Raw genomic sequence first — 53,879 nt, forward strand, 5'->3', positions numbered from 1 at the left:
CCGGACTTCTTGCTGCACTCGGCGGCGACACGGTGGCAGACAGCATGATGGCACAGGCTCGGTTGATGGCCGCTCTGCGCCATTGCACCTTCGCGCCGGATTCGCCCGAGCGAGACTTTGCAAGCATGGATGTCGATGGCATCAAGGTGCTGATGAAAATCGATTGTTACGACACTGAACTGGCGTTCGGCTCAGAGGATCCGGCCAATCCTGCGATGACGCGCAGGGTCGTCACGCTGATGCGGCCAGCGGACTACTGATCCCAGCGGACTACTTATCATTGTGAAAGACGAGGATATCGCTGCGTCACCTGGCAGCCGCCCAAACCTGACGGGGAGGTAGAGAGCGCATGAGCAGACACAAAGTACCGCTTCGTGACGGGGTTGCGGCGGCAAGCGCCTATGTTGGCTGGGACCGCCCGCTTCAGACCTATTTTGCGCAGGTTCTGAGCGCCCCTGACGAGGACGGCGAGGAGACCGAAATTGTTTGGGTCGGAACCGCCTTTGGCGAGCTGCCCCGCGCCGTCGAGGCAATCCGCGTGCTGGAGCCGTATTGCCATATCGAGGGCGGGCTTGCCGCGCAGCTCGAGATCGACAGGATGGCCTGCCTCGCCACGCGCGACGGACCCAATCAGCTTGAAGCCAAGGCCTTCATGGCGCGCCTCGAGCAAATACCCAACTCACGCGCTACCGACACATAGAGCTCAGAGCCAGACAATGTTTGACTGGATTTTGTGCAGACAATGCACTATATCGATTCAAGGAGATGTCTCATGATACCACAGGCCCAGAACCGGATCGTAAGCAACAGCGGATCGATTGATCCACGGGCACTGGCCGAACAGCTGCATATTCCGGTCTCCGAACTCGCAGAATTGATCGGCGTGAGCCGGAACACGTTGGCGGCAGAGCCGCTTGGCAAGAAAGGGCGCGAGGCCTTGCTGCCGCTCGTGCGCCTGTTGACGCATGCGACCGAGATTGCAGGCTCGCTTGAACGTGCCGTGGTCTGGTTCAAATATACGCCCATCGTGTCGATGGGCACCAAGACAGCCATCGAGCACGTGAAGGACGGCAACATCGCCTGGGTCCACGGTCACCTCGAGAATGTCTACAACGGCATCTACGCCTGACCGGACCCGGTGGAACCTGCGATCTGTTACCGGGCTCATACGCCGGAATGGGCGTCCATGCCCATCAGCGGTGCCGGAGCCGCAAGGAACGGAGGCAGGTGGAATACACGCGGCCAGCCTGCTCTTTACCTATCGTTCGATCCGCTCACAGCGGTGAAAGAAGCCAATCAGCAAATCCTCGACTTCATACCGGTCACATTGGTGCGCTATCAGGTGTCCGGCGGCATGGTCGCCGATTATGGCGATGCAAGTATGCGGTCAAAACATGACCTGCCAGATGACCTGATGAGCCAACCCTGATGGGGACCGCAATTTGCGGACATGTCCGTCGTCAGAACATTTGGCGCAATGTGCGGCGTAGATTAGCGGAGTGCGGGCCTCGTCTGGGGTTTGGTTTTAGGCGGCGAGCTTGCGGTGTTGCAAGCGCCGATGTTCGATGGTCTGTCGCTTGATCCTTTCGCGCTGTTTGATGATGGCCGGTGCCCTGCCGAAGTAGACGTCGGCGGGCGTCACGTTGCACAGCGCTTCATGGTAGCGCTGGTGGTTGTAGTGCTCGACGAACGTCTCGATCTGGGTCTCAAGGTCGCCGGGCAGGAAGTAGTTTTCCAGCAGGATGCGGTTTTTGAGGGTCTGGTGCCAGCGCTCGATCTTACCCTGGGTCTGCGGATGCATCGGAGCGCCGCGCACATGGCTCATCTTGTTGGCCTCGATGTATTCCGCCAGTTCGCCCGCGATGTAGCTGGGGCCGTTATCGCTGAGCAGTCTGGGCTTGTGCAGCACCGTTGCACTGTCGCATCCTGATGCGGCGAGCGCCATGTCCAGCGTGTCGGTCACATCCTCTGCCCGCATGTTGGTGCACAACTTCCAGGCGATGATGTAGCGCGAGAAGTCGTCGAGGACGGTCGATAGATACATCCAGCCCCACCCGATAATCTTGAAGTAGGTAAAATCGGTTTGCCACATCTCGTTCGGGCGGGTGGTCTTGGTGTGGAACTGATCGGCAGCCTTGATCACGACGTAGGCCGGGCTCGTGATCAGATCATGGGCCTTCAGCAGGCGGTAAACCGTGGCTTCGGACACAAAGTATTGGCGTTCATCGGTAAATCGCACGGCCAGCTCGCGCGGTGACAGCTCGGACTGCTCCAGCGCCATTTCGATGATCTGGTCCTGCACCTCGGGCGCGATGCGGTTCCACACCCGGCTCGGCGCTGACGGTCGATCCGCGAGCGCCTCCAGGCCACCATCGAGGTAGCGGTCATACCAGCGGTAGAACGTCCGACGGGCAATGCCGAGCTTATCCAGCGTCCGCTTGGCGGGCAGGTGCGACTGCTCGACGATCCTGATGATCTCCAGCTTTTCAGAAGCAGGATACCTCATTCGTCGTCGCCCCCATCCGCGATCATGCTTTTTTTAAGCAGGCGGTTCTCGAGCGTCAGGTCAGCTACGCATTCCTTCAAGGCGCGGGCTTCGCGGCGCAGATCCTGCACCTCGCCGGTGGTCGCGGCACGGGCGGTGTCGCCGGCCAACCGGCGCTTGCCGGCTTCCATGAACTCCTTCGACCAAGTGTAATACAGGCTCTGAGCGATGCCTTCCTTGCGGCACAGCTCGGCAATGCTGTCTTCGCCGCGCAGGCCGTCCAGCACGATGCGGATCTTGTCTTCGGCCGAGAAGTGTCGGCGGGTTGCACGCCGGATGTCCTTCACCACTCGCTCAGCAGGGGCCTTCTTGGGAGGGGATTTTTTCAAGGAGGATTGGGTCTTCATCTTCGTTCCTTCGTCACTACGACGAAGCCCCAACCCTCCTTAAATCACAACCTCAAATCTGTGCCATTGGTGCTGACGGGGGACATGCGGACACACTGTCGCCGACCCAGCTGGCCGCCGAGCAACTGATGGCTAAAGGCTTTGACGGACTGATCTACAAGTCGACACAAGCCGCCGGGCACAACCTCGTTCTGTGGCGTTGGAACGAGACCGGAGGTGCCACGGTTAGGACCGAAGACAAGCACGGGCTACTTCCCAAAAACAGAGACTCCTGGCGCTAAGGCGCCACTGGCAAGTTACATTTCCTGGATCCATTGCGCCTCGGCCCTCTGGGGCCGGGCAAGTCTACGCGCGCCTGCGGTGGCTGGCGCACGGGCCGGGCCAAGGGCCCGGAGGAGAGGGGGGATGGGAGAAGGTGTTCCGGACAAGGGGTTCGGACAACATCAGGAGAATGTGACATGAACATCGGCACCCTCAAGGCCAACGCAGAAGGCGTTCACATCGGCCGCATCACCACTCTGACCTTCAGTGCAACCGTCGCCCTGCGGGCCTTCGAATCCACCAACGAGCGGGCACCCAAGTTCGACCTCATGGCGCTCTCGGCCGACCGCCGCAGCTGGGTCAAGATCGGCGCGCTCTGGGAATACTCGTCGAACGAGACCGGCGAATGCTTCCTGTCGGGCCAGATCGACGATCCCAGCCTCTCGGCGCCGATCCCGGTCGCCCTGTTCCAGCAGAACGACGGCGGCTTCAACGTCGCCTGGCGGCGTTCCAAGCCCAAGGCTACGCTCGACGGCTTCGGCAGTGAGAGCGAAGGCGCCCTGCCGCCGCTCACCGCGACCGGTGACGAACCGGCCAGCGAACGCAGCATTGACAGCGCTGCTGCTACCAGCGACGGTCTGGGCGAGAGCACTGCGCCCAAGTCTGCAGCGAAGGCCAAGGCGCGCGAAAGCGTCGACGCCTGACCGCTACAAGCCCCCCCGTGACCGGTGCCGCGACCCGCACCGGTCACATCGGGAAGGCCCGTCCGCGCATTTGTCGCGGGCGGGCCTTTTCTTTTGCAGCCTGCTGTCGGGCTCCACAGAACTGCTGCGGGAAGACGGACAGCAAAAGGGAAAGGGGAGGTGCCGGTCAAGCAAAGGAGGCTTGAATGGCACGGACAAACTGGACTCTCGACCTTGGCGGGGCTCCGTGGAACGAAGACTGCGCGCAGATCTGCCACACCCCGAACTTCGAGCTCGTGAATACCGCGGAAGCCATGCTCTACAGGGCTGCGCTGCTCGCTGTGGCTGGCTCGCCGCCTGCTGGCATCAGCTTGTGGATCAAGGCCAACGCCCATGACTTCGGAACCTACCGGACGGTCGAGGCGAGCATCGACAATGACCGGGACGATGGCAGCCATGCCAGCTATCTCGAGACCCTCGAGACCGGCATCGCCTTGTGGCATCAGGCTGGGTTTGCACCGCCTGAATTCGGCAAGCTGACGGCTAGCGATCAGCTTGCGGGTTTCGTGTTGGATGCCGTCGTAAGCGCGCTGCGGATCACACGGCCGAACAGCACCGGCGAATTCTTTCCGGAGTCCTCCGGGTCGCTCCACCGGAACCTCACCGCGGCCTTTCCGGAAGCGGCGCAGCGCGCCTTTCCCGAAGGGGCCCTGCCATGCTGACCGATGGCGAGCGATTCGCCTTCAGCGCCTGGCGGATTCATGCGTTCGGCTCGACGGGCAATGCCTATGACGCCGTGCAGACCGACGAGACTATTGCTGCTGGCGATACTCTGCTCATTCTCGACGAACAGGTCGTCGGTGTCGCAATGACCTGGCCCTTTGCCATCACCGCAGAGCCGGGCAAGCTTCATGCAGTCTGTGAGCCGGGTCATGGCGAGACCCTTGGGCACATCGAAAAGGCGCTCGATGTTCCAGACGGGTCAATAGCTCGAGCCTGCCGCCTCGCAAGGACTCTGGGCTTTGCGATTGATGCGGGCCTCGTCCCGTTGTTGCCTGAGATGCTGGCGACAGAGGCGGACGGCTAGTGCGGCAAGCGTCGCCACAGAAATCTTGCTATTTTGGCAATAATTGCTATTTTGGGGCTAAGAGGAGAAATCACCATGCCAGCGCCCCCGACTGAGCACCCCAGGGTTCCTCTGACCCGGTTTCACAACAACACCGGCGAGTTCCTCGACCTTGCTACCAAGCAGCCGATCGTCCTGACCAGCCATGGCCGCGACCGATATGTGATCGCAGATAGCGAATACTTCCGCCATCTCGAAGAGGCGGCACGCGGTGTGATCGCGGGCCATATGAATATCGAAGCTGTCGCTTCGTCCGACATGATCGACGCCGACCGTCAGGCTTTCGCCAATGCACGGCCTTCGGCCAGTGAACTTGCCAATGACCGCTGGGAAGACTGACCGCCCCGCCGCAGGCCATATCCTCCCATACGTCTATCTCTTCGAGGAAGAACAGAGGCGGGGCCGCGACGAAGGCATCAAGGAACGCTTTGTCGTCGTCGTGGGTGTGGAAGGTTCGCGCTATCTGGTCGCCGCGATCACGACCAAGGGCGAAGGGCGCAGGAACGCCGTCGCCATCCCCGATGAGATCGCACGCACTGCCGGGCTCGCGCCGGGCAGTGCCATTGTCGTTTCGGAATTTAACCGGTTCACCTGGCCCGGGTTCGACATCAGACCCCTGATGAAGCGGCCCGGCACCATTGCCGGACGACTCCCACCGCGGTTCACGGAAAAGATCATCGATGACATCGCAGCCTGGAGAGCAGCTCCCGTCGATCGCGATTGATTGCCGCAACGCGGAGACAGGCCGCTCCTTGGGGCCTTGTCTGACCGCGCATCAAGGCCAGTGTGGCAGCAACTTCGGGGATCGGCACCCCCGGTAGCCAAAGTCGGGTATTCCGGACGACCGCAAAGGGACTATTCGCCCACCAAAATCGGTGAGGACGGGTGACCGATTCTGCGATCATCACCGACAACAGCAAGCGCCTGCAAGCCGAGACGCGGCGAAGTTGATGTTCAGGCGCGCCATAAACTCCTGTGCCAACAGCACGTCCGCCGCCCAGTGCCCCTGCCTCTCTGGTCAAGCTTAGGGCCAACCTGCAGAAATGCGAGCCGTGTTGCCCGGCAAGCCGGGCTGCCCGCACCACCTCGATTTCTGAGGTTTCCCGCGCGCGAAGGCGCGCGGTGTCCCAGCTCTCCCGCCGAGGCTCGATAAGGGCACCGGCGGACGAGCCGTCGGCACCAAGGAGGCTCTTGCAATGAACATCGTCAACCTCGTCGGCCGTCTCGCCAAGGATCCCGTTGCCCGCGATCGCAACGACACCCGCATCACCGAACTGATCCTCGTAACCGAACGTCCCGTCATCCGCGACGGCAAGGTCCAGAAGGATCCGGAAACCGGCTACCCGGTCAAGGATGCCGAATTCCACAAGATCACCGTCTTCAACGGCCTCGGGCTCCCGCTGCGCCAGCACAAGGCCAAGGGTGACCAGCTCGCCGTGACGGGCCGCATCCATTACTCGCGCTGGCAGGATGCCGACGGCAACGACCGCTACGGTTGCGAGATCATCGCCGAGAACGTCGAGTTTCTCTGACCGGCAGGGCGGCGCGCAAGCGTCGCCCCACCCATTTCAGGAAGGCGACAGCTGGACACCGGTGGCGTCCAGCTTCGTCCCGCGGTGACCGCAGCTGCAGCGCAGGTGCCGCGCGACAATCTCCAGTTTCATCGGGATGGATTTGGCATAGCATCGGTCTCGCAGACTCGCAGCAGCGACGATGACAACGCGGCGGCATCTGAGACATTCGACCTTCGCATTAAAGCCATGGCGAACGAGATCGGCGAGCGTGTCGAGACGTTTGCTGCTCATGGCTGAGGTAGAACATTATAAGAACAAACTCGTCAACCGTGGCGCTAAAGAGAGTCAGGCAGGGCGACGTCTCCCGACCTTTGGCCGGGACCGCGCTCTATTCCGCCTCGCGCGCTGCGGCCCCGTCTTCGCGGGGCTTCGCGCACCCGAGGCATCACCGAGCCCCTGAAGGGTCTCGGCCCGTCGGGTGACGATCGCTGACGCATTTGGCCGCACACCGCGCTTGCGCGCTGCGGCTTGATGAGCGGGGCTTTTCCAGCGGCTCGGGCTGCGCCCGGGCCTTGCGTTCCTGATGGCCCCGCCGGCTCTCGGTCCCGCCGCTCGCGGCCGGTTTGCCGCGCGCACGGTCGGCGACAAGTGCCGCCGCCTCGGCGCGCGACGTATCCGGCCTGTCGGACCGCGGCTCCTGCGGGAGCCGTTCCGGGTGCGGACGTCTTGGAGAGACGCCGGATCAGCTTGACTGGCGGCTTTTTGGGATTGCTTCGGGCTTGCCGCATGACCGTTTGTGGGTGGAAACGCGAAGGTCGGCTTTCCGCCGGTAACTTTGCTTTTCACAGCCGCACAGCTCTTGTCAATTAATTTGATTGAGTTAAGGGTTGGCACGTCGGGACGTATACCGAGTCGACCGGCTTATCCGAAGCATGGAGCTTTATGATGGCCAATCAAGAACAAACCTCAGACCATAACTCCGCTCACTTGCCCCAGATCCTGCTGGTGCCGGGCATCAATAACAGTGGTCCTGATCACTGGCAGAGCCGGTGGGAGGATGAACTTCCCAATGCCCGCCGTGTGCAGCTCGGCAAGTGGGACGACCCCGTCCGCAATCATTGGGTCAACCAGTTGAACCTCGCGATCCACAGAGCGGGCAGGCCAGTCGTTCTGGTGGCTCACAGCCTCGGCTGTCACGCCGTCGCCTGGTGGGCAGAGTTCGAGCAATCCGCGCGCAGTTATCCGGTCGTGGGCGCGCTGCTTGTTGCCCCACCAGATGTCGAAAGCCCTCAAGTTGACAATCGCTTGCGGCGGTTTGGTCCGGTCATTCAAGGGCGGCTTCCATTCCATAGCGTCTTGGTTGCCAGCGTTGACGACCCTTTTGCGACCTGGGGCCAAGCAAAACGGATGGCACGCAAATGGGGCAGCCAGCTGATCGATGCGGGTCCGCTGGGACACATCAACGCCGATTCTGCTATCGGCAGCTGGCCTTACGGCAAGTTCCTCTTGCGCCAGCTGATGCGAACCGCAGGCCCCGACATCGAAGCAGCCTCGCACGACCCGATTGCCTTTCACCAACAGCGTTGGATTGATAGCGTGATGCAGGCAGCGCGATAATCGCCAACCCCCATTTAAGCAGCGGAGGCGGCAATTAAGGCTGTCCCCGCGCAACCTATGGCGACCTGCGCGCTTGCCCAAATTGTTGCCTTGATGCGCGCAGTTGATCTGGTTATTCCGGACAAGCGGGACAAAGCAACCTCCCGTCCAGGCCGAGACAAGCCCAAGAGTTGCCTCGTTGTCTTGCCGTCACGGCAGGCACTTTTGCGAGGTTGATGTGGCTGAACTGAGCACGCTGGAAAATTCTCCCGCCCACGAACCGATTGTCTCGGTTTCATTTCCTGAACTCGTCCGGGCGTTTGCGCGGATCGGCTTGCTGAGCTTTGGCGGGCCAGCGGGGCAGATCGCTCTGATGCACCGTGAGCTGGTGGAAGAGCGTGCCTGGATTGATGAGGATGACTTCCTGCACGCTCTCAACTTCTGCCACCTTCTGCCCGGACCCGAAGCGCAGCAGCTGGCCACCTGGACAGGGTGGAGGCTTTATGGCTGGCGTGGTGGGCTGGCGGCGGGGCTGCTCTTCGTCATTCCTGGCGCGCTCATCATTCTAGCGCTGTCAGTGCTATATGCCATCGCCGCCAACTTGGCATGGGTCGATGCGCTGTTCCTTGGCGTGAAGGCGGCGGTGCTGGCGATTGTGGTGCAGGCCTTAATGCGGATTGCGAGCCGTGCGCTCGACACCGGGTTGAAGCGAGCGCTGGCTGGGGCTGCCTTTATCGGGCTGTTCTTGTTCGATCTGCCGTTCCCACTAATCGTTCTGGGTGCAGGCGTGATCGGCTTTGTGGTTGCGGCGAAGCGACCTGACCTACTGGCGCTGAAGCCCGGCAGGGCTGGCGAAGTCCTGCCCGATCGTCCGTGGCGCACCACCCTCCTGTCGATTGCTTTGTGGGGTGCGGTTTGGGCCGCGCCGATGCTGCTGATCGCGGTGACGTTGGGGCAGGATCACGTGCTGTGGGAGATTGGCGCGTTCTTCTCACAACTGGCCATCGTGACCTTTGGCGGAGCGTATGCTGTGCTGGCTTATATGGCACAGGAAGCGGTGCAGGGTTTCGGCTGGCTTCGTCCGGGAGAGATGGCCGATGGGCTGGGCCTTGCCGAGACGACGCCGGGACCATTGATCCTTGTGACGCAATTCGTCGGCTATTTGGCCGCATTCCGCGCGCCGGAGCCGTTTACGCCTTTCCTTGCGGGATTGCTGGGCGCGGGGCTGACGACATGGGTCACCTTCGCACCGTGCTTCATGTGGATATTTGCTTTTGCGCCGTGGATCGACCGTCTGGGCAACGCCGTGCAGCTGAAGGGCGGGCTGGCTGCGGTCACAGCGTCGGTAGTAGGTGTGATCGCCAACCTAACTGCATGGTTCGCGCTGCACGTGCTGTTTGCCGAGGTGGGCCAGCGCGAATTTGGCCCGCTGCAGCTGTATTGGCCTGACCCTGCGAGCTTCGATTGGCGTGCGGGCGTGTTGGCAGTGCTCGCCTGCGTGCTGGCGTTCGGTCTGAAATGGTCGGTGTTGCGCATTCTCGCAGTGTGCGCGGCGGGCGGATTGGCATTGAGCCTTCCGCTTTAAAGCCACCCGGCCGCCCAAGCGATGACTACAGCGGCAGGAACCAGCAGCGCCTGCGCCAGCAGTGTCCCGACCAGACGGCTGATCGAGACCCAGATCATTGCTCTGCGGAAGGTTGCCTCGCTGACACTTCCATCGACCACATCGTCGGTCAGCGCGGAGATCTGCGGGTCGATCAGGGCAAACAGCAAGATGGTGGCGAAGCCGTTGACAATGGCGGTCATCTGCGAGGCGGTGACGCGAAATTCGGGGACGAGGTAACCGGCATAGAGCGAGGCAAGCACACCGACTGCCAGCAATCCTTGTGCGGCAGCATTCGCGATGAGCACCGGCCAACTCACTCCGCGCGGGCCTTTGAGAGATTGCAGCGTTTCTGCCGACGGCATCGCGACTGAGTCCCTAAGAGTTCTGAGACCCGCTGGTGTCACGCTGCGCAACAGCAGCCGCGAAGTCGATCGAGTTGCTTGAAAAAAGGTGATCGCCGCTGCGAACAATCGCTGTCCCGTTGGCACCAACACGATGCCCAGCGCCACAGCGGCGGCAGCTGATAACAACACCAGCCTGAGGTCAAACAGCAAGGCATCGCCCGTGCCGTTAGCCAGTCCGGTCTCGATCCGCTTGGCCAGGAACGGCCCGAGAAAGCCGTTCGACGTGCGCGATACCAGCAGCAAGACGTTGAACAACGCAAAACTCAACGCGATCCGCCCCGTTCGCACGCCGGCGATCCGCGCTGCATAGGCCAGCGCGCCAATAAGGTTGATCACGCCGGTCAGCGCGCAAATGACGATCAGCTCGGTGTCCATGCTGCTATCCAAGGGGCTAGATGATCGGCCCTAAATGATCGGCCACGCGCGGTAGATGCTGTAACTGCTGGTCGCGATCAACACTATCGCCACAGCAATTAGCAAGGGGCGCGGACGCACCCTGCTGGCAAGGATCGCCCCGAACGGCGCTGCTACCACGCCGCCGATAATCAGACCCACGGTGATCAGCGTGAAGGCAGCAAAGCCGAGCGTGGCTATAAAGGCGATCGAGATCGACAGCGTCAGCAGGAATTCCGCAGAGTTGACCGTGCCGATGATTTTGCGAGGATCGCCCCCCTGGATCAGCAGGTTGGAGGTAACGACCGGTCCCCATCCGCCCCCACCGGCAGCATCCAGAAAGCCGCCTGCCAGCGCCAGTGGGCTGGTGAAGCGCGGGTGTTTGAACTGGGGCTGTGCCATTCGGATCGCCTTCCACAACAGATAGAACCCAATCCCGGTCAGGTAGAGCATGACGAACGGCCGCGCGGCGGACGCGTCGATACTGGACAATAGATAGGCGCCAGCTACCCCGCCCAGGGCACCGAACGGCACCAATCGCCAGAACAGCCCCCAATCGACATTACGGTGCCAGATGTGGCTCGCCCCAGATGCCCCGGTGGTGAACATCTCGACCAAATGCACGCTGGCCGAGGCGGTAGCAGGTGGGACGCCCAGCGCGCTCACCAATAGGGTCTGAGTGATGACCCCAAAGGCCATCCCAAGCGCCCCGTCGATCAGTTGCGCGGCGATACCGATTGCGATGAATGGCGCGATGTCAGCAAGGAGCGTAGTCAGGTCAGGCATGAGGCGGTCCTCTCTGCACGTGGCAGGGTCTAGAACGTAATGGAGGCAGTCGCGCCCCAAGTGCGCGGATCACCGGGCAGGCCTGCAATCAATCCGGTGTTGCCCGGACCGACGAACAGCTGCTCGAAGTAGTTTTCGTCGAAGGCGTTACGCACCCAAGCGAACAGGTTGAGTCCATCGTCTGAGCGGAAGCCCAAACGGAAGTTGGACAGGTGGTAACTGTCCACATTGGTGAAGGCCGATGGCGAGGGATTGGAGGAAAAGCCCGACCGGTAAGATCCGTCATACCCCAGATAGACCTCGCCCGGTTTGCCGAGGAACTCTGCTGGCACATTGCCCTCTGCCCCGAACGACAGTGCCCATTTCGATACGCCGGGCAGGCGCTGGCCGGAAATATCGCAGTTGGCCGGGCTGATCCCACCCGGTGTGCCGGGCGCGGACGGGGTCTGGCCGGGGCTGGCGATTGTCCCGCCCGACAATTCCGGCGGGCACGGCGCATCAGTGAACCGAACATATTTGGCGTCGGTAAAGGCTGCGTTGGTGTAGGCGGTGAAGCGCGCGCTCGGGCGGATCGAGAAATCCGCCTCTATCCCCTGCGATCGCACCTTGTCGGCATTGGCAAGAAACCCGCGCAGCACCCCGAATTGGCCGTTGTTCACGGTCGCCTGATAATCGCGGATATTCGTGCGGAAGGCGGCAAGGTTCAACGTGGCACGGCGATCCCAGAATTGCGACTTGAGGCCCAGCTCGAAGTGATCGACGGTCTCGGGGCGGATAGTCCCTGCCGCCGCGATCGGCTGGCCACTGGCGTCGGTCGGCAGCCCGTTCTGGTTGATCCCGATGGTCTTGAAGCTGCGTGCATAGGTGCCGTAGGCCAGCACATCGGGTGCCAATTCGTAGCTCAGTGTCAGGTCGTAGGTCAGGTTCCAGTCGGTATCCTCGGGCGCGCTGACCTGCGGCTGGAACACACCAAGCTGCGCCCGGCTGCGGGCATCGGTCTCGGTGCCAAGCAGTTCCGTGCCCGTGCCAGTGAATACGCGGCGCTGATAAAACCCGGCTTTCTTGTCGTAATTGACCCGCGCACCGGGTTGAATCGTGAAGGCGTCCGTCACCTTCCAACTGAGCTGCCCGAACAAAGCGACGCTGGTGCTTTCCAGCACCTGCGTGTTGCGCGCTGTCAGTCCGTTCAGCACCGTCGGATCGAGCGACAGCGGATTATTGGGGGCGATGTTCCAGCGGCTGGCGGCTAGGCCTTGCGCTTCGGTCCCTTGCGTATCGATCCGCTGATCGAACGCGAAGGCGCCGAGGACGAAGTCAAACTTATCGCCCGTGTAAGCGTAGCGGAATTCCTGCGTATACTGGTTCTGCTGAGACGGGTTCTGTGACAGTGCGACGATCGGCAGGCCGGTGAAGTCGCGGTCATTTTCAGGCGACCAGTCCCAATACCGCCATGCCGATACCGACGTGAAGGTGCCCGGACCAATCTCCCATGCCAGCTTCAGCGAAGCGCCCGCGATCACGTTGCCCGCATTGAGCTGCGAATCCAGATCGGTGACCCGGTCAAACGGATTGGTGCTGGGCGGGGTATAATCTTGCGCGGCGGCCAGCGCGGCAAACTGGCGGTTCAGCGGTCGCTGCGTCGTGCCGGTGCGGACAAATACCGAGCCGCAGCAATTGGCGTCCTGCTTGTTGTAATCGCCGACCAGCGTAACCCTGAGATTGTCAGTTGGCTCCCACAAGACCTGTGCGCGCACCCCGAGATTATCGAGGCTTTGAATGTCCTGTCCGGTGGTGACATTGCGGATCGTGCCCTGGCGGCTTGTGCCGGAAAAAGCGATACGAGCGGCGACATTCTCGGACAGTGGCCCGGAAAGCGCGAGCCGCGCCTGCTGGAACCCATAATTGCCGAGGCTGATTTCCGCCCGGCTTTCAAAATCGAAGCTCGGCTGATTGGTGGTGATGTTGATCGCGCCGGCCGTGGTGTTCTTGCCGTAAAGCGTGCCTTGCGGCCCGCGCAGCACCTCGATCTGTGCGACATCGAGAAAATCGAACGTCGCCGAAGCCACTCGCGAATAATAGACATCATCGACATAAATTCCGACGCCCTGTTCGAAGCCGTCGCTGGTCAGGCCAAACGGTGCACCCAACCCTCGGATGTTCACGGCCGTGTTGCGCGGGTTGGACGAATAGAATTGCAACGCCGGCGCCAGTTGCTGAAGGCGGCCCACGTTGAAGGCTCCGGTCTCATCAAGCTGTTTGGCATCAAGGACAGACACCGCGAGCGGAATGTCCTGCGCGCTTTCAGAACGGCGGCGGGCCGTCACCATGATTTCGCCGCTCTCGGGCTCCGGTGAAGCGGTGGTGGCATCATCGGCAGGCGCTGCGTCTTGCGCCATGACAGTCGCCGGGAAACTCGCGGTCAAAGCCGCGCCAAGCAGCAAGGTGCTGCGGACAGAATTCGGATACATGGTTTCGCCTTTGCAAGCGGGCATGCATCCGGTGGTCCGGTCTGCGGGTCCCTGTTCTGGTTGAAAGAAAAATGGCCCTGCCGATCAGTCGGTCAGGCGTTTGCGCTCGGTGACGTCGATTTGAACGACCTTGCCGTCATGCACGACGAGATTGATCGCACCGAACCGCAAGCGGGCAAGAGCATCCCCAACGACATCCAGTGCAGAAGCAAGCACACTGTTGGCCGGGGTAACACCATTATCATCCTTGGTCATGAATGCGCCTTTCCTTGCGCGGATCGGATCCGCAGCGCAGGAATTAAACTCAAGTCATTCGCTTGACAATAGCGTTTGTCAGCAGATTTTCTGTCCGTCGATGAAAGGTTGGCTTTGTGCGCCGAAACGATTGGGACTGAAAGTCAGGTGTTGGCATCACCAAAGGGCGGCACAGGATCAATATGATCTGACAGCCGGATCGCATCGAGAATCTGCGCGGTCCGGTCCCGCACATCGAGCATCAGCGCACGTGTCCGGCAATCGCCCTCCTCAAGACAATTCTTGCACTTCTCATGGGCATAGCGGCTTGCGCACGGCACCAGCGCCAAGGACCCACGCATGTGCCGGATTAGATCGCCATAAGTGATGTCGACTGGAGGGATCGCAAGCCAATATCCGCCGTCGCGACCGCGGAGTGATGCAACCAGTCCATAGCGGGTCAACTCTGACAAGATCACTGTAAGGAACTTTGCCGGGATGTTTTGCGCCTCGGCGATGGCTGCAAGCTGCACCGGGCCTCGGCCATGGTGATCGGCCAGGTGCTGCATCGCACGGATGGCGTAGCGGGTCTTTTGCGACAGCATAGCTCTTTGTCTATCCGGCAAGTAGGCAATCACGTCAAGATTTTGGACTGCTATTTACAGTGGATTAGCTGTAGGTCGACGGCGGCTTTGGGGTCGGTTTCAGAATTTCCGCTTTTGGCGAGAACCTTGCCTAAGCTGCCGGGCAGCTTCCAGGATCGCGCCTAGCCGCCGCTATGGCCGAAACTGGGTGGATTACGGAAAGGCTGCTTTACTGCGCCCCGCCCGCAAGTGCTTCGAGCCCAGATGGCGGGGTGCGGCTTATGTCACTACTTCCGGAGGTGCACCGCCAAAACCTGTCAGTCCTTCAGCCTTGATTGCCTCAACAAAGGCATCGGAAGAGTAGACCGTTGGATGGATATGAATGTCGCGCCAGATATGGGCGTCGGCTATCTGCCCGAGATTGAAAAACGAATCGCGGCTTGGCTTCCAGATCTGTTCCCGGCGGGACCAGTTCCGGCTTTCGTCTCGCAAGGTCTTTCGCCCAAACCCATCGATGAGGCGACAAGAGCATGTTCGTATGTGCGCGGTCCATCGTGTCGAGCCGGCGGCACACCACGAACACGAACATGTCGGCGACATGGGTGCCATCGGAGCGAACATATTCCACCGGCTCGAACTGGTGCACGTCTGGCTCAAACCGCTCTATGAGCGCCTTGGCGCGCGGGCTAACAAAGTCAACCACACTCATCGTGTCAAAGTCGAGGACTTGGCGAGCATCGTCATACCGCACCTTGCTCGGAAGGTCTTGCGCCTTTACCCGGAAGCCGCTCTCCAGGGCTTCGCCAATCGGGCCAATCCCTGGAACTATCGTCTCGGCAAAATTGGCAAAGCCCACATTGCGGTAGTTGAAGTCCGTGGGCTCAAGAATATCCGAGTCCGCATAAGGCGCGCCCGCAGCTGTACCTGTGCCTGGATAGTAGCCAAAACCGGAACTCCAAACCATCGCCTAACCTCCTTTTTGGGGGCCTTAAGCCATCAAGAGTAACGGCAGCAATGGGGTCGGTTGCTGAATGGCAGGTTTTAGCGGCAAAGTGAACGAAGCTGCCGGTCTGCTTCAAGTACGCCTCCTGCTCCTCACTGAATGTGGCTGGGCACTGGCAAAGAGCCCTATCGGTCCTCCCGATCCAGACGGACCGCCTTTTCGATAAAGCCCTGTGGGTCTTGCACAAAATGCGCTGCGTCTGATTGCAGAACCGTCCTGATGACAGCTTCCCTGCTTGGCTGAATGATCGCACCCTCCGGCGTCGCAAAGACGCAGTCGAATTGCCGCGCGACGGCGCAGACTCCGCCGATCAACGCCAAAGAGATATCTGCCACGTCGAAGCGCACTTGGATTTCTTCGATGTATTGCTCATCGAAGCTCACCTGAATGTCGTCGTTTGGCTCGTCACCCCATACCCGGAGACCGGTGTAGGATCGGGGTTTCCGGGGCAGCAGCATGTCGAGTTTTGCGAACAGCACATCCGCCTGTGCGATGGGCAGCGCCAAAACGACCTCGCCGAGCTGCGCGCGGCTCATTCGTGCAGCGTTGACCCCTGCGATACGCGCCGCAGCGGCAGGGATGAGGTTGATTACGAACTGCCAGACGGCCATCGCACGACCATAGCGTCAATGCAGGGTCCGACAATGGGCTCCTTCGCTGAGCCCGGGTTCTGCTCTGCCCGGTCCCGGTGCTGCCGCCCATCCGGCCAGGGCAGCGCCCCTTACCCGCGAACGCGCCTTTCCTTATCAGGAAGGCGTTCGCGGTCGGAGCCTTCCGGCCGTAGTGCGCGCCGCGGCGCGCAGGCAGGTCATTCGGCATCCTCCGTCCGGTCAAGGATCGGCTCAGGCTGTCGCTGCGCTTGCCTTCGCCGCGCGTGCGGCGGCGCTGCCGGCTTCGCGGCATCGTCCCTGACAGTACGTCGCCTGCCGACCAGCCCCGCCAAACGGCCTTTCAAGATTGGGAGTGTTCCCGCTGTAACCCCTTCGCAGGGCCGAAGGGGCGGCCCGGGGTGGCGCTGAAGCGCCTGACCGGGCCTGCCTTCGTCTCTCTTGCTCGGGGGCGGGAACGTCTCTTCCACACACACAGGAACACCTGCCGAAACCTATCGGCGGCCGCCCCTTAGTCAAGGACCGCGGTCCCCCCAATTTTCAGCGGGGAGGCTCTGTCGCTGCGCGCCAGCCACCACGCAGAAAATCGGTTCCCCCACGCCCGCCATGGCGGCGGCGAGACGAGCTCGCCGTCCCTGACACAGCGCGTCCGGCCCGATGGGTTTTTGGCTGTTCCCAATGTGGGGACGATTTCAAAAATCGGAGGCTTTTATGACTGTTTTCAACTCGTTCGCTGATTTGGCTCAGGTACGCATCAATCTTGCCGATGCACGTGAAGGGATCACGGAATCCTATGACGGAGCGTTTCTCGAACACAGCGATCTGGCCAAGCTCAATATCGTTGAGGCTCCAATCGCCGCAGAAATGCCGGATCCCGACATGGCGCGCCGCGCCGTGGAGATGGCAATCGGAACGATCTTCGATGTCCTCAAGGACACGCGCATGGAGGAATTCGCGCAGCAGCTCGCCTGGGGCATGGTCAACTCCTTCCACATGACCGCACGCCTCGCAGAAGGTCGCGAGGACGATGCCGCAAAGAAGCTGGGCGAAATGGCACGCCACTTCGATCCTTCGGAAATTTACGCTGTCGAGCTCGAGGAAACACAGCAGCTCTGCCAGACACTGCAAGGGTGCCGCGAAGCGCTCGAGGCGATGCGCGATCATGCGGCAGACGTCTACCGGGTCGAAACCGGTCGCCCCTTCACGGCCGCACGGGGATCGCAAGTCAGCAAGAACGGGGTTACCGCAAGCCAGGTGCAGGCGCGCGATTTCCTCGCCGCACGCGCCAAGGATCGAAGAGCGCAATTCCAGCCCGATGGCCCGCTGGTGATCGTGTCAGGTGGTCAGAAAGATTGGCACGATTTTGCGATGATCTGGGCTATCCTCGACGACATCAAGTCGCGGATCCCGAACATGGTCCTGGGCACGACCGGCATGCGCAAGGGCGTCGATGCCATGGCAGGCGCATGGGCGCAGCAGAACGGGGTCAACACGATCCTGTTCGTGCCCGACCAACGCCACGGCAACCGCGCTCCGTTCCTGCGCAACGAGAGCATCGTCAAGCTGAACCCGGTCGAAGCGATCATCGGTGAAGGGTCGGGCATCCAGTCGAACCTTGCACAGCGCCTCCGTCAGGCAGGCGTGCCGCTGCACATCCGCCGCATCAGTGATCAGGCGCAGGTGCGGTCGCGCAACTTCGGGTGAGCGCCGCTCGGAAGGCTCCGGCTTAGGCCGGGGCCTTCCGCTCTTCTTTTGCGCAAGGGGCGGGCTCTGGGGGCATCGAACCCCCTTCGCCCGCTGACGCTAGCATCGTGATCCCCGAACCTTCCAGTTGCGCTTGTTCGCCTGACTAGCCGCAGCTTGCCCAAGCTTGATGCTTTGCATCTTGCGGGCATCGCTGCCGGGCCTGCTGCTACACCCGGACACAGGTCCGACCGGCCATGCTCGGACTGAACCAGAACCACCTGCCGGCATTCAACCACGGGCTCAGGGCATGAGAAAGGAGAGGGGGATGGAGGAGGCGAGCAGCGACAGGAGGCAAAGATGCTCGTCACATTCCGCGTCAAGGATATCGAGACAAGGCTCCATTCGGAACCGGCTCAAATATGCCCGCCAGAGCTCGCGGCGCTGATGCGCAAACTGCACACCAGCAACAGTACGATCGATGCAGACCCAGGCGAATTCCTGGCCGCGCCCGTGAACTTCGAGATCAATGCCAACGCGCTTGCGATCGCCGAGTTCGCATCATGCTTCGACCATCGCCCGGAGATGATCGCGATCGTCGAGGAGGCGCAGTTTCTTGGGCGAATGCTGCGCATCGAACACCAGCAATGCGGCGCACCGATCACGATGCGGGTGAGTGAACACATTGCTCTGGTAGGCGCCACCACAATGAGCAGTGACCTTGCTGCAAAGGTGCTCACCTCTCTTGGCTGCCACGAGCACGAATCTGGACAATTGTCTCTGCAAAAGCTCGGAACTGCGCTCGAAGATCACCGAACCTATGAGGCCTTCGTCAAGGCAGGAATCACTCCGCTCTTCGCAAGCTTCGCGTTCATCGTCTCCACTGATTGCGGAGAGCAACACCCGCTGCTCGAATGGACGTTATGAATACCCGGCCAGCAGTGCACGAGCAGCCACGAACCGGCTGAACTCGTCGCAATGTTCAACGCTCGATCTGCAAACAGCCTCCTGCAGGTTCGAGGTGGAAAAGGGTGCCCGGCACGTTGCCGCGGCGCCCTTTTTTCATGCCGCCTGGGTCACGCCACTGCCGAACAGCCACCTTCCGGCACATAGCTTTCGCGAAGTCGCTGGGAACGCATGCCTCCTGCCGCAGGCACGTCCACCACCATCGCCATGAGCACCCCGCCAGCATACTGGTCAACCGCTAATTTCCCGACCGAGAAGCCGTGCTGCGCCAGCTTCCGCACCATCGAAAAATTAGCGGTCAAGCCTCCGCTTCGCTGCGGTGACCAGCACACTGATGGGGCGCTGTTTCATGGCATGGCGGACGAGCCGCCGAGCGCCAGGAGGCAAGGTCATGTGCTACACAACAGAAAGCTACGAAGACGACGTTTCAGTGCTTCGCCAGATCAATCCCAACATCATCGCCCTTGATGAAAAAACGCTCGAAGCTGAGCGACGCTCCTACCACACCTTCTTCTGTCCGTCGTCAGAACATTTGGCGCAATGTGCGGCGTAGATTAGCGGAGTGCGGGCCTCGTCTGGGGTTTGGTTTTAGGCGGCGAGCTTGCGGTGTTGCAAGCGCCGATGTTCGATGGTCTGTCGCTTGATCCTTTCGCGCTGTTTGATGATGGCCGGTGCCCTGCCGAAGTAGACGTCGGCGGGCGTCACGTTGCACAGCGCTTCATGGTAGCGCTGGTGGTTGTAGTGCTCGACGAACGTCTCGATCTGGGTCTCAAGGTCGCCGGGCAGGAAGTAGTTTTCCAGCAGGATGCGGTTTTTGAGGGTCTGGTGCCAGCGCTCGATCTTACCCTGGGTCTGCGGATGCATCGGAGCGCCGCGCACATGGCTCATCTTGTTGGCCTCGATGTATTCCGCCAGTTCGCCCGCGATGTAGCTGGGGCCGTTATCGCTGAGCAGTCTGGGCTTGTGCAGCACCGTTGCACTGTCGCATCCTGATGCGGCGAGCGCCATGTCCAGCGTGTCGGTCACATCCTCTGCCCGCATGTTGGTGCACAACTTCCAGGCGATGATGTAGCGCGAGAAGTCGTCGAGGACGGTCGATAGATACATCCAGCCCCACCCGATAATCTTGAAGTAGGTAAAATCGGTTTGCCACATCTCGTTCGGGCGGGTGGTCTTGGTGTGGAACTGATCGGCAGCCTTGATCACGACGTAGGCCGGGCTCGTGATCAGATCATGGGCCTTCAGCAGGCGGTAAACCGTGGCTTCGGACACAAAGTATTGGCGTTCATCGGTAAATCGCACGGCCAGCTCGCGCGGTGACAGCTCGGACTGCTCCAGCGCCATTTCGATGATCTGGTCCTGCACCTCGGGCGCGATGCGGTTCCACACCCGGCTCGGCGCTGACGGTCGATCCGCGAGCGCCTCCAGGCCACCATCGAGGTAGCGGTCATACCAGCGGTAGAACGTCCGACGGGCAATGCCGAGCTTATCCAGCGTCCGCTTGGCGGGCAGGTGCGACTGCTCGACGATCCTGATGATCTCCAGCTTTTCAGAAGCAGGATACCTCATTCGTCGTCGCCCCCATCCGCGATCATGCTTTTTTTAAGCAGGCGGTTCTCGAGCGTCAGGTCAGCTACGCATTCCTTCAAGGCGCGGGCTTCGCGGCGCAGATCCTGCACCTCGCCGGTGGTCGCGGCACGGGCGGTGTCGCCGGCCAACCGGCGCTTGCCGGCTTCCATGAACTCCTTCGACCAAGTGTAATACAGGCTCTGAGCGATGCCTTCCTTGCGGCACAGCTCGGCAATGCTGTCTTCGCCGCGCAGGCCGTCCAGCACGATGCGGATCTTGTCTTCGGCCGAGAAGTGTCGGCGGGTTGCACGCCGGATGTCCTTCACCACTCGCTCAGCAGGGGCCTTCTTGGGAGGGGATTTTTTCAAGGAGGATTGGGTCTTCATCTTCGTTCCTTCGTCACTACGACGAAGCCCCAACCCTCCTTAAATCACAACCTCAAATCTGTGCCATTGGTGCTGATGGGGGACAGTCCAATGGACCGAGGAAGAGCGGCTCGAGCATCACAGAACATGCCAGTGCCCGACGGCGTACCAATGGGATACGTGTCGGACGGTTTTGTGAGATCCAAGAGTTCGCAAATGGGATCCCAAAGCGGAACAGACGGTTCTACGACGGCGGTGCGGCCGGGCGGAAGCTTCTCCATCCACGAGCCCTCATGACCGACTGCTCCAGCCTCTATTATGAATCTCACATCTGGACGCTCAATTAATGCTTGGAGCGCGTCCTGAGCGAGCGGCGGGTCAACCACGGCATCAAATATCTCTCCAACCGCAAAAAGATCGGAGGCAGAGAGTTTCGGCTCGCCACAGGTGAAGGCCCTCGTCCGGAGTCCTAGCATTGACAGCGCCATGGCAAGAGCCTCGCTCTCACCAATAGTCCATGCGACCGTAAAGCTGTTTGGCGACCGCTCCGGTCGGGCCGGAGGTGCGCCGGCATCGATCGTTCCAGCGCGGGCGAGAAAGGGAAGGACTGAGTAAGCATTGTCCGAAGGACCATCTTGTCGCTGCAATATCGCCGGACGCGTGACAGCGAGTGCGCATAGCTCTGCAAAACGATAGTTCATCCAAAGGTCGACTGGGCCGACGACAGGCATCGCCCGGAGCAGCGCCGCAGCACCATCACGTGACAAAACATAGCCGGACAGATACCAGAGCCCTCGGACGGGCCTAAATAGCGAGCCACATACGTCAGTCCTAATGGCCATCCCGCCGGCGTCGTTGTACGAGAGGTAGAGGAGGTGAGGTCCAGTGGTGTCTTCGCTCCGGCGTAGCGCTGCCCGCCAGCCCCGCTCAATGGCGTCCGCTGCGCCGCGACGAAACCAGACGTCGTCCTCGAGCACTAGAACGTGTTGGTGCGGCCCGCGGGCGATCTTTTTCCAAGCCTCAATGTGGGATCGCGCTACAGCGACTTCCTGACGCGTCATCCGGATTGGGTGATCTGTCCCCCGTCAGCACCAATGGCACAGATTTGAGGTTGTGATTTAAGGAGGGTTGGGGCTTCGTCGTAGTGACGAAGGAACGAAGATGAAGACCCAATCCTCCTTGAAAAAATCCCCTCCCAAGAAGGCCCCTGCTGAGCGAGTGGTGAAGGACATCCGGCGTGCAACCCGCCGACACTTCTCGGCCGAAGACAAGATCCGCATCGTGCTGGACGGCCTGCGCGGCGAAGACAGCATTGCCGAGCTGTGCCGCAAGGAAGGCATCGCTCAGAGCCTGTATTACACTTGGTCGAAGGAGTTCATGGAAGCCGGCAAGCGCCGGTTGGCCGGCGACACCGCCCGTGCCGCGACCACCGGCGAGGTGCAGGATCTGCGCCGCGAAGCCCGCGCCTTGAAGGAATGCGTAGCTGACCTGACGCTCGAGAACCGCCTGCTTAAAAAAAGCATGATCGCGGATGGGGGCGACGACGAATGAGGTATCCTGCTTCTGAAAAGCTGGAGATCATCAGGATCGTCGAGCAGTCGCACCTGCCCGCCAAGCGGACGCTGGATAAGCTCGGCATTGCCCGTCGGACGTTCTACCGCTGGTATGACCGCTACCTCGATGGTGGCCTGGAGGCGCTCGCGGATCGACCGTCAGCGCCGAGCCGGGTGTGGAACCGCATCGCGCCCGAGGTGCAGGACCAGATCATCGAAATGGCGCTGGAGCAGTCCGAGCTGTCACCGCGCGAGCTGGCCGTGCGATTTACCGATGAACGCCAATACTTTGTGTCCGAAGCCACGGTTTACCGCCTGCTGAAGGCCCATGATCTGATCACGAGCCCGGCCTACGTCGTGATCAAGGCTGCCGATCAGTTCCACACCAAGACCACCCGCCCGAACGAGATGTGGCAAACCGATTTTACCTACTTCAAGATTATCGGGTGGGGCTGGATGTATCTATCGACCGTCCTCGACGACTTCTCGCGCTACATCATCGCCTGGAAGTTGTGCACCAACATGCGGGCAGAGGATGTGACCGACACGCTGGACATGGCGCTCGCCGCATCAGGATGCGACAGTGCAACGGTGCTGCACAAGCCCAGACTGCTCAGCGATAACGGCCCCAGCTACATCGCGGGCGAACTGGCGGAATACATCGAGGCCAACAAGATGAGCCATGTGCGCGGCGCTCCGATGCATCCGCAGACCCAGGGTAAGATCGAGCGCTGGCACCAGACCCTCAAAAACCGCATCCTGCTGGAAAACTACTTCCTGCCCGGCGACCTTGAGACCCAGATCGAGACGTTCGTCGAGCACTACAACCACCAGCGCTACCATGAAGCGCTGTGCAACGTGACGCCCGCCGACGTCTACTTCGGCAGGGCACCGGCCATCATCAAACAGCGCGAAAGGATCAAGCGACAGACCATCGAACATCGGCGCTTGCAACACCGCAAGCTCGCCGCCTAAAACCAAACCCCAGACGAGGCCCGCACTCCGCTAATCTACGCCGCACATTGCGCCAAATGTTCTGACGACGGACACGCCCTCGATCTTTAGGTCCTGCCTAGCGAACAACATGTGTTCGCTGAATGCTGCACCGGTGCGCGTCTGGCAGTCAGTGCAGTGGCAGGCATAGGGACGAAATCGGAACCCGTCACGCAAGGTGAAGCGGACCGCTTCGCACAGACATCCACCCGTTAGGTCGGCCTTCATCGCGTTACCCTTATAAAATTGCCTGATTCCTTCTAGCGAACGCGCGCTCGATCTCCGTCACTGCATTTGATCGATAGCACGCCCCATGCGAAAGGATGATGCCCGAGGGCTGCCAGGCCAGCATTCGCCGCACCCCCTCGCGCAGAGCCGCGCGGTGGGGAAGGGCAGCGATCCTGATCTCGATGGACGGGCGACCAGTCGGCCCAGTGGCCCCGCCCAGCCTCAGCACCAGCTTGACCAGCGGATGGCGGATCCGCTTGGCCTCAAAGTTCTGCATCAGGTCGGTGACGATCAGCGTGTGCGAGGCGCGGTGCAGAAACACAGCTTCGGTAAAGCTGCCGAGCGCGATCACATGGAGGTCGATGGCCTCACGCCACGGCTGTGGCGGTTGGTTGTCCAGAAGCGCAAACGAGATGTCGGCAACCTTCGTTTCAAGCCCGCCGACGCCGAAGATCGATGCCTCGGGAAAGGCATGCGTCCAGTCGGCCAGATGGGTGTAGTGGAACACATTGGGGGCAATGATCGCGGCGACTGCTCCCAGCGCTTTGACTGCTGCGACCAGATCTGGCGAGCACGCGACTGACGAATGCAGCCACAAACCTACGCCGGGCAGGCGGATGATTGTCATTCGGGTCGGGCAGGGCAGGGTCAGGCCCCACAGCCGATAGGAGACTTCGGGGCCGTTGACCGTCCAGATGTCGTCAGCCCACGCGACAGGCTGCAATTGCGGCTCGTAGGGGAGGTAGCCGGGTGCGGGCGTCATCGTGCCATCTCCGGGACGCGCCACATGAACCCGATCGATCCCAGCACAAAGCCAAGGAACGCTGCTTGCAAGGGTAGGGCGACTGCATACCCCTCGACCCCGAGCACGAAGGAGGCGTAGCTGTTGGCGGCCACGTCACACACCATGATGATCGCTGCCAGTGCCAACCCTGCGCGTCGCTGGCCGAACAACAGCAGCGCCACGACAGTAAAGTCCAGCACCACCAGTGAAGACCAGAACACCTCGAGCAAGAGCGGACCCCAGCTGTAAGGCCTCAGACCGAGGACCCAAAAGTCCCGCGAATGGCTCAAGGTCGCGATGGAGAAGCAGGCGATATAAACGCCAATCGCAATCCGCTGCGCCATCGTTCAATCCGGCACCGCAGCAGGCATCCCCGCCGGGCCGAGCTGGCCCATCGTCCGCCACAGCAGCCCGATCGCCACAACAAGCAGCGCCAGCGAGACCAAATAGGGCGCGCCGGGAAAGAACAGCCCGGTGTCGTCCGCGAAATGGCCGAAGATCTGGGTCATCATCACCGGGCCGATGATCGAGGTAAGGCTTACCGTGCTGGCAATCGCACCTTGCAATTCGCCTTGGGCATCCTCGCTCACCTGCACCGTCATCAGGCTCTGCATCGCAGGGAAGGTCATGCCCGTTAGCGCGCCCACGATGATCGCTGCGATCACCATCGGGGTGCCGGTAGCAAAGGCCAGCAGCACGTAGGAGGGGATGCCCAGCAGCAGGCTGTAGCGCGCCGTGTTCGCCGCGCCGAAGCGGGCGATGCTTTTGCCCGTCAGCACCGCTTGCGCCACGCCCATCAATACGCCGTAGAAGGACACGGTCAGCCCGCTGATGGTCGGCGTCCAGCCAAACTCCAACTCGCCCCAATAGGCCCAGATCGACATCTGAGCTTGCGCGGCCAGCTGCATGAAGAAGGCGACGCCAAGACATGACAGCACGAAGGGCGTGCGCGCCATCTGGATCAGCGAACCTAAGGGGTTGGCGCGGGCCGGATCGAAGGCGCGGCGGCGTTCGGGCGGGAGGGTCTCGCGCAGGAAAAGGAGGCCGCCGATCACGCCAATCCCCGCAAGGCTCGCCGCAATGATGAACGGCGCACGCGTCCCGATCTCACCCGCGATGCCGCCCAGCGCCGGGCCGAGCACAAATCCTGCCGCTCCCGCACCGCCGAGCATCCCGAAGGCCGCGCCGCGCTTCTCTGCCGGGATGCAATCGGCGATGCAGGAATTGGCCGCCGCCCAGCTTGCGCCCATAATCCCCGATATCAAACGCCCCGCCACCAGCCACGCCAGCGTCGGCGCCCAGGCCATCACGGCATAATCGACGGCGAGGAGGAACAGCGTTGTCAGCAGCACTGGCCGCCTACCGAAGCGGTCGCTTAAGCCCCCGACAAACGGAGCGAACAGGAACTGCATCCCGGCATAGGCAAACAGCAGCAGCCCGCCAATCTCGGCGGAACGATCAAGGCTGGTCTGCGCGATCTCCCCGATCAGCGTCGGCATAATGGGCAGGATTAGCCCGATGCCCAGCATATCGACGAAGACGATAAACGCGACCGCCGCTAGAATTTGTGAGTTTTTCCCCTTCATAATCAGATCATTGCACTGCTTTCGACCAAAGTCACGCGGGGAGTTAAGCTGACAAGCAGGCCAGATTCAGTCCTTGATGGTCAGGCCGTCGATGATCGCATCGAAGCTCGACTGATACTCTTGCGCTGCCACGGCAAAATCTGCGCGGGTGGCACAATCTAACGCGGCAGCCTGAATGGCGGCGAGGACGATGTTCGAGAGCGGCCCCACCGGCTGCCGCGTCATCACGCCCGCCTCCATCGCCAGCGTCAGGCCAGCAGAAACCAACCCGCCAAAGTGCGCAGCGTCGATTTGCCTCCATCGTTCAAACCCCAGGACACTTGGCGCATTCTGCAAGGTGATGCGGGTGCTGAACCTTGTTTTGGCGGCAACCTTCGGCGCGAGCGAAGCGCTGCCCATCGCGGGGAAAGGGTTCTCCAGCAGCAAAGCAAAGGAACGGACCGTCTCCGTTCTTTCAATCGGCAGTTCAGTCAGTATGCTCCTGTTCTGCCTTTCGATTTGCTTCTATTCGTTGCTGTAACTCGCCACTTTGAACATGCAGCGAGGCAATGTTCCGGGCGCCTTAGCCCTGACAGGTTTTGTGAGCGGACGACGCGGTGTTAATCGATTGTTTCCGCTTTGAAATTGATCACCGGAACTGCTGGAACCCCCTTGCGCCCTGCCCTTGCCAAACATGATGCCGCGATAGCCATCTCTGCATTGCGGGGGCTATCGATGCATTGATTGTTTGGCGCTTTCTAGCGGCGATGCCCCCGGCCCGGCAAGGTGTCGCCTCTCTATGCCGCCAATCACGACGCGATGCCTGACGCCCAGGACATTGGGGATGGTGTCATGGGCAGCCAAGGCGAACCGATGACATCGGTTATTGATTTGTTGGGATATACGGCCTATTTCACCCTTAATCGAACCCGCCCGGCCTCTGTCCGCAAGGATATGCACACTGGGCGGGTCTTTTGTTTTCAGACCCTTGTCGCTAAGCGTGAGTGGGTATGACGCGCGTTTTCACCAAACCCTCGCTCAATCTCGATCAGCAGATCGGGCACCTTCGCGACAATGGCATGGCCATCCCTGATGAGGAGCGGGCCCGGTATTGGCTGACGCACGTCAGCTATTACCGGCTCAGCGCTTATTGGCTATATTTCGAGCGCCCTAAGGATGATCCCGGACCGCGCTTCAATCTGGGCACTGACTTCGAGACGGTGACCGCGCTATACGATTTCGACCGGGTCCTTCGGCGCCTTGTCATGCGCGGTACCGAGCACGTCGAGGTCGCTCTGCGCGGCAGTTGGGCCTACCAGCTTGCGACGCTCGGTCATGGACACAGCTATCTCGACGCAGGGCTTTACTACGAGCGCAAGCAGTTCCACGACAATCTTGCGAAGCTGGCAAAGGACGTCGGGGAGTCCAACGAAACCTACATCGATCATTACCGGAAGACTTACCGGGACCCTGCCCTGCCACCGGTTTGGATGGTGGCTGAAATGATGTCGTTTGGTCAGCTCTCACGCTGGTACTCGAGCCTTGCGGACCGCTCGCTACGCAATCGGATTGCTGTTCCTCTCGGGCTCACCGAAACGGTGCTAGTGCCTTTCGTCCGACACCTTGTCGACGTTCGGAACATCTGCGCTCACCATGGTCGGCTCTGGAACCGTGGTTTCTTGATCTGCCCGCGGCTACCCAGCAAACCAAGGGATCTGCAGCTTTCGCTGGACCACTCGGCCGGTGAACGCCCACCGGCGAAGCTCTACAACACGATCACCATGATCAACCAGGTGATGCGGACTGTGGCGCCGGATTCCCGTTGGGCTTGGGAAACGAAAGCACACATTCTCTCCCATCCGACGGGCGATCTGGCGGCGATGGGCTTCCCGCAAGACTGGCTGGAAAAGCCCTTGTGGCATTAATCGGCTTTCTACTCGCGGCGAGCGATTGAGTATGAGGTTGATCAGACCACGGGCTATGCAGCCGTCTCCCCCCGCCGGATCGTCCGATACACGGTAGGCCGCGAGACCTTGAACAGCTTGCCAAGGTCGCTGATTGAGTATTCGCCGGTCGCATGCATCTTGAGTAGCTCGCGTTGCTGGAGGTCGGACAGCTTGGGCGGCTTGCCGCGGAGCTTGCCCTTGTCGCGGGCGATCTTCATGCCCTCGCGGGTGCGAAGGCGGATGAGGTCGCTCTCGAATTCGGCGAAGGTGGCAAGGATGTTGAAGAACATCCGGCCCATGGGGTCGTTGGGATCGTAAATCTGCTTGCCCAGCGCGAGGCTGACTCCGCGCTTTTCCAATTCATCGGCGATCGCACGGACGTCTGGCACAGACCGGGCGAGACGATCCAGCTTCGGCACGACCAGCGTTTCGCCGGCCCGTACGGCTGCCAGCGCCTGGGCAAGGCCGGGGCGATCGCGGTTGCGGCCGGTCAGGCCGTGGTCAGTGTAGATGCGATCCTCTGGCACGCCCAGTTCGATCAGCGCCCGGCGCTGAGCGGTGAGATCCTGCTTGTCGGTCGAGCAGCGGGCATATCCGATCAGAGTGTTGGTCATTTGTAACGGATGAGACCCCTGTGTGAGAAAATAAAGCGTACCACCTTAATGAGAGAGCGGGCAAGCCGGAATTGCGGAGGGCAGGGGGGTCTGACCGCTGGCGTCTAGAAAGTGTCCGTTGAGCGATCCCTTTCGGACAGGCAGCGGCAAGGTGCCATCGCTGTTGCGAGAGGTGCGCACAATGGCAACAATGTATCATTGAGGCGCATTTGGAACATTGCGCCATACAAGCCTCTATGAGGCACATTGATCAATTCATGCCTAAGCTTGCATCTTGTTGAATTCTAGGAGCACCCCGGCTAGAGTGGACCTGTCGACCAATTCAGCAGCATTTGGAGCTCGCATGACCGTCCAAGTCAACATAACGCCCAACGGCCGAATGAGCCTGCCTGCTGACATCCGTAAGCGGCTCGGGCTGGTCGGCGGCGGCGCGGTCTATCTGGATGAGACGCCTGATGGTCTCGTGCTGCGAACGGCCGCTCAGGCTGTTGCGCGCGCGCAGGCCCTGGCGAAGCAGTACACCGAAGGAAACCCGGATGCGTCGGTCGATGCTTTCCTCGCCAAGCGTCGCGAGGAAAGCGGAGAGTGAGCGAGATCGTATTGGACGCCTCCGCCCTGATCGCCATGCTCAAGGGGGAGAAGGGTGCCGACAAAGTCGCAGCAGCAATAGCAGACGCCCGGATATGCACGATCAACTATGCCGAGGTGGTTACCCACTTCATCCATCTCGGCATGCCTGAGCGCGAGGTCGACGCCATGCTCGACCCTCTGCCGATGACGATTGTGCCCACCGACAAGGCTTTGGCGCAATTGGCTGGGCGGTTGCGAGCTGTCACTGCCGATCACGGGCTATCGCTTGGCGATCGCTTCTGTCTTGCGCTAGCGCAGCGTGACGGTCTGCCGGCTTGGACCAGCGATCAGAGCTGGAAGGCGATCGCCGATGCCGCCAAAGCCAAGGTCGTCGCCATTCGATGATGTCCAGCGGAAAGGGCAGGGCGCTTGCCATCTTAATGCTATTGCGCCGCCATAATCCTGCCTGGCAGCTTCGGCCGGGTTTCTTCCTGAAAGCGGAAATTCGCAAACCGACCCCAATCCGGACATTGAACGTTGAGGGCAAATAGAGCTACTCCTGCATTTCGTATTGCTATGCTGGTGCTTAAATGCGGGGACCACCGATGGATCGACAATTTGGTCTACTAATGTTGGCCTTAATCTTGTCGGCGTGTTCACCTGAGGCGATCTATGTTGATAGCGTGATCGCCCATCACTTCTATAGCGAGGCAAGCACGATCGTCTGGAAGGACGAAAGCGGGCAATGGCAATGGAGCCAGGTCGCTGAAGTTGGGCCAGGCGGAATGCTGTCCCCCGTCAGCACCAATGGCACAGATTTGAGGTTGTGATTTAAGGAGGGTTGGGGCTTCGTCGTAGTGACGAAGGAACGAAGATGAAGACCCAATCCTCCTTGAAAAAATCCCCTCCCAAGAAGGCCCCTGCTGAGCGAGTGGTGAAGGACATCCGGCGTGCAACCCGCCGACACTTCTCGGCCGAAGACAAGATCCGCATCGTGCTGGACGGCCTGCGCGGCGAAGACAGCATTGCCGAGCTGTGCCGCAAGGAAGGCATCGCTCAGAGCCTGTATTACACTTGGTCGAAGGAGTTCATGGAAGCCGGCAAGCGCCGGTTGGCCGGCGACACCGCCCGTGCCGCGACCACCGGCGAGGTGCAGGATCTGCGCCGCGAAGCCCGCGCCTTGAAGGAATGCGTAGCTGACCTGACGCTCGAGAACCGCCTGCTTAAAAAAAGCATGATCGCGGATGGGGGCGACGACGAATGAGGTATCCTGCTTCTGAAAAGCTGGAGATCATCAGGATCGTCGAGCAGTCGCACCTGCCCGCCAAGCGGACGCTGGATAAGCTCGGCATTGCCCGTCGGACGTTCTACCGCTGGTATGACCGCTACCTCGATGGTGGCCTGGAGGCGCTCGCGGATCGACCGTCAGCGCCGAGCCGGGTGTGGAACCGCATCGCGCCCGAGGTGCAGGACCAGATCATCGAAATGGCGCTGGAGCAGTCCGAGCTGTCACCGCGCGAGCTGGCCGTGCGATTTACCGATGAACGCCAATACTTTGTGTCCGAAGCCACGGTTTACCGCCTGCTGAAGGCCCATGATCTGATCACGAGCCCGGCCTACGTCGTGATCAAGGCTGCCGATCAGTTCCACACCAAGACCACCCGCCCGAACGAGATGTGGCAAACCGATTTTACCTGTCCGTCGTCAGAACATTTGGCGCAATGTGCGGCGTAGATTAGCGGAGTGCGGGCCTCGTCTGGGGTTTGGTTTTAGGCGGCGAGCTTGCGGTGTTGCAAGCGCCGATGTTCGATGGTCTGTCGCTTGATCCTTTCGCGCTGTTTGATGATGGCCGGTGCCCTGCCGAAGTAGACGTCGGCGGGCGTCACGTTGCACAGCGCTTCATGGTAGCGCTGGTGGTTGTAGTGCTCGACGAACGTCTCGATCTGGGTCTCAAGGTCGCCGGGCAGGAAGTAGTTTTCCAGCAGGATGCGGTTTTTGAGGGTCTGGTGCCAGCGCTCGATCTTACCCTGGGTCTGCGGATGCATCGGAGCGCCGCGCACATGGCTCATCTTGTTGGCCTCGATGTATTCCGCCAGTTCGCCCGCGATGTAGCTGGGGCCGTTATCGCTGAGCAGTCTGGGCTTGTGCAGCACCGTTGCACTGTCGCATCCTGATGCGGCGAGCGCCATGTCCAGCGTGTCGGTCACATCCTCTGCCCGCATGTTGGTGCACAACTTCCAGGCGATGATGTAGCGCGAGAAGTCGTCGAGGACGGTCGATAGATACATCCAGCCCCACCCGATAATCTTGAAGTAGGTAAAATCGGTTTGCCACATCTCGTTCGGGCGGGTGGTCTTGGTGTGGAACTGATCGGCAGCCTTGATCACGACGTAGGCCGGGCTCGTGATCAGATCATGGGCCTTCAGCAGGCGGTAAACCGTGGCTTCGGACACAAAGTATTGGCGTTCATCGGTAAATCGCACGGCCAGCTCGCGCGGTGACAGCTCGGACTGCTCCAGCGCCATTTCGATGATCTGGTCCTGCACCTCGGGCGCGATGCGGTTCCACACCCGGCTCGGCGCTGACGGTCGATCCGCGAGCGCCTCCAGGCCACCATCGAGGTAGCGGTCATACCAGCGGTAGAACGTCCGACGGGCAATGCCGAGCTTATCCAGCGTCCGCTTGGCGGGCAGGTGCGACTGCTCGACGATCCTGATGATCTCCAGCTTTTCAGAAGCAGGATACCTCATTCGTCGTCGCCCCCATCCGCGATCATGCTTTTTTTAAGCAGGCGGTTCTCGAGCGTCAGGTCAGCTACGCATTCCTTCAAGGCGCGGGCTTCGCGGCGCAGATCCTGCACCTCGCCGGTGGTCGCGGCACGGGCGGTGTCGCCGGCCAACCGGCGCTTGCCGGCTTCCATGAACTCCTTCGACCAAGTGTAATACAGGCTCTGAGCGATGCCTTCCTTGCGGCACAGCTCGGCAATGCTGTCTTCGCCGCGCAGGCCGTCCAGCACGATGCGGATCTTGTCTTCGGCCGAGAAGTGTCGGCGGGTTGCACGCCGGATGTCCTTCACCACTCGCTCAGCAGGGGCCTTCTTGGGAGGGGATTTTTTCAAGGAGGATTGGGTCTTCATCTTCGTTCCTTCGTCACTACGACGAAGCCCCAACCCTCCTTAAATCACAACCTCAAATCTGTGCCATTGGTGCTGACGGGGGACAATCGCTACATCGCAGGTCGCGCGGCGGAGGAACAGCGCATAGGCAGGGGGATAGAGCCTAAGCACCTCCATGATGATCGCGCGCAGCACCGGTAGGCGCGGTAAATCCTCGGGACGGGGCGCTGCGCCTTGGAGCACCGTGTCGAGCTCGCCGCAAAGCCGCTCCCGCCATGTGGGCGAATTGACAAGACAATGCGCCGTCCAGCCCAGCAACGCGCCCGAGGTTTCGTGCCCCGCAATCAGCAGGCTTATCGCATCGTTACGGATCGCTATTTGGTCGCCCGAATGCTGTTCGGCCAGCATCGATAGAAGGTCGCCGCGGTCGCTCGCCGGCTCGGCAAGGCGAGCATCGACCAGACGGCAGACAAAATCGTCCATCACCCCCATCGCCCAGCGTTTACGGCGCTTGCCAGTCAGCGGGAGCCAGTCTGGCAGCACCACCGGCGCGGTGGATTCGCGGAAGGCGGTCTCCGAGAGAATTTGGATTGCCTCTTCGATGACATCGCCATCAGGCGGCGGCGGGCTGGAGAAGAAGGTATCTGCCGCGATGTCTAGGGTGAGGCGCGCCATCGCCGCATCGGTCTCAATGGTGATATTGCCGCTTGGATCGGCGTGTGCAGCCCACGTATCGCATAGGCGGTGGGTGTGAAGGACCGCCTTCGCGCCATAATCAAGCAGGCGCTGGCGGGCGAAGGCGGGCAGCACCTTACGGCGGCGGGCCCGCCATTCCTCGCCTTCGGCCAATAGCATGTTAGTACCGGTCCATTGTGCGACCACCTGCGTCAGCTTTTCAAAGCGGATGAAGTCTTTCCACCGGTGGACCAGCACGGCCTCAACGTCATCAGGGTGGAACAGCAACCACGACCGGTAGGGCCCGAGCCGCAGCCGCACTGCATCGCCGTGGCGGGCGCGCATGTCAGCATAGAAGGCGAGCTGGTCGCGCTTGATCCGCATGAGGTGGCTGAGCCCAAGCGACAGGGTCAGCGGACTTCGCACCGGCCGCAGTGGGGCGTCGCAGGTCATGTGACCGGTTCACCCTGAGGCTCAGACGCTTCACGCCCGCGCAGGCGGCGAAGCGGTAAGACAACCAGCAGCACAGCCGCGCCCAGCAGCGCGTAAGCGAAATTGACATGACCCAGCACTTTGCCAATCACCGCAGCGGCTGTGAAGTCCCGGGCATCGGACGGATCTCGATAGGTAAGCACCGCGCCGGGCTGGGCCTCGAGGTTCAGGCCGACGGGATCGCGGCGCTGCAGCCAAGCAGCGAAAGCGGCCTGCCGCACCTGCCCCGGATCGAAGACGAGCCGTGACGCTTCTGGCACCCAGGGTCGCCACCGGGGCAGCCACTCGGGCACATTCGCGCGGTAGGCTGGCCAGCCTTCGGGGAAGCGCTGGAGCAGATCGTGACGGTGGTGCCAGCGCACCATGCCGGCCACGAATACCCACGCCATCGCTGCCGCCGATGCCACCCAGACATTGCCGATCATCACCCCGATCACTATCCAGCTCAAGGCGGATGAAAGCTGCATCGGATTGATCAGGTATGCGAACACGCCGGTGCGAACGAGGCGCTTGGTAGGATCAAGCGGGATCGGCGTGCCCTCACCATGGACCACGAACATCTGCACTGCCGACAGGCCGAGCACGAAGCAGGCGGCCAGCAGCGGTAGACCCGCGAGGATCAGCCATAAGGGCCGTGCACCCAGATTCCAGCTTCCGCCCATCGCCAGCATGATTACCGATGGCAGCGCATAAAAGGCGAGAAAGCCGTATCCCAGCGCCAGCAGCGCCGCCCGCCATGCGAGATGCTCGCCCCGTGCTGTCCATCGGGCAAGGTGTATCGCAGGGAGGTGTGCCACGAGAAACACCAGCACGACACCTGCAAACCAGAATGGCCCCGCCATCACCAGAGGATCGAGCGAAGAGAACACCATCCCGTGTAGGCCCAAGATGATCGGCAGCACGAGATAGAGCGGGCGGATGGTCGGGAACAGGAAAGCCAGCACAGGCCCGAACAGGATCGACCCTCCGATCCAGATATCCGCCGGCAGCCCCATAACCATCAGCACATCGCCGCCATAGCGCCACCACCCCGCGGCGATCGCCAGCTGATGCGTGGCGAAGATCATCGCGAAACCATAGAGAAAGGCGAAAAGTCCGCCGATGATAACCCGTGGCTCGTGGCGGTGCCTTGCGCCCAGCAGCAACACAGTGGCTAACGGCCCGAGGAACAGCGCCCACCGCAGCGCCCACAGCCATTCCCGGGGCAGATCGATCTCGATCATGCCAGCACCGCCCGTACAATGGGGTCGCGCAAGGGCTGGGGCAGCCGGGTCTCGAACAGCTCGACCACCAGAAACACAACCGGCAGGCCAAGCGCAAGGTAAAGCGCCACCGGCGGCAACAGGATGATCAGCGCCAGCTGGATAATCGTGCCGAGCCGCATCAGCGCCCCCTCGCGGGAACGGGTCGTCGGCATTGCGAGCAGCAAGCCAGCAAGGATTGCCGGGAAGATCACGGTCAGCGGGAAGGCGAGCAGGTGATCCGGATCACCCCCGGCCAGCGCAGACGCCATGATGACAAGACGCGCCAACACGCCCGAACCAACGACCAACGCTAAGGCCAGCTTGATGCTTCCACGCAGTCTGAACATCCGCCTTAGCTCGCCCCTTCACAGCAGCTTCATTGGTTGCGATGCTGCCCAAACCATTGTTCGGGCTTTGGTTAGCAGCCATGAGTGAACAAAATTCAGCATCCTCGACGAAATGGAATAAGGCGGCGCTCTCATGACTTGAATGGGGTCGCTTCCAGAATGGCAGGTTTTGGCGGGGAACCTGCAAAAGCTGCCTGGCAGGTTCACTATCTTGATCGGCCTTGCAGTGCTGAGTGAGAATGTCGATGCTATAGCGATCTCATGCATGCCAATTCCTCAGATCAGACCGACAAAATGCCATCGGCTTTGCCGTATAGGGCGGCGATTGCGCTGAACGTTGCGTTGTACATCCGGTCGCCGGGGCTTTTCTTTGAGGCGAGGGCAGGGTGGATGTGGCCGGCACTCCCGAGACCGCAGTGAGGGAAGGCATGGATTCGGAACAGCGCCTGCGAGACAAACTCCGTAAAATCGAGGCGCTCTATGCAGGCGCGGCAACTGCCGGTGAGAGAGCGGCCGCAGGGGCTGCAGCCGAACGCCTTCGCAAACAGTTCGAAACGGCCAGCCAGAGCGAACCTGCCGAGGAGTTCAAGTTCTCGATCCCTGATCTGTGGTCCCGTAAGCTTTTTATTGCCCTGTGCAGGCGGTATGGGATGCGGCCCTTCCGTTATCGACGCATGCACCGCCAGAGCGTCCTGATCCGCGCGCCGGCCAGTTTCGTTAACGGGGTCCTGTGGCCCGAGTTTGAGGAGTTGAGCAACGCGCTGATGCTGCACCTTGCTGAGATCACTGAGACGATCATCCGCGAAGAAGTCCATGAGACCACGCAGGACGCTGACGAAATCGAGGAGCCTCGGCAGTTGCGATGAACCAAGCAGCTTCCTCTGCGACCGAAGTTCTGGTTGGCCATGTGGAACGGGTCACCTTCCACAGCGATGAGAGCGGCTTTTGCGTCCTGCGGGTCAAGGCCCGCGGGCACAGAGACCTCGTCACCACTATAGGCCATTCGGCGATGATTTCGGCCGGTGAATGGATCACCGCGTCGGGGGAGTGGATCAACGACCGCAACCACGGCCTCCAGTTCAGGGCGAAGTTTCTGAAAACATCAGAGCCTTCATCGATCGAAGGTATCGAGAAGTACCTTGGCTCCGGCATGATCCGGGGCATCGGGCCGGTCTATGCCGAGCGCATGGTCAAGTTGTTTGGCAAGGACGTCTTCGATGTCATCGAGGCCAGTCCGGAGCGGCTGCGTGAGGTGCCAGGGATTGGTCCCAAGCGAGCAGCGAAGATCACGGCAGCCTGGGCGGACCAGAAGGTTATTCGCGAGATCATGGTCTTCCTGCACAGCCACGGTGTCGGGACGGCGCGGGCGGTGCGGATATTCAAGACCTATGGGGCCGATGCCGTTCAGGTCATGAGCGATAATCCCTATCGCCTGGCGCGCGACATTCGAGGCATCGGCTTCAGGACCGCTGACACCATTGCCGAAAAACTGGGGATTGAGAAGACCGCGATGATCCGCATCAGGGCAGGGATCTCCTTCGCGCTTACAGAGGTAATGGGGCAGGGACACTGTGGTCTGCCGGTGGCTGAGCTGGAGCAATCAGCAGCCAAGCTGCTCGAGGTCGACAGCGCATTGATCAAGACCGCCGTGGCGTTGGAATTGGACGAGCAGATCGTCATCGCTGACACCGTCGCGGGTAAAGATTGCGTCTTTCTGGGCGGCCTCTACCATGCTGAAAAGGTCATCGCTGACCGGTTGCAAGTGCTGATGGCTGGGCAATTGCCCTGGGCAATGATCGACCTGGGCAAGGCCTTGCCATGGATTGAGGGACGCACTGGCCTGACCCTGGCTCCGAGCCAAAGGGAGGCTGTCGGACTTGCCGTGCGATCCAAGGTGACTGTGATCACCGGCGGTCCTGGTGTCGGCAAAACCACCATCGTCAATGCAATCCTGCGCATCTTGGCGGCCAAGGCGGTCAAACTTCTCCTGTGCGCCCCGACAGGCCGCGCTGCCAAACGGATGACCGAGGCGACGGGCATGGAGGCAAAGCCCATCCACCGCCTGCTCGAGTTTGATCCCAAGGCCTTCGGGTTCAAGCGCAATGAGGAAAACCCGCTTGCGTGTGATTTGCTGGTGGTTGACGAGAGCTCGATGGTCGACGTGATGCTGATGCAGTCGCTGCTGAAGGCAGTGCCCGATACTGCCGCCTTGCTGATAGTTGGTGACATAGACCAGCTACCCTCGGTCGGGCCGGGGCAGGTGCTTGCTGATATCATCCAGTCTGCGGCGGTGCCGGTGGTCCGGCTGACCGAGGTCTTCCGCCAGGCTGCCCAGAGCCGGATCATCACCACCGCCCATCAGATCAACCAGGGCAGGAGCCCTCAATTGGGCAAGGTGGAGGGGGACAGCGATTTCTATTTCGTGACGGCTGCAGATCCTGAGCAGGCTGTAACCAAAATCATTGATCTCGTCGGCAAGCACATCCCCCGCAAGTTCGGCTTCGATCCGGTCCGCGATGTTCAGGTCTTGTGCCCGATGAACCGCGGCGGTGTTGGCGCGCGATCGCTCAACATCGAATTGCAGAAAGCGCTCAATCCCAATCCATCCGCAAAGGTCGAGCGGTTCGGGTGGACCTTTGCTCCGCGCGACAAGGTCATGCAGATCGAGAATGATTACGACAAGGATGTGTTCAACGGGGACATCGGCTACATCGAGACCGTGGATGGCGACGAGGGTGAGCTGACCGTCGATTTCGACGGCCGCGCGGTCACCTACCAGTTCGGCGAACTCGACACTCTGATGCCTGCCTACGCCGCGACGATCCACAAGAGTCAAGGCTCTGAATACCCTGCGGTCGTGATCCCGGTCATGACCCAGCATTACGCGATGTTGCAGCGAAACCTGCTCTACACCGGTGTCACCCGCGGCAAGAAGCTGGTGGTGCTGGTCGGCCAGCCCCGGGCCATCGCGATTGCTGTCAAAAATGCGGCAGGCCGGCGCCGCTGGTCCAAGCTCAATGAGTGGCTCCAGGCTCCAACGCCAAACGGCAGCCTGCGTCAGACACGCGAGGTCCAAAGCTAGTGGCCGGTTTGATAGATGGTCGCCGCTATCGCTGGTTGGCGCGGGGTTTTGGGGCTGAACAAGGATGTCCGCACCGCTGGCGTTGGGCGGGACTTGTAATCTATAGTTGACAATATGCGCCGAGGTGTGTCATAAAGTTGGCATGTTGGAGGTCCGCCGCACCGCCGAGTTTCTGAATTGGCTCACGGCTTTGCGGGACGTGCAGGCGAGAGCCCGGATCGCCAAGCGGATCGACCGGGTTGCCATGGGCAACTTTGGCGACACCAAGCCGGTTGGCGAGGGGGTGAGCGAATTGCGCTTCACTTTCGGGCCGGGATACCGGGTCTACTACACCCGGCAGGAGGATATCGTGGTGATCCTTTTATGCGGGGGCGACAAAGGCTCTCAGGAACGAGACATTGAGCGGGCGAAAGCCTTGGCGAAGGAGATTTGACAATGGGAGTCGATACCAAGGTCTGGGACGCGGCCGAAGTGCTCAATAGCCCGGCGGACATTGCGGCCTATCTTGATGCCTATCTCGAGGATGGCAGCGCTGAGGAACTGCTTCGAGCGCTGAACACTATCGCCCGCTCGCGCGGCATGTCGGCACTGGCGCGCGACACCGGTATCAGCCGTGAGGCGCTCTACAAAGCGTTTAGCGATAATGGAAACCCGACACTCGACACCCTGCTGCGGGTCATGAAAGCTCTTGGTGTGCGACTTGCCGTCGCCGCTTGACTGGCACACGTCTGCTTGGGGTCTCACTTCGTTCATGGCTTACGAGAGCATCATGCAGGGGCTGAACGAGGCGCTGGGCCATGCCCAGGGCAAGGAGGCTGGCTCGCGCGTGCACGCCATCGAGGTGCCGGTTATCGATATTGCGGCGACCCGGGCGCAGACAGGCCTTTCCCAGAGCGAATAGGCGCGCAGTATCGGTGTCGCCACACTTGCGGGCGTGATGATGCGGCGGCATTACGGCGGTATGGCGAAGCACTTCGATCCCTACGATTTCATCATCCGGCTCGATGCCCAGATCCTTGGGATCGAGCCGGTTATCAGCCGCACCCTAGAATTGCCCCGCGACCTCAATTTTGCGCAAGCCCATGAGGTGCTTCAGGCCGCCTTCGGGTGGACCGACAGCCACTTGCACCAGTTCATCGTGGGCGGTCTGGTCGTCGGTGCGCCCGAATTCCTCGAAGAGGATGTCTATTGCCCCCGGGTGTTCGAGGCAACCGAGGTGCACCTACGCGACCTGCGGTTTCCCTATGGGCCCAATTCCCAGCTCGAGATCATCTACCAGTACGACTTTGGCGATAACTGGCAGCACCGGCTGATCCTGACCGAAGTGCCGCCTGAGGAAGGCGTCAAATACCCGCGCTGCATTGCCGGATCGCGCAGCTGCCCGCCGGAAGATGTTGGCGGGGACATTGGCTATGAGGAATTTCTTGAGGCTTGGCGCGATCCTGAACACGAGAAGCACGCGGCCAACCGGCGCTGGGCGGGACGCAAGTTCGATCCCGAACGCTTTGATCTTGAGGCTGCAAACCGCGCAATCGCGCGAGCCTTGCGCTTAAGTCGCGGAGACTATCGAGCACGACAAATCTAGTCCATGGACCAACTGTGACAGAAGCCGTCGCACAATCACACTGGACACAGTTTACATGGACAGTTGTGATTCAAACTTTAACATAATGTATGTTATCAATCTGGAGAATTTCTGTTTGTGTTGAATAGGTTGTGCCCGGATTTTCCCAATCGCATCGCAGAAAGCGGGTCTTCGCGCTCTGCTGTCGCCGCACGACAATGCCATCGGCATGTACGAAATTCAAGGCGATCGGACCTGCGGATGCGCGACCCCTCTTCCGGGCATCGCTGCAAAGCATGTGCGCCAGCCAACGGTTTCAGCATCCCGTAGTCCGTGGCCGCGACGAGCTCCCACAATGTTCGCGCCTTCATTGGGATCAGCCTTGACATCCCTAAGGTTGCCGCACACATTGAACACATATGGTGCAATTGGTGAGGCATTATGGCGTCGGCTGCATTTCTAAGCGAGATCACAGGAAAGGATGGCGTATCGCCTGACCGTCTGTCCGGGGCGTTGCGGATCACCAAGTCCGAGCTGGCCGCGGCGGCCGGCCTGTCACGCGATGCGGTCTCCAAGAGCTCACGGTATGGCAGTGTACCCACCCAGACACGGCTGCGCGAGATGAGCGAGATTATCAACCGTGTGATCCCGTGGACCGGAAGTGAACTTGCCGCCTATGCGTGGTATCGTTCGCAGCCCCTGCCCTCTCTGGGCGATGCAACTGCCGAGGAATTGGTTCGTCAAGGACGCGCCGAGCTCGTCCGCAGCTACCTCGCCCGTATCGCACAGGGCGGGTTTGCTTGACGCTGCCGGTTACGCGGTTCGAAGGGCTGGTATATCGCGCGCATCACCCGGGTTGGGCGTTCGATCCCGAATCTGGCGAGGGTGCCCGGATGCATGGCGGCCGGTTCAATAGGCCAAGCACCGCATGCTTTTACACATCGCTGCGCCTTGAGACCGCGTGGCTCGAAGCGCAACAGGGCTTCGCTTTCAAAGCGCAGCCAATGACCCTGTGCAGCTACCGGATCGATTGCAGTGACATCCTCGATCTGACCACGGATGAGGGTCTCGCAGCAGCTTTGTTCACGCGGGCCGAACTCGCATGCGCCTGGGAAGTGCTGGCCGCCGATCGCAAGCCCGTGCCCACCTGGGAGCTCGCTGACCGTCTGATCGAAGCGGGATGCGCTGGAATCATTGTCCCGTCTTTTGCGGCGCGGGCTGGCGAGAGGGATATCAATCTGGTCCTGTGGCGTTGGACGCGAGAAAAGCCGCACAAGGTCACCGTCGTCGACGACGATAATCGCCTGCCCAAAGACCGCTCATCCTGGCAATGAATGCGGAATTGGTCGCACGTGGCCGTATCCAAGTGTAAAATTTGTCGGTCCGGGTACCGATCGTCGGCAAACATTTGGTCGCATGGCATTGGCTCGGTTGGGTTCTCACATTTCGGTTGTGACGCTTGCCCAGATCAAGAACCCCACGAAGCTGAGCATGAGGCAGGTCAGTCCGGCTCCAAGTCGCAAGACTGCCCTCCACCTTTGGGCTTTGGGCCCGCCGATGATGGCATCGCTTCGCCGCCGCTGGGCTCGCATCACGAAAGTCTCTTGTATGATATCGGCAGCGCCGAATGCGAGCAGCGCTGCGGCTACCATGAAAACTGCAGCCCTTATGCCACCGGGAAGCGCAACAGCGAAAAGGATGGCCGCAATCGATACCAGCAATCCCGTAATGCGGATCAGGTCAGCCATTGGAAAGATGCGGTAGAGCCTCAGCTTGCGGCTTGCCCTGAAGCGAATGAGCGGTGCGTTGCACGAGGCACAGATGTGCATGATACGCCGCTCCATCCACGGGCCGACTGATCGGCTGCATCTAGGGCACTGTGCGATGCTGATCCCCGCCGCGATGTTCATGGCCCCTGTGCATTATTCGGACACAGATTCACGGTAGCGGTTTGACGAGCAGCGGCACGAGGCCACTGGCGTCGAGGTCGAGGCGATCGGACCAGACGTAATCGCCGGTGAGATTGATGCGGTCCCAACCAAGCGGCGAGAGCCGGGACAGCATAGCCGGGTCGATCGGCGTCCCGCGACGGCGCATTTCGTCAACGGCGCGACCGAGATATCGGCAGTTGAACAGGATGATCGCAGCGGTGACGAGGTTGAGCGCGGCCGCGCGGGTCTGCTGGTTTTCCAGGCCCCGGTCGCGGAAACGACCGAGCCGGTGAAAGGCGACCGCCCGCGCCAGACTGTTCCGCGCCTCGCCCTTGTTCAATTCGGCGGTGACAGTGCGGCGCAACGCGGGATCTTCGAACCAGCGCAGTGTGAACAGCGTCCGATCGATCCGCCCGACCTCGCGAAGTGCCGCGGCAAGGCTGTTCTGCTGGCGGTAGGCGGACAACTTCTTCAAAATCAACGATGGCGTGACGGTGCGGTCGCGCATCGCGCCGATGACACGTTCGATATCCGCCCAGTGGCTGACGATCAGGTCCCGGTTTAGCCTGTGTCCGAACAGCGGCGCGAGCCTGCCATAACGCTTCGAGGGCTCAAAGGCGTAGAGGCGCCGATCTGACAGGCGGGGGATGCGCGGCTCGAAATCGAGCCCGAGCAGGTGCATCGTGGCGAACACGATGTCGGAAACACCGCCTCCATCGACGTGCAGCGCGGTCAGATCGGCGTTGCTATTATGACCAAGGATGCCGTCGAGCGCATGGATGGCCTCTCCAGCCGTGCCGGCGATCACCGTCTGGTGAAGTGGCGCATACCGATCGGTGATGGTGGTGTAGATCTTGACCACCGGGTCGCGACCATAATGCGCGTTGACCGCTCCGCCAGCTTCTCCTGGTCCGCCCAGATAGAACGCCTGGCCATCTGCGGACGCCCGGTGCCCCTGCCCGAACCAGGCCGCGATCGGCTCGGTGTGGATGGCATCGGTCAGACAGGCGAGCGCCGCCCGAAAGGTTTCCTCGCGCATGTGCCATGTCTGCATGCGCAGGAGCGCGCGGCGTGACCCTGCGCCGCATACCTCGGCCATGCGCGACAGTCCGAGATTGGTCGCCTCGGCAATCAGGGTGGCGAGGAAGGCGCGCTCGTCAGCAGGCGGCAACCCGGTCGAAACGTGACTGAAATGGCGGGTGAAGCCGGTCCAGCGTTCGACCTGCGTCAGCACGTCAGTGATACGGGTAGCAGGCAGCATGCCGTAACATGCAAGCGTCAGGTGCCGCCCTTCGTCCTGCCCGCCGCCATCATCCTTCTGCTCTTTGGGAAAGCGTAATCTCTCCCCGGCGAACAGGGCGGCATCACGCCCGTCCAAGTTGCGGGCGACGCCGCGCAAGGCGCTGTCGAGTTGTCCAGCGCGCTGGTCGAGCCATGCATGTGGATCGCCGAGTGAGAACGGCGGTTTGAACGTTGCGCTTGGCGATGGCGCGAGCAGCACGTCCAGCGACCGGTGCATCCGCGACGTCGGCACCCAGATATCACCCGATGCCAACGCATTGGCGAGCGCGCCGTAGGTCGCCATCTCCCAATGCGTCCGGTCGATCTTGCCAGCGACCACGACATGGCGTTGCCAGCGCCGCTCGAAATGACCGAGCGGAACGTCGGCGGGAAGCGGTTTACGCCAGTCGCCATCGAGATCCGACAGGACCTTCATAGCGTTGCGCAATGCCGCGGTGCCGGCCCGGCCGTGGAAATCGAGCGCTTGCAGGAACTGTGGTCCTGTCCGTTTGAAGGTCCGGTACTCGGCGGCAATCTCGCTCAGCACATCATCTTTGTGAGGTGCCGCGGTACGACGGATGATCGCGGCATCGGCATCGAGCATGTCGAGAGGCGTGATTTCCCTGACAGCCGCGCCGATATCTTCACCGGCGCGTGCGGCCCGGCTGACTGTTTCCAGCACCGTAGCGATGCGCATCAACCGGTCGCGACCCTCGCGGCCCGAGATCGCGACCCGCTGTTCGAGACGTTTGCGAGCACGAAGGTGAGCGCGCCCCACCAAGGCGCCGAACATGGCGATCGCCGCGTCGGTAAGCGTAGCTTCCAGCTCACGCAGCGTGGCAAGCAGGATGACCCGCCTGCGTGCCGGTCGCATCTGTTGGAAAGACTGGGCGGTATAGCGCACACCTTCGCGGGCGAATTGCGTCAGGCGTGGCTCGTGCTTCGGATCGATTGGAACGCTGGAAATGCCGGTCCAGCGGATCAGCGCGACCTTCCCGAGGATTTCGGTGAGCGAGGCGGACGCCACACGGGGCTCCGGTTCGCGGAGCCAGGACAAGCGGCTCTGTCGATCATGCATCTTGTCATTCACCAGCGTGTCGAGACGCTGACGCATCTCGGTGTCGAGTGTGTCGTCGACCGCAGCGATCAGATCGGTTTCCGCCCGTAGCATCGCTTCAGCCGCGATGCGCTCGACTACGCTGATGCCGGGAATGACGATGCACCGGGTGCGCAGTTCGTCCAGCAGTCGATCGAGCACAATGCGCCCGTCAACGATGGGCATGGCTTCGGTCGCCAGCCAGGCCATCATCGATGTGCGAACTGGGCGGCTCAGATCGGTAAAACCAAACCGGGCCTTGATGGCGGCTAGCTGCTCGTAGCGGGTCGGCGTACGCCGCGCGAAGTCGGCGATGACGCCCGCATCCACCCCGACCTGCTCGGCGATATGGTCGAGCATGATCGCAGGCAACATCTCGCCAGCTCGCAAATGCCGTCCAGGATAGCGCAGACAGCAAAGTTGCAGGGCATAACCCAGCCGGGTCGCCGGGGTGCGTGCGAGACCGATCGCGGCCAGATCTTCTACGTCGAGGCCATGATGTCGCACAACCATCGCCTCGGTGTCGGGCAGCGCCAGGAATGCGACGCGCTGCCGCTCCGTCATTGGAATGCGTGCGGGCATGTTTCATCCTCCAAAAACCTCTTGCCTTTTGGCTGCTTAATGAAAGAGGATTGTGAAAGGCGGAAGGCGGCGGAAATCCGTGTCTGGTGATTCCACCTCCGGATACGGCCGTTTGTGAAAGAGACCGGATGACCCGTGAACCCTATTTGATCGGCTATGCCCGTGTGTCGAAGGGCGACGACCAGTCGAACGCGGCCCAGTGCCGCGCACTCGATGGGGCCGGCTGCAAGCGCGTGTTCGAGGAAACCGCTAGCGGCGGACGGTGGGATCGGCCAAAGCTCCTGGAGATGATCGGCCAGCTGCGCGATGGCGACGTGGTGGTCGTCTGGAAGCTTGACCGGTTGTCGCGCAGTCTGAAGGACATGCTGCACATCATGGAGCGGATCGAGTTGGCGGGGGCAGGCTTCCGCTCGCTGACCGAAGCGATCGACACCACCACGGCCGCGGGGCGCATGATGATGCAGATGGTTGGCAGCTTCGCCGAGTTCGAGCGCGCGATGATCCGCGAACGCACCAGTGCCGGCCTCGCCCAAGCTCGCGCAGAGGGGCGGATCGGCGGACGCCGACGCAAGCTGGCCGACAAGCAGCGCCGTGAGATCGCAGAGTCCGTCGTCTCTGGCCGCAAGTCGGGTGCGGAGATGGCGCGGCTCTATGGCGTCAGCGAGCCCACCGTTTCGCGGATCGTGGCCGCCCACCGGCAACAGCAAGGAAAGTAACACGAAACACGGTCATTACCTGTTCGCCGTCATGAAATTCGCCAAGGCGCAAGCCTGACGGGAGGCATGTAGCTCCTACACGCCTCTACTCTATCACTCTCCCCACCCGGTTACATTGTGCCCGCCAAAGATCATACGACGAATGAATGGTTGCACCAAAGACGAGCTGAAGCCGGGCGGAGGCGCGCTTGCTTCGTCGAGTCGTTTCATTTGTTCGGTGGTGAGTTGGATGTCGGTAGCGGCGATATTGCTTTCTAGCTGAGATACCTTGCTGGCGCCAATCAGCGTAGAGGCGACACCGGGACGGGCCATCGTCCACGCGAGCGCCACCTGCGCCGCTGGCCGATCAAGTTCGGTCGCGACCCCCTTCAGGACATCGAGAATATCCCAATTCCGATCGACGAACTTGCTGTTGCCGAACGGGTTCGCCCCGCTCAGCCGACCAGTGTCGCTGGTGTCCCCGCGCGCATATTTGCCGGTCAAGAAACCACCCGCGAGCGGGCTCCACGGCATGACGCCCATCGCGCTTTCGTGCGCTGCTGGGAAGTGCTCACCTTCGACGTCACGCGCGACCAGCGAATATTCGAGTTGCATCGCGATAGGGCTGGGCACGCGGCGTTCGGCGGCAATCGTCGCCGCCTTTATTGCCAGCCAAGCGGGCATATCCGACAGGCCGTAATAGCGTATCTTGCCCAAGCGGACGAGATCACCGAGCGTCTGGACGATCTCCTCGATGGGGGTGACGCCGTCCCATATGTGCATCCAGTAGAGGTCGACATAGTCGGTGCCGAGCCGCTTTAGCGAGGCGTCGAGCGCACGATGGATGTTCTTCCCGCCCGCACCGCCTGCATTGGGGTTCCCGCCTCCGGCTTGGGTGGCGGTCAGCGGGCTTGCCGAGCCGTTGAACCCGAATTTGGTCGCCAAGACGATCTCGTCGCGTATGCCGCTTTCGGCGACGAACCGGCCTACCAGCGTCTCGCTCTCGCCGCCCGAATAGATATCGGCGGTGTCGATGAAATTGCCGCCTGCCGCGCGATAGGCGTCAAAGATCGCTCTCGATGTCCGTTCATCGGCACCCCATTCGCCTGGACCAAACGTCATCGTTCCGAGCGCGAGCGGACTGACGACAAGACCGGAACGGCCAAGCGTACGGAAATCGGTAAGGGACATGAGACTACTTTCCTAGCGTTCGATACGAAACCCATGCTAGTCCCGCTGAAGCACGTCAACTTGTTTCAAAGCGATCACTATGGAATGTCCGGAAACATCTACATCGTCCCGGCGCAAAACAGGCAGGCCTCTGTCGTTCGACCGCGATGCCGCACTAGAAAAAGCCATGCTGACCTTCTGGGGGCATGGCTACGAGACGACATCAATCGTCGATCTCACGAACGCGATGGGAGTAACGGCACCCAGCCTGTATGCCGCGTTCGGCGACAAGAAGAGGCTGTTTCTTGAAGCGGTACGCCGCTACGCCGGCGATCCCGAGGCGACGGCACAGGCGATCAATGGCGCCCCGGATGCCTACCACGCCGCACACACGATGCTGACTAGTGCCGCTATCGCCTATACGGGAGAAGTGACACCCAGAGGATGCCTGCTGGCCAGCGCTACCGCCAGCGGATCGGCCGCATCGCACGATGTTCAAAACATGATTGGCGACATCCGTCGTTCGATAATGGCGTGTTTCGAGGCCCGGATCAGGCGCGACGTGGCGAATGGGTCGCTCCCGCACGCCACCGACCCATCCGCTCTGGCTGGGCTTGTTATGGCTATCGCACAGGGCATGTCAGTTTTGGCACGCGACGGGGCATCGCGCGATTCCCTACTCGCTATCGTAGACACCGCGCTCGTCACGTGGCCGCGCGATTGAGATCAACCCCTCATTACGTGATATAAATGGGGAGGTTCGCACGCCGAAATATCGATCGCGCTTGGCTACCGTGAATCTGTGTCCGAATAATGCACAGGGGCCAATACCGGCTGAAAGCTGCGAACATCGCGAAATGAGGCATTGCGTTATTGAGAATCATTCGTAAGACGTGTTGCGAATGATTCTCAGGAACAAATGACCTATGCGCTTTGCCTTATTGCTCTCCGCCGCACTGCTCCCCCTCGCCTCTGCCGGTCAGGTCTTTGCTCAGACAACCGAACCATTGCCGGCCGATGAGGATACAACGGCAGAGCCGATCATCGTCACCGCAGCGCGCACCAACCTCCCGATCACCGCCCTGCCGCTGACCGCCGAGGTGATCGACCGCGAGACCTTGCAGCGCCAACTGCTGATCTCGGGCTCGGTGGTCGATGCAGTCGCCGCGCTTACCCCCAGCTTCAGCCCTTCACGCCAGAAGCTCACCGGGCAGGGCGAGACATTGCGCGGCCGCTCACCGCTGTTCGCGATCGATGGCATCCCCCAGACCGCCCCCTTGCGTGACGGGTCGCGCGACGGGTTCACCATCGATCCGTTCTTCATCGACCGGGTCGAGCTTATTCTCGGCTCCAACGCATTGCAGGGCATCGGCGGCACCGGCGGGGTGATCAACCAAGTCACCGTCTCCGCCCCGGCCGAAGACGGCTGGAGCGCGCGCACGATCCTGCAAGGCACTGCCGAGAACGGCTTTCGCGATGATGGCTTCGGCGGAAAGGTCGGCGCGCTGATCGCCAATCGCTCGGGCGCGTTCGATGTCGTCGTGGGCGCGGCTTACGAACGCCGCGGGGTGTTCCGCGACGCACGCGAACGCCGCATCGCGCCCGACGGGACGCAAGGCGATCTGATGGATTCCGATAGCCTCAGCTTCTTCGCCAAGGCAGGCGTGGAGCTCGGCGCGGGCGTGCGGATCGAGGCGATGGGCCAGCGGTTCCGGTTGCAGGGCGAAGGCGATCTGATCGCGGTCGCGGGCAACCGGCTCACCGGCCTGCCCTCCACCGGCGCGCCCGGGGTCGTTCCCGGCGATGCGCCCGAGAACCTTGCAGAAAGCCTTGCGCTGACGCTCACTGCCGACGATCTGGCGGGCGGCGCGCTCAGAGTGCGCGGGTTCTGGAACCGCACCGCCGATATCTATGGCGGCGGCACCTTCGCCGACTTTCAGGACCCGGCGATTGCCCCGCTCGGCACGCTGTTCGACCAGTCGCAGAACATCAGCCGCAAATGGGGCGTCAATGCCAGCTGGGAACGCGGGTTCGGGCCATTGAACCTTGTCGCCGGCGTCGACCTGCTCAACGATTCCACCGTGCAGAAACTCGCCGCGACCGACCGCGTCTGGGTGCCGCCGACCGATTACCGCAGCATCGCGCCGTTCGGCCAAGCCAACCTCGCGCTGTGGGATGGCAAATTGCGCCTGGCAGGCGGCGTGCGGTGGGAGAATGTCGAGATCGACATCCCCGACTACCAGACCCTGTGGTTCTACGGCCCGCAGCAGGTCGGCGGCGGTTCGCCGCGGTTCGACCGGGTGCTGCCCAATGGCGGGATCGTGGTCGAACCGGCCCCCGGTATTCGCGCTTATGCCAGCTACGCGCAAGGCTACACCGTGCCCGATGTCGGCCGGATCACCCGCGCGATCCGCACGCCGGGGGTGGACCTCGATACCTTTCTCGACATCGCCCCTGTCGTGGCGGACAACCGCGAGATCGGGTTCGAAGTGACGCGCGGACCGATCGAAGCGAGCGCCACCTATTTCTGGTCGGACAGCGACGAGGGGCAGCTGCTGGTGCTGGTCGGCGACGTGTTCGAGGTGCAGCGCCAGCAAATCGAGATCCAAGGTCTGGAACTGAACCTCAGCACCGCCACGCCGATCGAAGGTCTGCGCATCGGGCTCGGCTACGCGCACCTCGACGGCCGGGTCGACACCGACGATGACGGGGTAGTGAACGCCGATCTCGATGGCGCGAACATCGGCCCGGACCGGCTGAACCTTTCGGCCGACTGGGCGCTGGGACCGGTGAACCTGCGGCTGCAATCGCGCACCCATTTTGCAAAGCGGTTCGACGGCGGCGATCCGCGCAACGACTTTGGTGGTTACCACTTGCTCGATGGCGCGATCAGCGTTGCGACCCGCAGGGGCAGTGTCAGCCTTTCGGGCCAGAACCTGCTCGACCGGCAGTATATCGACTACAACAGCGACACCCAGCGCCCGGCCGACAACCTGCGGTTCTTCGCCGGGCGCGGGCGGTCGGTGACGCTCGGCTGGCTCGGCAGCTTCTGATGCGGCGGGTGCTCGGCATCGCGCATCGCTGGCTTGGAGGGGTGGTCGGCCTCGGGCTGGCGGTGCTCGGGCTGTCGGGCGCGGCGCTGCTCTGGAAGCCGTGGTGGGTCGGCGTCGCGCAGACCGCCCGCGCGCCGACCGAGCCCGAAATCCTGGCGATGATCGCCGGGGCCGAGCAGCTGGGGGCGACCTACTTGACGCTCCCCTCGGCGGAATTCGGCGCGGCGCAGGCCGGACTGCCCGCAGGCGGCGGGGCCTATCTAGCGCATGACGGCGCGCTGCTCGCGCGGTGGGACAGCGTGTGGGACCGGCCCGAAACGCTGCTGTTCGATCTCCATCACCATCTGCTGATCGGCGACACCGGCGAGCTGATCAGCGGCTGGCTCGGCATCGCGGCGCTGCTGTTTGCGGTGACCGGGCTGATCCTGTGGTGGCCGACCCGGCGCACCTTCGCGTGGCGCGCGTTGCCAACGCGAATGACCCGCCCGGCGATCATCCGTCATCACCGCGATATCGGCGCAGTGCTGGCGCTGCCGATCATCCTTGCTGCCGTCACCGGCGCGCTGATGGTGCTGAAACCGCTCGGCGATGTCGTGCTGGCCCCGCTCTCCCCGGCGGCCGAGGTGGCGGCATGGCAGGCCGATCCGCCTGCTCCGCGAAGCGCCAGCGCCAGCGCCGCCGCCGACTCCGCCGCCGATTGGCCCGCGCTGATCGGCGCTGCACGCGCCCGCTTTCCCGATGGCGAGGCGCGGATGATCGTCTGGCCCAAGGCGCAAAGTGAGGCGGTGACGATCAGATTGCGGCGTCCGCAGGAATGGCATCCCAACGGCCGCACCACGCTGACCCTGGCAGGCGATGGCACCGTGCTGATGGCGCGCGACGCCGAGGCCGCGCCGCTGGCGCTGCGCGTGCGCAATGCGCTCTATCCGCTGCACTCAGCGCGGATGGCGGGGAGCGCGATGGCGTTACCGTTGCGGATCGTGATGACGCTGGCGGGGCTCGGCCTCGGATTGCTGGGGAGCCTTGCGGTCGTTACCTTCTGGCGTCGCCGATTGCCCGCGCGCGCCGCGTCGCCTGCGGTGCCGCGCGGGGTTGGCGCGGGCTGATCACCAGCGGATCAGGCGCGGCACCAGCGCGCGCCCGGCCGCCGCCATCGTCAGCACCACCGCGCTGTGCCAGATGCCGATATGGACGATGTCGTTGTCCGGGCAATGGAGTGAAAAGGCGAAGATGCCGAACGCCCCGGCTGCCACGCCCGCGACCAGCCCGGCCCGGTCGGGCGCGGTCGGCGCGCCGCGGCGCAGCCACCACACAAGCATCCCGAACACAAGCAGTGAGCCCGTGCCGCCGACAACAAAGCACTCCGTCCCGTGGCGCATGCTTTCGGACCAGACCATGTCCGAGCCGCGGCTCAGCGCAACGATCAGCCCGGCGAGCGGCAGCAGCCCCGCCATCCCCGCCGCCCAGCGCCAGCCGCTGTGATCGCTGCCTACCTGGGGGCGGCTCATCATCACCACGGTTACCGTCGCCGCCAGTGCCAGACCGAGGAACAGCCCGGTCGCCACCAGATGCATCGGATTGACGTTGCCCGCCGCAAGATCGCCGCGCAGGCCATAAAGCCACACCACCACCGCCGCCGAGGTCAAGGATGCTGCCAGCGCCAGCGCCATCCCGTCACCAAAGCGCAGCGGCCTCACCGGTTGAAGCTCGCCCACCAGCTCGGCGATCAGGGCATCGGAAGTGCGGGGCATCGGTTCAGTCTTTCTCGATCATGTGGGCCAGCTTCTTCAGGCCCCGGTGGATGTTCACTTTAACGAGCGATTCGCTCTGCCCGGTCGCCGCCGAAGCTTCGGCGATGGTCAGGCCTTCGATCTTGACCAGCGCGATCGCGCGTTCCTGCGCTTCGGGCAGCAGCCCGAGCAGCCGGTCGATACTGATACGCGCGGAGATTGCCGGTTCGTCATCGGTGCCGATCAACTCCTCATGCAGTTCGTGCTCGCTGGCGCGGTAGAGACGGCGCAGGTGATCGACCCAGCGATAGCGCGCAATCGCCGCCAGCCATGGCAGGAACGGACGGGTCGAATCCCACGAGGCGCGCTTGGTATGCAGCGCGATCAGCGTCTCCTGCACCAGATCGTCGAGGCTCGAGGGCGCGATGCGGCGGCTGTAATAACCGCGCAGCCAGCGCTGGCACGCCTCGAGAAGCGCAGCGTAAGCCTGCTTGTCGCCCTGCTGGCTCATCACCATCATCCGCGCGAGCGAGGCTTCGTCGGCTCTCATGCGCCGCGCGCCTTCAGCAATGCCGCATCCAGGCTGAACATCCCGCCGCCGCGCACGATCAACGTAAGCGCCAGCGCGGCCCACACCGCATGCACGCTCCACCAGGCTTCGGGATAAACGAAAATCTGGATCACCATGGTCATCACCAACAGCGCCAGAGCAGACAGGCGCGTGAACAGGCCCAGCACCAGCAGGACGGGGAACAGGTGTTCTGCCATGGTTGCCATTTGCGCGGCAAGCTCACTGGGCAGCGGCACGCCCGCATATTCTTCCGAGAACAGGAAATAGGTGGTGTCGCTGATCGTCAGCCAGCTGCCTTCTTCGACCTTGGTCCGGGCCGAGCGCCAGAAGATCCCGGCGAACGCGACGCGCACAAACAGCAGCGCCAATCCTTCGGCCACGCGGCCGCCGATCAGCCCGGTCAGGCGATCATAGGATCGAAGAATGGCTGTCACGTCGTGCCTTTCGCCCCGCAGCTACGCATGGATCAGCGCGCCTGCATTGATGAGCAGCACCACTGCCTGTATTGCTGCTGCAACCGGATCTTCTGCGTCATGCTGTGATTCGCTGCCTATCGTCAGAAGGTTACCGATGGTCTGCGAATTTTCTGCCGCGCCGAGGATTTCGGCCATCAATCCGCTGGCCGGGGCGATCAGGACATCGGCATCGGGGCGGGTGATCAGGATCGCCTCAGCCTCGGCCAAGCCCGCTACCTCGGCACCGATCTGGTCATGCACCAGCACCGCGAACCTGTCTGCCCAAGCCGCAGGGTGGCGGCGCAGTGTGATGTGGAGCAGGTCGTTGGGAGCAAAGCCCGCCAGCGCTGCCAGTTCCAGCGGCGCGCTGTCGGCGGCGTGATAGGCGCGCAGCCACAGCCATTCGAACCGCGCAAGTTCGGCGGCGTTTTCACCCTGCGCGGCCAGAAACGCGGCAAACCCCGCGCCGATCTCGCCATGCGGCTGCGCGGTCACCCCCGCCTCATCGATAAACGCGCGCGACACTGCGTTGAACCGGTCATGCCCGATCACGGCGCGGGTGCGGGGGAAGGTATCCTCCAGCGCGACCAGTCGGGCGTGCGAGATGGTGTTGGCGTGGACCTTCATCCCCGCCAGCACCCGCTCGGGCGAGCCCGCGAACAGATCGTACGGCACATGGTCAGGCCCTTGATCGAGCGCCCGCATCACCGCGCGCTGGCCTTCATCAAGCCGCCGCATCGGCAGGCTCCCGCGCGGTTGCCGCCCGCAGGATCGCGTCAGCCTTGGCAGCCTCGTCCACCAGTTCGCCCCATTCGGGCACATTGGTATCCCATTCGATCAGCACCGGGCGCGGACCGACGCGGCTGATGAAGCGTTCGAACAGGTGCCAGGTCGCGGGCGATACCGCCGAACCGTGATCGTCGATCAGCAGCGTGCCGTGCGGATGATCTTCGCGGGCGTGGCCCGCCAGATGCACTTCGCCGACCAGCGCGGGACTGATCGAATCGACCATCGCAGCGGCATCGAGCCCGAGATTGGTGGCCGAAACCACGATATTGTTGATGTCGAGCAGCAGCCCGCACCCCGCGCGGGCGCATAGCGCCTGGAGGAACGCCGCCTCATCCATCGTATCCCCGGCAAAGGCCAGATAGCGCGACGGGTTCTCGATCAGGATCATGCGCCCAAGCCGGTCCTGCACCCGGCCGACCTGCGCGGCGAATTGATCGAGCGCTTCAGCCGTATAGGGCACCGGCAACAGATCGGGATAATGGTTGCTGGCGCTGCCGCTCCAGCTCAGATGATCGGACACCATCGCCGGGTCATAACGATCGCATAGTGCGGCGAGTTGTTCGAGCTCGGCGGGATCAACGCCGTCGCTGCTGCCGAGTGATAGACCGACCGAATGAAAGCTCAACGGCGCACGCTCGGCAAAGGCGGTCAACCACCGATGCGGCGGGCCGCCCGCGCCGAAGTAATTCTGAGGATGCACCTCGAACCAGCCCGGCAGTAAGGGGGAGTCAAGAATGCCGGCCGATATCAGCGCAAGCGCAGCTTGGTAATGCTGCGGCTTGAGTCCCACCCCGGCGGATTGCGGCAGGGGGTTCATGGATGCGATATCGGCCAGCATTCAAGGCGACCCGAGGGCTTTAGCCCTTCTCGGCCATCGGCTTGTCAGCCATCGGCTTGGTGTTGCCCGCCTTGGCGACCAACGATCCGCCCATTTTGTCGCATTCGCCCTTGGCGACATACTTCCAGGCATTGCCCTGATAGTCGATCGTCGACGTGCCCGCGCAGCTTGTGCC

Annotated in this window: 63 protein-coding genes and 1 pseudogene (2 of these 64 cut by a window edge); 33 read left to right on the forward strand and 31 right to left on the reverse strand. The window is 61.9% G+C overall.

Translation table 11 applies throughout. The features are described from left to right. From ACRANW_RS15330 to ACRANW_RS15345, 4 genes are all read left to right on the forward strand, one after another. On the forward strand, positions 1 to 260 hold the 3' portion of the coding sequence (locus tag ACRANW_RS15330; RefSeq protein WP_479434132.1) for a DUF3768 domain-containing protein. The gene continues 112 nt to the left of window position 1, outside the view; only the last 260 of its 372 coding nucleotides appear in the window; the start codon falls outside the window, past its left edge; its stop codon occupies positions 258 to 260. A gap of 89 nt (positions 261 to 349) precedes the next feature. Then, entirely contained in the window at positions 350 to 700 is a 351-nt protein-coding gene (locus ACRANW_RS15335) for a hypothetical protein (RefSeq protein WP_479434133.1), read from the forward strand. 72 nt (positions 701 to 772) lie between these two features. After that, complete coding sequence (locus tag ACRANW_RS15340) at positions 773 to 1,129, forward strand: hypothetical protein (protein ID WP_479434134.1); 357 nt, start codon at positions 773 to 775, stop codon at positions 1,127 to 1,129. A 9-nt stretch (positions 1,130 to 1,138) separates the two neighbouring features. Further along, a complete protein-coding gene (locus tag ACRANW_RS15345; protein WP_479434135.1) occupies positions 1,139 to 1,429 on the forward strand; it encodes an RES family NAD+ phosphorylase in 291 nt (96 codons plus the stop codon). A 96-nt stretch (positions 1,430 to 1,525) separates the two neighbouring features. Here the strand turns inward: ACRANW_RS15345 and ACRANW_RS15350 are convergent. Continuing rightward, positions 1,526 to 2,892 (reverse strand): IS3 family transposase gene (locus ACRANW_RS15350; protein WP_479431339.1). Its coding sequence is split into 2 segments (ribosomal slippage): positions 1,526 to 2,539 and positions 2,542 to 2,892, totalling 1,365 coding nucleotides; the frame shifts between segments, so codons are not numbered across the junction. On the opposite strand from ACRANW_RS15350, the gene ACRANW_RS15355 reads away from it, so the two are divergent. From ACRANW_RS15355 to ACRANW_RS15385, 7 genes are all read left to right on the forward strand, one after another. After that, on the forward strand, positions 2,811 to 3,173 hold the full coding sequence (locus tag ACRANW_RS15355) for an RES family NAD+ phosphorylase (protein WP_479434136.1): 363 nt from the start codon (positions 2,811 to 2,813) through the stop codon (positions 3,171 to 3,173). The two genes, ACRANW_RS15350 and ACRANW_RS15355, sit on opposite strands and share 82 nt — an antisense overlap. A 177-nt stretch (positions 3,174 to 3,350) precedes the next feature. Beyond that, entirely contained in the window at positions 3,351 to 3,857 is a 507-nt protein-coding gene (locus tag ACRANW_RS15360) for a DUF736 domain-containing protein (RefSeq protein ID WP_479434137.1), read from the forward strand. Between the two features lie 185 nt (positions 3,858 to 4,042). Beyond that, entirely contained in the window at positions 4,043 to 4,558 is a 516-nt protein-coding gene (locus ACRANW_RS15365) for a hypothetical protein (RefSeq protein WP_479434138.1), read from the forward strand. Next, on the forward strand, positions 4,552 to 4,923 hold the full coding sequence (locus tag ACRANW_RS15370) for a hypothetical protein (protein WP_479434139.1): 372 nt from the start codon (positions 4,552 to 4,554) through the stop codon (positions 4,921 to 4,923). Before ACRANW_RS15365 ends, ACRANW_RS15370 begins: the two co-directional genes overlap by 7 nt. Positions 4,924 to 4,998: 75 nt before the next feature. Beyond that, positions 4,999 to 5,301, forward strand: coding sequence for a type II toxin-antitoxin system Phd/YefM family antitoxin (locus ACRANW_RS15375; RefSeq protein WP_479434140.1), 303 nt, complete (start codon positions 4,999 to 5,001; stop codon positions 5,299 to 5,301). Next, the gene (locus ACRANW_RS15380; RefSeq protein WP_479434141.1) at positions 5,282 to 5,686 is read left to right on the forward strand and encodes a hypothetical protein; all 405 of its coding nucleotides are present in this window, start codon (positions 5,282 to 5,284) and stop codon (positions 5,684 to 5,686) included. Before ACRANW_RS15375 ends, ACRANW_RS15380 begins: the two co-directional genes overlap by 20 nt. Before the next feature lie 472 nt (positions 5,687 to 6,158). Then, positions 6,159 to 6,494, forward strand: coding sequence for a single-stranded DNA-binding protein (locus ACRANW_RS15385; protein WP_479434142.1), 336 nt, complete (start codon positions 6,159 to 6,161; stop codon positions 6,492 to 6,494). 36 nt (positions 6,495 to 6,530) lie between these two features. On the opposite strand, the gene ACRANW_RS15390 is transcribed toward ACRANW_RS15385, so the two are convergent. Then, positions 6,531 to 6,767 (reverse strand): hypothetical protein, encoded by a 237-nt coding sequence (locus ACRANW_RS15390; protein WP_479434143.1) that lies wholly within the window; start codon positions 6,765 to 6,767, stop codon positions 6,531 to 6,533. A 651-nt stretch (positions 6,768 to 7,418) separates the two neighbouring features. Here ACRANW_RS15390 and ACRANW_RS15395 point away from each other — a divergent pair. Both ACRANW_RS15395 and chrA read left to right on the forward strand, forming a co-directional pair. Further along, on the forward strand, positions 7,419 to 8,093 hold the full coding sequence (locus ACRANW_RS15395) for an RBBP9/YdeN family alpha/beta hydrolase (RefSeq protein ID WP_479434144.1): 675 nt from the start codon (positions 7,419 to 7,421) through the stop codon (positions 8,091 to 8,093). Between the two features lie 217 nt (positions 8,094 to 8,310). Further along, entirely contained in the window at positions 8,311 to 9,657 is a 1,347-nt protein-coding gene (gene chrA / locus ACRANW_RS15400) for a chromate efflux transporter (protein ID WP_479434145.1), read from the forward strand. On the opposite strand, the gene ACRANW_RS15405 is transcribed toward chrA, so the two are convergent. The 7 genes from ACRANW_RS15405 to ACRANW_RS15435 all read right to left on the reverse strand — a co-directional run bounded on the left by ACRANW_RS15405 (position 9,654) and on the right by ACRANW_RS15435 (position 16,086). Beyond that, a complete protein-coding gene (locus tag ACRANW_RS15405) occupies positions 9,654 to 10,457 on the reverse strand; it encodes a lipid II flippase family protein (protein WP_479434146.1) in 804 nt (267 codons plus the stop codon). The two genes, chrA and ACRANW_RS15405, sit on opposite strands and share 4 nt — an antisense overlap. Positions 10,458 to 10,487: 30 nt before the next feature. After that, entirely contained in the window at positions 10,488 to 11,261 is a 774-nt protein-coding gene (locus ACRANW_RS15410) for a sulfite exporter TauE/SafE family protein (protein WP_479434147.1), read from the reverse strand. Between the two features lie 29 nt (positions 11,262 to 11,290). Next, the gene (locus tag ACRANW_RS15415) at positions 11,291 to 13,729 is read right to left on the reverse strand and encodes a TonB-dependent receptor (RefSeq protein WP_479434148.1); all 2,439 of its coding nucleotides are present in this window, start codon (positions 13,727 to 13,729) and stop codon (positions 11,291 to 11,293) included. Positions 13,730 to 13,813: 84 nt separating this feature from the next. Beyond that, positions 13,814 to 13,984 (reverse strand): YezD family protein, encoded by a 171-nt coding sequence (locus ACRANW_RS15420; protein ID WP_479434149.1) that lies wholly within the window; start codon positions 13,982 to 13,984, stop codon positions 13,814 to 13,816. Between the two features lie 143 nt (positions 13,985 to 14,127). Further along, positions 14,128 to 14,568, reverse strand: a complete 441-nt coding sequence (locus ACRANW_RS15425) for an RrF2 family transcriptional regulator (RefSeq protein WP_479434150.1) — start codon at positions 14,566 to 14,568, stop codon at positions 14,128 to 14,130. A gap of 319 nt (positions 14,569 to 14,887) precedes the next feature. Then, on the reverse strand, positions 14,888 to 15,511 hold the full coding sequence (locus ACRANW_RS15430) for an imm11 family protein (protein ID WP_479434151.1): 624 nt from the start codon (positions 15,509 to 15,511) through the stop codon (positions 14,888 to 14,890). Between the two features lie 164 nt (positions 15,512 to 15,675). Continuing rightward, on the reverse strand, positions 15,676 to 16,086 hold the full coding sequence (locus tag ACRANW_RS15435) for a hypothetical protein (RefSeq protein WP_479434152.1): 411 nt from the start codon (positions 16,084 to 16,086) through the stop codon (positions 15,676 to 15,678). Between the two features lie 783 nt (positions 16,087 to 16,869). On the opposite strand from ACRANW_RS15435, the gene ACRANW_RS15440 reads away from it, so the two are divergent. Further along, positions 16,870 to 17,862 carry a DUF2493 domain-containing protein gene (locus ACRANW_RS15440; protein ID WP_479434153.1) on the forward strand — a complete coding sequence of 331 codons (993 nt, stop codon included), beginning with the start codon at positions 16,870 to 16,872 and terminating at the stop codon, positions 17,860 to 17,862. Between the two features lie 339 nt (positions 17,863 to 18,201). Beyond that, positions 18,202 to 18,768, forward strand: coding sequence for a hypothetical protein (locus ACRANW_RS15445; RefSeq protein ID WP_479434154.1), 567 nt, complete (start codon positions 18,202 to 18,204; stop codon positions 18,766 to 18,768). Between the two features lie 149 nt (positions 18,769 to 18,917). Here the strand turns inward: ACRANW_RS15445 and ACRANW_RS15450 are convergent, their stop codons facing one another. Beyond that, positions 18,918 to 19,091, reverse strand: coding sequence for a hypothetical protein (locus ACRANW_RS15450; RefSeq protein ID WP_479434155.1), 174 nt, complete (start codon positions 19,089 to 19,091; stop codon positions 18,918 to 18,920). A 107-nt stretch (positions 19,092 to 19,198) separates the two neighbouring features. Here ACRANW_RS15450 and ACRANW_RS15455 point away from each other — a divergent pair, with 107 nt between their 5' ends. After that, positions 19,199 to 19,360 carry a hypothetical protein gene (locus tag ACRANW_RS15455; RefSeq protein WP_479434156.1) on the forward strand — a complete coding sequence of 54 codons (162 nt, stop codon included), beginning with the start codon at positions 19,199 to 19,201 and terminating at the stop codon, positions 19,358 to 19,360. A 35-nt stretch (positions 19,361 to 19,395) separates the two neighbouring features. On the opposite strand, the gene ACRANW_RS15460 is transcribed toward ACRANW_RS15455, so the two are convergent. Continuing rightward, positions 19,396 to 20,762 (reverse strand): IS3 family transposase gene (locus ACRANW_RS15460; RefSeq protein WP_479431339.1). Its coding sequence is split into 2 segments (ribosomal slippage): positions 19,396 to 20,409 and positions 20,412 to 20,762, totalling 1,365 coding nucleotides; the frame shifts between segments, so codons are not numbered across the junction. A 44-nt stretch (positions 20,763 to 20,806) separates the two neighbouring features. After that, positions 20,807 to 21,802 (reverse strand): glycosyltransferase family 25 protein, encoded by a 996-nt coding sequence (locus ACRANW_RS15465; RefSeq protein ID WP_479434157.1) that lies wholly within the window; start codon positions 21,800 to 21,802, stop codon positions 20,807 to 20,809. 100 nt (positions 21,803 to 21,902) lie between these two features. Here ACRANW_RS15465 and ACRANW_RS15470 point away from each other — a divergent pair. Beyond that, a protein-coding gene (locus ACRANW_RS15470; protein ID WP_479431339.1) for an IS3 family transposase occupies positions 21,903 to 23,269 on the forward strand; the annotation gives its coding sequence in 2 pieces (ribosomal slippage) (positions 21,903 to 22,253 and positions 22,256 to 23,269; 1,365 coding nt in all). Positions 23,270 to 23,299: 30 nt separating this feature from the next. Here ACRANW_RS15470 and ACRANW_RS15475 read toward each other — a convergent pair. The 5 genes from ACRANW_RS15475 to ACRANW_RS15495 form a co-directional block, all read right to left on the reverse strand. Further along, positions 23,300 to 23,515 (reverse strand): GFA family protein, encoded by a 216-nt coding sequence (locus ACRANW_RS15475; RefSeq protein ID WP_479434004.1) that lies wholly within the window; start codon positions 23,513 to 23,515, stop codon positions 23,300 to 23,302. A 10-nt stretch (positions 23,516 to 23,525) separates the two neighbouring features. Then, positions 23,526 to 24,278: a DUF4336 domain-containing protein gene (locus tag ACRANW_RS15480; protein ID WP_479434005.1), complete on the reverse strand. Its 753-nt coding sequence runs from the start codon at positions 24,276 to 24,278 to the stop codon at positions 23,526 to 23,528. Then, positions 24,275 to 24,643 (reverse strand): hypothetical protein, encoded by a 369-nt coding sequence (locus ACRANW_RS15485; protein ID WP_479434006.1) that lies wholly within the window; start codon positions 24,641 to 24,643, stop codon positions 24,275 to 24,277. The genes ACRANW_RS15480 and ACRANW_RS15485 overlap by 4 nt, the downstream gene beginning before the upstream one ends. A gap of 3 nt (positions 24,644 to 24,646) precedes the next feature. After that, positions 24,647 to 25,885 (reverse strand): TCR/Tet family MFS transporter, encoded by a 1,239-nt coding sequence (locus ACRANW_RS15490; RefSeq protein ID WP_479434007.1) that lies wholly within the window; start codon positions 25,883 to 25,885, stop codon positions 24,647 to 24,649. Between the two features lie 66 nt (positions 25,886 to 25,951). Beyond that, a complete protein-coding gene (locus ACRANW_RS15495) occupies positions 25,952 to 26,311 on the reverse strand; it encodes a hypothetical protein (RefSeq protein WP_479434008.1) in 360 nt (119 codons plus the stop codon). A 563-nt stretch (positions 26,312 to 26,874) separates the two neighbouring features. Here ACRANW_RS15495 and ACRANW_RS15500 point away from each other — a divergent pair. Beyond that, positions 26,875 to 27,789: an Abi family protein gene (locus ACRANW_RS15500; RefSeq protein ID WP_479434009.1), complete on the forward strand. Its 915-nt coding sequence runs from the start codon at positions 26,875 to 26,877 to the stop codon at positions 27,787 to 27,789. A gap of 53 nt (positions 27,790 to 27,842) precedes the next feature. On the opposite strand, the gene ACRANW_RS15505 is transcribed toward ACRANW_RS15500, so the two are convergent. Next, positions 27,843 to 28,424: a recombinase family protein gene (locus ACRANW_RS15505; protein WP_479434010.1), complete on the reverse strand. Its 582-nt coding sequence runs from the start codon at positions 28,422 to 28,424 to the stop codon at positions 27,843 to 27,845. A gap of 343 nt (positions 28,425 to 28,767) precedes the next feature. On the opposite strand from ACRANW_RS15505, the gene ACRANW_RS15510 reads away from it, so the two are divergent. The 3 genes and pseudogenes from ACRANW_RS15510 to ACRANW_RS15520 form a co-directional block, all read left to right on the forward strand. Beyond that, positions 28,768 to 29,013: an AbrB/MazE/SpoVT family DNA-binding domain-containing protein gene (locus ACRANW_RS15510; protein WP_066525588.1), complete on the forward strand. Its 246-nt coding sequence runs from the start codon at positions 28,768 to 28,770 to the stop codon at positions 29,011 to 29,013. Next, complete coding sequence (locus ACRANW_RS15515) at positions 29,010 to 29,399, forward strand: type II toxin-antitoxin system VapC family toxin (protein WP_479434011.1); 390 nt, start codon at positions 29,010 to 29,012, stop codon at positions 29,397 to 29,399. The genes ACRANW_RS15510 and ACRANW_RS15515 overlap by 4 nt, the downstream gene beginning before the upstream one ends. A 469-nt stretch (positions 29,400 to 29,868) precedes the next feature. After that, positions 29,869 to 30,689 (forward strand): annotated as a pseudogene (locus ACRANW_RS15520) (helix-turn-helix domain-containing protein); the annotation flags it as partial. A 74-nt stretch (positions 30,690 to 30,763) separates the two neighbouring features. On the opposite strand, the gene ACRANW_RS15525 reads toward ACRANW_RS15520, so the two are convergent. From ACRANW_RS15525 to ACRANW_RS15540, 4 genes are all read right to left on the reverse strand, one after another. Next, a protein-coding gene (locus tag ACRANW_RS15525) for an IS3 family transposase (protein WP_479431339.1) occupies positions 30,764 to 32,130 on the reverse strand; the annotation gives its coding sequence in 2 pieces (ribosomal slippage) (positions 30,764 to 31,777 and positions 31,780 to 32,130; 1,365 coding nt in all). 39 nt (positions 32,131 to 32,169) lie between these two features. Next, a complete protein-coding gene (locus tag ACRANW_RS15530) occupies positions 32,170 to 33,237 on the reverse strand; it encodes a cytochrome P450 (RefSeq protein ID WP_479434012.1) in 1,068 nt (355 codons plus the stop codon). Beyond that, positions 33,234 to 34,499, reverse strand: coding sequence for a methyltransferase family protein (locus tag ACRANW_RS15535; protein WP_479434013.1), 1,266 nt, complete (start codon positions 34,497 to 34,499; stop codon positions 33,234 to 33,236). The genes ACRANW_RS15530 and ACRANW_RS15535 overlap by 4 nt, the downstream gene beginning before the upstream one ends. Then, positions 34,496 to 34,867 (reverse strand): hypothetical protein, encoded by a 372-nt coding sequence (locus ACRANW_RS15540; RefSeq protein ID WP_479434014.1) that lies wholly within the window; start codon positions 34,865 to 34,867, stop codon positions 34,496 to 34,498. Before ACRANW_RS15540 ends, ACRANW_RS15535 begins: the two co-directional genes overlap by 4 nt. Before the next feature lie 428 nt (positions 34,868 to 35,295). Here ACRANW_RS15540 and ACRANW_RS15545 point away from each other — a divergent pair, with 428 nt between their 5' ends. From ACRANW_RS15545 to ACRANW_RS15580, 8 genes are all read left to right on the forward strand, one after another. After that, entirely contained in the window at positions 35,296 to 35,733 is a 438-nt protein-coding gene (locus ACRANW_RS15545) for a hypothetical protein (protein ID WP_479434015.1), read from the forward strand. Continuing rightward, positions 35,730 to 37,949 carry an SF1B family DNA helicase RecD2 gene (gene recD2, locus ACRANW_RS15550; protein ID WP_479434016.1) on the forward strand — a complete coding sequence of 740 codons (2,220 nt, stop codon included), beginning with the start codon at positions 35,730 to 35,732 and terminating at the stop codon, positions 37,947 to 37,949. The genes ACRANW_RS15545 and recD2 overlap by 4 nt, the downstream gene beginning before the upstream one ends. A gap of 142 nt (positions 37,950 to 38,091) precedes the next feature. Then, positions 38,092 to 38,382, forward strand: a complete 291-nt coding sequence (locus tag ACRANW_RS15555) for a type II toxin-antitoxin system RelE/ParE family toxin (RefSeq protein ID WP_479434017.1) — start codon at positions 38,092 to 38,094, stop codon at positions 38,380 to 38,382. Positions 38,383 to 38,384: 2 nt separating this feature from the next. Then, on the forward strand, positions 38,385 to 38,666 hold the full coding sequence (locus ACRANW_RS15560) for an addiction module antidote protein (RefSeq protein ID WP_479434018.1): 282 nt from the start codon (positions 38,385 to 38,387) through the stop codon (positions 38,664 to 38,666). A gap of 34 nt (positions 38,667 to 38,700) precedes the next feature. Beyond that, positions 38,701 to 38,850: a hypothetical protein gene (locus tag ACRANW_RS15565; RefSeq protein WP_479434019.1), complete on the forward strand. Its 150-nt coding sequence runs from the start codon at positions 38,701 to 38,703 to the stop codon at positions 38,848 to 38,850. Between the two features lie 60 nt (positions 38,851 to 38,910). Continuing rightward, positions 38,911 to 39,534: a plasmid pRiA4b ORF-3 family protein gene (locus ACRANW_RS15570; protein WP_479434020.1), complete on the forward strand. Its 624-nt coding sequence runs from the start codon at positions 38,911 to 38,913 to the stop codon at positions 39,532 to 39,534. Between the two features lie 420 nt (positions 39,535 to 39,954). Continuing rightward, positions 39,955 to 40,317 carry an antitoxin Xre/MbcA/ParS toxin-binding domain-containing protein gene (locus ACRANW_RS15575; RefSeq protein WP_110300220.1) on the forward strand — a complete coding sequence of 121 codons (363 nt, stop codon included), beginning with the start codon at positions 39,955 to 39,957 and terminating at the stop codon, positions 40,315 to 40,317. Beyond that, positions 40,314 to 40,847: an RES family NAD+ phosphorylase gene (locus ACRANW_RS15580; protein ID WP_479434021.1), complete on the forward strand. Its 534-nt coding sequence runs from the start codon at positions 40,314 to 40,316 to the stop codon at positions 40,845 to 40,847. The genes ACRANW_RS15575 and ACRANW_RS15580 overlap by 4 nt, the downstream gene beginning before the upstream one ends. A 105-nt stretch (positions 40,848 to 40,952) precedes the next feature. Here ACRANW_RS15580 and ACRANW_RS15585 read toward each other — a convergent pair whose 3' ends face one another. Further along, positions 40,953 to 41,261, reverse strand: a complete 309-nt coding sequence (locus tag ACRANW_RS15585; RefSeq protein ID WP_479434022.1) for a hypothetical protein — start codon at positions 41,259 to 41,261, stop codon at positions 40,953 to 40,955. A 190-nt stretch (positions 41,262 to 41,451) separates the two neighbouring features. After that, positions 41,452 to 44,403 (reverse strand): Tn3 family transposase, encoded by a 2,952-nt coding sequence (locus tag ACRANW_RS15590; RefSeq protein WP_479434023.1) that lies wholly within the window; start codon positions 44,401 to 44,403, stop codon positions 41,452 to 41,454. Between the two features lie 128 nt (positions 44,404 to 44,531). Here ACRANW_RS15590 and ACRANW_RS15595 point away from each other — a divergent pair, with 128 nt between their 5' ends. Next, positions 44,532 to 45,119 carry a recombinase family protein gene (locus ACRANW_RS15595; protein ID WP_479434024.1) on the forward strand — a complete coding sequence of 196 codons (588 nt, stop codon included), beginning with the start codon at positions 44,532 to 44,534 and terminating at the stop codon, positions 45,117 to 45,119. A gap of 93 nt (positions 45,120 to 45,212) precedes the next feature. Here ACRANW_RS15595 and ACRANW_RS15600 read toward each other — a convergent pair whose 3' ends face one another. Next, a complete protein-coding gene (locus ACRANW_RS15600; RefSeq protein ID WP_479434025.1) occupies positions 45,213 to 46,289 on the reverse strand; it encodes an aldo/keto reductase in 1,077 nt (358 codons plus the stop codon). Between the two features lie 79 nt (positions 46,290 to 46,368). Here ACRANW_RS15600 and ACRANW_RS15605 point away from each other — a divergent pair, with 79 nt between their 5' ends. The 3 genes from ACRANW_RS15605 (at position 46,369) to ACRANW_RS15615 (ending at position 50,427) form a co-directional block, all read left to right on the forward strand. Then, on the forward strand, positions 46,369 to 46,992 hold the full coding sequence (locus ACRANW_RS15605) for a TetR/AcrR family transcriptional regulator (protein WP_479434026.1): 624 nt from the start codon (positions 46,369 to 46,371) through the stop codon (positions 46,990 to 46,992). A 202-nt stretch (positions 46,993 to 47,194) separates the two neighbouring features. After that, positions 47,195 to 49,321, forward strand: a complete 2,127-nt coding sequence (locus tag ACRANW_RS15610; protein ID WP_479434027.1) for a TonB-dependent receptor — start codon at positions 47,195 to 47,197, stop codon at positions 49,319 to 49,321. Next, on the forward strand, positions 49,321 to 50,427 hold the full coding sequence (locus ACRANW_RS15615; protein WP_479434028.1) for a PepSY-associated TM helix domain-containing protein: 1,107 nt from the start codon (positions 49,321 to 49,323) through the stop codon (positions 50,425 to 50,427). The genes ACRANW_RS15610 and ACRANW_RS15615 overlap by 1 nt, the downstream gene beginning before the upstream one ends. On the opposite strand, the gene ACRANW_RS15620 is transcribed toward ACRANW_RS15615, so the two are convergent. The 6 genes in view from ACRANW_RS15620 to ACRANW_RS15645 are tightly spaced (at most 21 nt apart) and all read right to left on the reverse strand, a layout consistent with a single transcriptional unit that may run on beyond the window. Continuing rightward, positions 50,428 to 51,072, reverse strand: coding sequence for an NrsF family protein (locus tag ACRANW_RS15620; RefSeq protein ID WP_479434029.1), 645 nt, complete (start codon positions 51,070 to 51,072; stop codon positions 50,428 to 50,430). 4 nt (positions 51,073 to 51,076) lie between these two features. Then, positions 51,077 to 51,601: a sigma-70 family RNA polymerase sigma factor gene (locus ACRANW_RS15625; protein ID WP_479434030.1), complete on the reverse strand. Its 525-nt coding sequence runs from the start codon at positions 51,599 to 51,601 to the stop codon at positions 51,077 to 51,079. Then, the gene (locus ACRANW_RS15630; protein ID WP_479434031.1) at positions 51,598 to 52,056 is read right to left on the reverse strand and encodes a DoxX family protein; all 459 of its coding nucleotides are present in this window, start codon (positions 52,054 to 52,056) and stop codon (positions 51,598 to 51,600) included. Before ACRANW_RS15630 ends, ACRANW_RS15625 begins: the two co-directional genes overlap by 4 nt. Positions 52,057 to 52,077: 21 nt before the next feature. After that, positions 52,078 to 52,815, reverse strand: coding sequence for an HvfC/BufC family peptide modification chaperone (locus ACRANW_RS15635; RefSeq protein ID WP_479434032.1), 738 nt, complete (start codon positions 52,813 to 52,815; stop codon positions 52,078 to 52,080). Then, complete coding sequence (gene bufB / locus ACRANW_RS15640) at positions 52,802 to 53,704, reverse strand: MNIO family bufferin maturase (RefSeq protein ID WP_479434033.1); 903 nt, start codon at positions 53,702 to 53,704, stop codon at positions 52,802 to 52,804. The genes ACRANW_RS15635 and bufB overlap by 14 nt, the downstream gene beginning before the upstream one ends. Before the next feature lie 19 nt (positions 53,705 to 53,723). Further along, positions 53,724 to 53,879, reverse strand: the 3' portion of a protein-coding gene (locus ACRANW_RS15645; RefSeq protein WP_479434034.1) for a BufA1 family periplasmic bufferin-type metallophore. The gene runs 159 nt beyond the window's last position; the window shows 156 of its 315 coding nt (coding positions 160–315); its start codon lies off the right edge, out of view; the stop codon is at positions 53,724 to 53,726.

Source organism: Erythrobacter sp. 'gip.4 top 5' (assembly GCF_056495765.1).

Excerpts from the sequence above, each read along its gene's own strand:
- ACRANW_RS15335 (WP_479434133.1), top strand. The coding sequence starts at position 350 with ATGAGCAGACACAAAGTACCGCTTCGTGACGGGGTTGCGGCGGCAAGC.
- ACRANW_RS15340 (WP_479434134.1), top strand. The coding sequence starts at position 773 with ATGATACCACAGGCCCAGAACCGGATCGTAAGCAACAGCGGATCGATT.
- ACRANW_RS15360 (WP_479434137.1), top strand. The coding sequence starts at position 3,351 with ATGAACATCGGCACCCTCAAGGCCAACGCAGAAGGCGTTCACATCGGC.
- ACRANW_RS15365 (WP_479434138.1), top strand. The coding sequence starts at position 4,043 with ATGGCACGGACAAACTGGACTCTCGACCTTGGCGGGGCTCCGTGGAAC.
- ACRANW_RS15370 (WP_479434139.1), top strand. The coding sequence starts at position 4,552 with ATGCTGACCGATGGCGAGCGATTCGCCTTCAGCGCCTGGCGGATTCAT.
- ACRANW_RS15375 (WP_479434140.1), top strand. The coding sequence starts at position 4,999 with ATGCCAGCGCCCCCGACTGAGCACCCCAGGGTTCCTCTGACCCGGTTT.
- ACRANW_RS15380 (WP_479434141.1), top strand. The coding sequence starts at position 5,282 with ATGACCGCTGGGAAGACTGACCGCCCCGCCGCAGGCCATATCCTCCCA.
- ACRANW_RS15385 (WP_479434142.1), top strand. The coding sequence starts at position 6,159 with ATGAACATCGTCAACCTCGTCGGCCGTCTCGCCAAGGATCCCGTTGCC.
- ACRANW_RS15390 (WP_479434143.1), bottom strand. The coding sequence starts at position 6,767 with ATGAGCAGCAAACGTCTCGACACGCTCGCCGATCTCGTTCGCCATGGC.
- ACRANW_RS15395 (WP_479434144.1), top strand. The coding sequence starts at position 7,419 with ATGATGGCCAATCAAGAACAAACCTCAGACCATAACTCCGCTCACTTG.
- ACRANW_RS15405 (WP_479434146.1), bottom strand. The coding sequence starts at position 10,457 with ATGGACACCGAGCTGATCGTCATTTGCGCGCTGACCGGCGTGATCAAC.
- ACRANW_RS15410 (WP_479434147.1), bottom strand. The coding sequence starts at position 11,261 with ATGCCTGACCTGACTACGCTCCTTGCTGACATCGCGCCATTCATCGCA.
- ACRANW_RS15415 (WP_479434148.1), bottom strand. The coding sequence starts at position 13,729 with ATGTATCCGAATTCTGTCCGCAGCACCTTGCTGCTTGGCGCGGCTTTG.
- ACRANW_RS15420 (WP_479434149.1), bottom strand. The coding sequence starts at position 13,984 with ATGACCAAGGATGATAATGGTGTTACCCCGGCCAACAGTGTGCTTGCT.
- ACRANW_RS15425 (WP_479434150.1), bottom strand. The coding sequence starts at position 14,568 with ATGCTGTCGCAAAAGACCCGCTACGCCATCCGTGCGATGCAGCACCTG.
- ACRANW_RS15430 (WP_479434151.1), bottom strand. The coding sequence starts at position 15,511 with ATGGTTTGGAGTTCCGGTTTTGGCTACTATCCAGGCACAGGTACAGCT.
- ACRANW_RS15435 (WP_479434152.1), bottom strand. The coding sequence starts at position 16,086 with ATGAGCCGCGCGCAGCTCGGCGAGGTCGTTTTGGCGCTGCCCATCGCA.
- ACRANW_RS15440 (WP_479434153.1), top strand. The coding sequence starts at position 16,870 with ATGACTGTTTTCAACTCGTTCGCTGATTTGGCTCAGGTACGCATCAAT.
- ACRANW_RS15445 (WP_479434154.1), top strand. The coding sequence starts at position 18,202 with ATGCTCGTCACATTCCGCGTCAAGGATATCGAGACAAGGCTCCATTCG.
- ACRANW_RS15450 (WP_479434155.1), bottom strand. The coding sequence starts at position 19,091 with ATGGTGCGGAAGCTGGCGCAGCACGGCTTCTCGGTCGGGAAATTAGCG.
- ACRANW_RS15455 (WP_479434156.1), top strand. The coding sequence starts at position 19,199 with ATGTGCTACACAACAGAAAGCTACGAAGACGACGTTTCAGTGCTTCGC.
- ACRANW_RS15465 (WP_479434157.1), bottom strand. The coding sequence starts at position 21,802 with ATGACGCGTCAGGAAGTCGCTGTAGCGCGATCCCACATTGAGGCTTGG.
- ACRANW_RS15475 (WP_479434004.1), bottom strand. The coding sequence starts at position 23,515 with ATGAAGGCCGACCTAACGGGTGGATGTCTGTGCGAAGCGGTCCGCTTC.
- ACRANW_RS15480 (WP_479434005.1), bottom strand. The coding sequence starts at position 24,278 with ATGACGCCCGCACCCGGCTACCTCCCCTACGAGCCGCAATTGCAGCCT.
- ACRANW_RS15485 (WP_479434006.1), bottom strand. The coding sequence starts at position 24,643 with ATGGCGCAGCGGATTGCGATTGGCGTTTATATCGCCTGCTTCTCCATC.
- ACRANW_RS15490 (WP_479434007.1), bottom strand. The coding sequence starts at position 25,885 with ATGAAGGGGAAAAACTCACAAATTCTAGCGGCGGTCGCGTTTATCGTC.
- ACRANW_RS15500 (WP_479434009.1), top strand. The coding sequence starts at position 26,875 with ATGACGCGCGTTTTCACCAAACCCTCGCTCAATCTCGATCAGCAGATC.
- ACRANW_RS15505 (WP_479434010.1), bottom strand. The coding sequence starts at position 28,424 with ATGACCAACACTCTGATCGGATATGCCCGCTGCTCGACCGACAAGCAG.
- ACRANW_RS15510 (WP_066525588.1), top strand. The coding sequence starts at position 28,768 with ATGACCGTCCAAGTCAACATAACGCCCAACGGCCGAATGAGCCTGCCT.
- ACRANW_RS15530 (WP_479434012.1), bottom strand. The coding sequence starts at position 33,237 with ATGACCTGCGACGCCCCACTGCGGCCGGTGCGAAGTCCGCTGACCCTG.
- ACRANW_RS15535 (WP_479434013.1), bottom strand. The coding sequence starts at position 34,499 with ATGATCGAGATCGATCTGCCCCGGGAATGGCTGTGGGCGCTGCGGTGG.
- ACRANW_RS15540 (WP_479434014.1), bottom strand. The coding sequence starts at position 34,867 with ATGTTCAGACTGCGTGGAAGCATCAAGCTGGCCTTAGCGTTGGTCGTT.
- ACRANW_RS15545 (WP_479434015.1), top strand. The coding sequence starts at position 35,296 with ATGGATTCGGAACAGCGCCTGCGAGACAAACTCCGTAAAATCGAGGCG.
- recD2 (WP_479434016.1), top strand. The coding sequence starts at position 35,730 with ATGAACCAAGCAGCTTCCTCTGCGACCGAAGTTCTGGTTGGCCATGTG.
- ACRANW_RS15555 (WP_479434017.1), top strand. The coding sequence starts at position 38,092 with ATGTTGGAGGTCCGCCGCACCGCCGAGTTTCTGAATTGGCTCACGGCT.
- ACRANW_RS15560 (WP_479434018.1), top strand. The coding sequence starts at position 38,385 with ATGGGAGTCGATACCAAGGTCTGGGACGCGGCCGAAGTGCTCAATAGC.
- ACRANW_RS15565 (WP_479434019.1), top strand. The coding sequence starts at position 38,701 with ATGGCTTACGAGAGCATCATGCAGGGGCTGAACGAGGCGCTGGGCCAT.
- ACRANW_RS15570 (WP_479434020.1), top strand. The coding sequence starts at position 38,911 with ATGGCGAAGCACTTCGATCCCTACGATTTCATCATCCGGCTCGATGCC.
- ACRANW_RS15575 (WP_110300220.1), top strand. The coding sequence starts at position 39,955 with ATGGCGTCGGCTGCATTTCTAAGCGAGATCACAGGAAAGGATGGCGTA.
- ACRANW_RS15585 (WP_479434022.1), bottom strand. The coding sequence starts at position 41,261 with ATGGCTGACCTGATCCGCATTACGGGATTGCTGGTATCGATTGCGGCC.
- ACRANW_RS15590 (WP_479434023.1), bottom strand. The coding sequence starts at position 44,403 with ATGCCCGCACGCATTCCAATGACGGAGCGGCAGCGCGTCGCATTCCTG.
- ACRANW_RS15595 (WP_479434024.1), top strand. The coding sequence starts at position 44,532 with ATGACCCGTGAACCCTATTTGATCGGCTATGCCCGTGTGTCGAAGGGC.
- ACRANW_RS15600 (WP_479434025.1), bottom strand. The coding sequence starts at position 46,289 with ATGTCCCTTACCGATTTCCGTACGCTTGGCCGTTCCGGTCTTGTCGTC.
- ACRANW_RS15605 (WP_479434026.1), top strand. The coding sequence starts at position 46,369 with ATGGAATGTCCGGAAACATCTACATCGTCCCGGCGCAAAACAGGCAGG.
- ACRANW_RS15610 (WP_479434027.1), top strand. The coding sequence starts at position 47,195 with ATGCGCTTTGCCTTATTGCTCTCCGCCGCACTGCTCCCCCTCGCCTCT.
- ACRANW_RS15615 (WP_479434028.1), top strand. The coding sequence starts at position 49,321 with ATGCGGCGGGTGCTCGGCATCGCGCATCGCTGGCTTGGAGGGGTGGTC.
- ACRANW_RS15620 (WP_479434029.1), bottom strand. The coding sequence starts at position 51,072 with ATGCCCCGCACTTCCGATGCCCTGATCGCCGAGCTGGTGGGCGAGCTT.
- ACRANW_RS15625 (WP_479434030.1), bottom strand. The coding sequence starts at position 51,601 with ATGAGAGCCGACGAAGCCTCGCTCGCGCGGATGATGGTGATGAGCCAG.
- ACRANW_RS15635 (WP_479434032.1), bottom strand. The coding sequence starts at position 52,815 with ATGCGGCGGCTTGATGAAGGCCAGCGCGCGGTGATGCGGGCGCTCGAT.
- bufB (WP_479434033.1), bottom strand. The coding sequence starts at position 53,704 with ATGCTGGCCGATATCGCATCCATGAACCCCCTGCCGCAATCCGCCGGG.